Annotated in this window: 44 protein-coding genes and 3 pseudogenes (1 of these 47 only partly in view); 34 read left to right on the forward strand and 13 right to left on the reverse strand. The window is 37.2% G+C overall.

The window, feature by feature from the left end; translation table 11 throughout:
- Nucleotides 1-173: the 3' portion of a MerR family transcriptional regulator gene (locus tag HF964_RS04540; protein ID WP_168721870.1), read on the forward strand. Its footprint begins 268 nt before the window's first position; the window shows 173 of its 441 coding nt (coding positions 269-441); its start codon lies off the left edge, out of view; it ends in the stop codon at nt 171-173.
- Between the two features lie 45 nt (nt 174-218).
- The gene (locus HF964_RS04545; protein WP_168721871.1) at nt 219-476 is read left to right on the forward strand and encodes a hypothetical protein; all 258 of its coding nucleotides are present in this window, start codon (nt 219-221) and stop codon (nt 474-476) included.
- A 234-nt stretch (nt 477-710) separates the two neighbouring features.
- On the opposite strand, the gene HF964_RS04550 is transcribed toward HF964_RS04545, so the two are convergent.
- Nucleotides 711-1,493 carry a (S)-acetoin forming diacetyl reductase gene (locus tag HF964_RS04550; RefSeq protein ID WP_168721872.1) on the reverse strand — a complete coding sequence of 261 codons (783 nt, stop codon included), beginning with the start codon at nt 1,491-1,493 and terminating at the stop codon, nt 711-713.
- 401 nt (nt 1,494-1,894) lie between these two features.
- Here HF964_RS04550 and HF964_RS04555 point away from each other — a divergent pair, with 401 nt between their 5' ends.
- The 6 genes from HF964_RS04555 to HF964_RS04580 are packed head-to-tail and all read left to right on the forward strand — an operon-like array spanning nt 1,895 to nt 7,650.
- Nucleotides 1,895-3,040, forward strand: a complete 1,146-nt coding sequence (locus tag HF964_RS04555) for an isochorismate synthase (RefSeq protein WP_168721873.1) — start codon at nt 1,895-1,897, stop codon at nt 3,038-3,040.
- Between the two features lie 4 nt (nt 3,041-3,044).
- On the forward strand, nt 3,045-4,730 hold the full coding sequence (gene menD, locus HF964_RS04560) for a 2-succinyl-5-enolpyruvyl-6-hydroxy-3-cyclohexene-1-carboxylic-acid synthase (RefSeq protein ID WP_168721874.1): 1,686 nt from the start codon (nt 3,045-3,047) through the stop codon (nt 4,728-4,730).
- Nucleotides 4,723-5,526: a 2-succinyl-6-hydroxy-2,4-cyclohexadiene-1-carboxylate synthase gene (menH, locus tag HF964_RS04565; protein ID WP_168721875.1), complete on the forward strand. Its 804-nt coding sequence runs from the start codon at nt 4,723-4,725 to the stop codon at nt 5,524-5,526. The genes menD and menH overlap by 8 nt, the downstream gene beginning before the upstream one ends.
- Complete coding sequence (gene menC / locus HF964_RS04570; protein WP_168721876.1) at nt 5,510-6,622, forward strand: o-succinylbenzoate synthase; 1,113 nt, start codon at nt 5,510-5,512, stop codon at nt 6,620-6,622. The genes menH and menC overlap by 17 nt, the downstream gene beginning before the upstream one ends.
- Before the next feature lie 36 nt (nt 6,623-6,658).
- Nucleotides 6,659-7,171 carry an NUDIX hydrolase gene (locus HF964_RS04575; protein ID WP_168721877.1) on the forward strand — a complete coding sequence of 171 codons (513 nt, stop codon included), beginning with the start codon at nt 6,659-6,661 and terminating at the stop codon, nt 7,169-7,171.
- A complete protein-coding gene (locus HF964_RS04580; protein ID WP_168721878.1) occupies nt 7,150-7,650 on the forward strand; it encodes a Rossmann-fold NAD(P)-binding domain-containing protein in 501 nt (166 codons plus the stop codon). The genes HF964_RS04575 and HF964_RS04580 overlap by 22 nt, the downstream gene beginning before the upstream one ends.
- Nucleotides 7,651-7,719: 69 nt before the next feature.
- On the opposite strand, the gene HF964_RS04585 is transcribed toward HF964_RS04580, so the two are convergent.
- The 3 genes from HF964_RS04585 to HF964_RS04595 form a co-directional block, all read right to left on the reverse strand.
- Nucleotides 7,720-8,022: a rhodanese-like domain-containing protein gene (locus HF964_RS04585; protein WP_168721879.1), complete on the reverse strand. Its 303-nt coding sequence runs from the start codon at nt 8,020-8,022 to the stop codon at nt 7,720-7,722.
- 87 nt (nt 8,023-8,109) lie between these two features.
- Entirely contained in the window at nt 8,110-9,378 is a 1,269-nt protein-coding gene (locus tag HF964_RS04590; RefSeq protein ID WP_246220245.1) for an MFS transporter, read from the reverse strand.
- Nucleotides 9,379-9,694: 316 nt separating this feature from the next.
- Entirely contained in the window at nt 9,695-10,360 is a 666-nt protein-coding gene (locus HF964_RS04595) for an MIP/aquaporin family protein (protein ID WP_168721881.1), read from the reverse strand.
- 264 nt (nt 10,361-10,624) lie between these two features.
- Here HF964_RS04595 and yjeM point away from each other — a divergent pair, with 264 nt between their 5' ends.
- From yjeM to aroE, 5 genes are all read left to right on the forward strand, one after another.
- Entirely contained in the window at nt 10,625-12,109 is a 1,485-nt protein-coding gene (yjeM, locus tag HF964_RS04600) for a glutamate/gamma-aminobutyrate family transporter YjeM (RefSeq protein ID WP_168721882.1), read from the forward strand.
- Nucleotides 12,110-12,375: 266 nt separating this feature from the next.
- Nucleotides 12,376-13,554 (forward strand): chorismate synthase, encoded by a 1,179-nt coding sequence (aroC, locus tag HF964_RS04605; RefSeq protein WP_168721883.1) that lies wholly within the window; start codon nt 12,376-12,378, stop codon nt 13,552-13,554.
- A 26-nt stretch (nt 13,555-13,580) separates the two neighbouring features.
- A complete protein-coding gene (aroA, locus tag HF964_RS04610; protein ID WP_168721884.1) occupies nt 13,581-14,873 on the forward strand; it encodes a 3-phosphoshikimate 1-carboxyvinyltransferase in 1,293 nt (430 codons plus the stop codon).
- A 14-nt stretch (nt 14,874-14,887) separates the two neighbouring features.
- A complete protein-coding gene (locus HF964_RS04615; RefSeq protein WP_168721885.1) occupies nt 14,888-15,409 on the forward strand; it encodes a shikimate kinase in 522 nt (173 codons plus the stop codon).
- A complete protein-coding gene (gene aroE, locus HF964_RS04620) occupies nt 15,402-16,205 on the forward strand; it encodes a shikimate dehydrogenase (RefSeq protein ID WP_168721886.1) in 804 nt (267 codons plus the stop codon). The genes HF964_RS04615 and aroE overlap by 8 nt, the downstream gene beginning before the upstream one ends.
- Before the next feature lie 109 nt (nt 16,206-16,314).
- On the opposite strand, the gene HF964_RS04625 is transcribed toward aroE, so the two are convergent.
- The gene (locus HF964_RS04625) at nt 16,315-18,114 is read right to left on the reverse strand and encodes an ABC transporter ATP-binding protein (protein ID WP_168721887.1); all 1,800 of its coding nucleotides are present in this window, start codon (nt 18,112-18,114) and stop codon (nt 16,315-16,317) included.
- 469 nt (nt 18,115-18,583) lie between these two features.
- Here HF964_RS04625 and HF964_RS04630 point away from each other — a divergent pair, with 469 nt between their 5' ends.
- The 5 genes from HF964_RS04630 to HF964_RS04650 all read left to right on the forward strand — a co-directional run bounded on the left by HF964_RS04630 (nt 18,584) and on the right by HF964_RS04650 (nt 23,512).
- On the forward strand, nt 18,584-19,993 hold the full coding sequence (locus tag HF964_RS04630; RefSeq protein ID WP_168721888.1) for an amino acid permease: 1,410 nt from the start codon (nt 18,584-18,586) through the stop codon (nt 19,991-19,993).
- Between the two features lie 372 nt (nt 19,994-20,365).
- A complete protein-coding gene (locus HF964_RS04635) occupies nt 20,366-21,760 on the forward strand; it encodes an amino acid permease (RefSeq protein ID WP_168721889.1) in 1,395 nt (464 codons plus the stop codon).
- Nucleotides 21,761-21,958: 198 nt separating this feature from the next.
- The gene (locus HF964_RS04640; RefSeq protein WP_168721890.1) at nt 21,959-22,747 is read left to right on the forward strand and encodes an alpha/beta fold hydrolase; all 789 of its coding nucleotides are present in this window, start codon (nt 21,959-21,961) and stop codon (nt 22,745-22,747) included.
- 19 nt (nt 22,748-22,766) lie between these two features.
- On the forward strand, nt 22,767-23,333 hold the full coding sequence (locus tag HF964_RS04645) for an LOG family protein (RefSeq protein WP_168721891.1): 567 nt from the start codon (nt 22,767-22,769) through the stop codon (nt 23,331-23,333).
- Between the two features lie 17 nt (nt 23,334-23,350).
- Nucleotides 23,351-23,512, forward strand: a complete 162-nt coding sequence (locus HF964_RS04650) for a hypothetical protein (protein ID WP_168721892.1) — start codon at nt 23,351-23,353, stop codon at nt 23,510-23,512.
- 85 nt (nt 23,513-23,597) lie between these two features.
- On the opposite strand, the gene HF964_RS04655 is transcribed toward HF964_RS04650, so the two are convergent.
- Nucleotides 23,598-24,485: a LysR family transcriptional regulator gene (locus HF964_RS04655; RefSeq protein ID WP_168721893.1), complete on the reverse strand. Its 888-nt coding sequence runs from the start codon at nt 24,483-24,485 to the stop codon at nt 23,598-23,600.
- 188 nt (nt 24,486-24,673) lie between these two features.
- Between HF964_RS04655 and HF964_RS04660 the strand changes: the two genes are divergently transcribed.
- Nucleotides 24,674-25,924, forward strand: a complete 1,251-nt coding sequence (locus HF964_RS04660) for an MFS transporter (RefSeq protein ID WP_420850125.1) — start codon at nt 24,674-24,676, stop codon at nt 25,922-25,924.
- A gap of 120 nt (nt 25,925-26,044) precedes the next feature.
- Nucleotides 26,045-27,814 carry an oleate hydratase gene (locus HF964_RS04665; RefSeq protein ID WP_168721895.1) on the forward strand — a complete coding sequence of 590 codons (1,770 nt, stop codon included), beginning with the start codon at nt 26,045-26,047 and terminating at the stop codon, nt 27,812-27,814.
- A 41-nt stretch (nt 27,815-27,855) separates the two neighbouring features.
- On the opposite strand, the gene HF964_RS04670 is transcribed toward HF964_RS04665, so the two are convergent.
- Together HF964_RS04670 and HF964_RS04675 are read right to left on the reverse strand one after the other, a co-directional pair.
- Nucleotides 27,856-28,839, reverse strand: a complete 984-nt coding sequence (locus HF964_RS04670; RefSeq protein WP_168721896.1) for an alpha/beta hydrolase fold domain-containing protein — start codon at nt 28,837-28,839, stop codon at nt 27,856-27,858.
- A 64-nt stretch (nt 28,840-28,903) separates the two neighbouring features.
- Entirely contained in the window at nt 28,904-29,875 is a 972-nt protein-coding gene (locus HF964_RS04675) for a LacI family DNA-binding transcriptional regulator (RefSeq protein ID WP_168721897.1), read from the reverse strand.
- A gap of 131 nt (nt 29,876-30,006) precedes the next feature.
- On the opposite strand from HF964_RS04675, the gene HF964_RS04680 reads away from it, so the two are divergent.
- The 5 genes and pseudogenes from HF964_RS04680 to HF964_RS04700 all read left to right on the forward strand — a co-directional run bounded on the left by HF964_RS04680 (nt 30,007) and on the right by HF964_RS04700 (nt 36,410).
- Complete coding sequence (locus HF964_RS04680; protein ID WP_168721898.1) at nt 30,007-31,362, forward strand: SLC45 family MFS transporter; 1,356 nt, start codon at nt 30,007-30,009, stop codon at nt 31,360-31,362.
- Nucleotides 31,363-31,379: 17 nt separating this feature from the next.
- Nucleotides 31,380-33,053: an alpha-glucosidase gene (locus tag HF964_RS04685; RefSeq protein WP_168721899.1), complete on the forward strand. Its 1,674-nt coding sequence runs from the start codon at nt 31,380-31,382 to the stop codon at nt 33,051-33,053.
- Nucleotides 33,054-33,244: 191 nt separating this feature from the next.
- Nucleotides 33,245-33,808: pseudogene (locus HF964_RS09975) on the forward strand (ECF-type riboflavin transporter substrate-binding protein); the annotation flags it as partial.
- Between the two features lie 84 nt (nt 33,809-33,892).
- The gene (locus tag HF964_RS04695; RefSeq protein WP_168721920.1) at nt 33,893-35,584 is read left to right on the forward strand and encodes an energy-coupling factor transporter ATPase; all 1,692 of its coding nucleotides are present in this window, start codon (nt 33,893-33,895) and stop codon (nt 35,582-35,584) included.
- A complete protein-coding gene (locus HF964_RS04700) occupies nt 35,577-36,410 on the forward strand; it encodes an energy-coupling factor transporter transmembrane component T family protein (RefSeq protein WP_168721900.1) in 834 nt (277 codons plus the stop codon). The genes HF964_RS04695 and HF964_RS04700 overlap by 8 nt, the downstream gene beginning before the upstream one ends.
- Before the next feature lie 92 nt (nt 36,411-36,502).
- Here the strand turns inward: HF964_RS04700 and apf are convergent, their stop codons facing one another.
- Nucleotides 36,503-37,108, reverse strand: a complete 606-nt coding sequence (apf, locus tag HF964_RS04705) for an aggregation-promoting factor (RefSeq protein ID WP_168721901.1) — start codon at nt 37,106-37,108, stop codon at nt 36,503-36,505.
- Nucleotides 37,109-37,133: 25 nt separating this feature from the next.
- Nucleotides 37,134-37,979 (reverse strand): hypothetical protein, encoded by an 846-nt coding sequence (locus tag HF964_RS04710; RefSeq protein ID WP_168721902.1) that lies wholly within the window; start codon nt 37,977-37,979, stop codon nt 37,134-37,136.
- A 168-nt stretch (nt 37,980-38,147) separates the two neighbouring features.
- Here HF964_RS04710 and HF964_RS04715 point away from each other — a divergent pair.
- The 6 genes and pseudogenes from HF964_RS04715 (at nt 38,148) to HF964_RS04740 (ending at nt 43,184) form a co-directional block, all read left to right on the forward strand.
- Nucleotides 38,148-39,186 (forward strand): annotated as a pseudogene (locus HF964_RS04715) (LLM class flavin-dependent oxidoreductase).
- Complete coding sequence (locus HF964_RS04720; RefSeq protein ID WP_168721903.1) at nt 39,179-39,862, forward strand: NADPH-dependent F420 reductase; 684 nt, start codon at nt 39,179-39,181, stop codon at nt 39,860-39,862. Before HF964_RS04715 ends, HF964_RS04720 begins: the two are co-directional and overlap by 8 nt.
- 86 nt (nt 39,863-39,948) lie before the next feature.
- Nucleotides 39,949-40,809, forward strand: a complete 861-nt coding sequence (locus tag HF964_RS04725) for an NEAT domain-containing protein (RefSeq protein ID WP_168721904.1) — start codon at nt 39,949-39,951, stop codon at nt 40,807-40,809.
- A 65-nt stretch (nt 40,810-40,874) separates the two neighbouring features.
- Nucleotides 40,875-41,459: a uracil-DNA glycosylase family protein gene (locus tag HF964_RS04730; RefSeq protein WP_168721905.1), complete on the forward strand. Its 585-nt coding sequence runs from the start codon at nt 40,875-40,877 to the stop codon at nt 41,457-41,459.
- A 153-nt stretch (nt 41,460-41,612) separates the two neighbouring features.
- Nucleotides 41,613-42,227 carry a DUF1361 domain-containing protein gene (locus HF964_RS04735; RefSeq protein ID WP_168721906.1) on the forward strand — a complete coding sequence of 205 codons (615 nt, stop codon included), beginning with the start codon at nt 41,613-41,615 and terminating at the stop codon, nt 42,225-42,227.
- Between the two features lie 9 nt (nt 42,228-42,236).
- A complete protein-coding gene (locus HF964_RS04740; protein ID WP_168721907.1) occupies nt 42,237-43,184 on the forward strand; it encodes an AEC family transporter in 948 nt (315 codons plus the stop codon).
- 262 nt (nt 43,185-43,446) lie between these two features.
- On the opposite strand, the gene HF964_RS04745 is transcribed toward HF964_RS04740, so the two are convergent.
- Nucleotides 43,447-43,827 (reverse strand): PaaI family thioesterase, encoded by a 381-nt coding sequence (locus HF964_RS04745; protein WP_168721908.1) that lies wholly within the window; start codon nt 43,825-43,827, stop codon nt 43,447-43,449.
- Between the two features lie 55 nt (nt 43,828-43,882).
- On the opposite strand from HF964_RS04745, the gene menB reads away from it, so the two are divergent.
- Both menB and HF964_RS04755 read left to right on the forward strand, forming a co-directional pair.
- Nucleotides 43,883-44,704 carry a 1,4-dihydroxy-2-naphthoyl-CoA synthase gene (gene menB / locus HF964_RS04750; RefSeq protein ID WP_168721909.1) on the forward strand — a complete coding sequence of 274 codons (822 nt, stop codon included), beginning with the start codon at nt 43,883-43,885 and terminating at the stop codon, nt 44,702-44,704.
- Nucleotides 44,705-44,722: 18 nt separating this feature from the next.
- Nucleotides 44,723-46,159, forward strand: coding sequence for an o-succinylbenzoate--CoA ligase (locus tag HF964_RS04755; RefSeq protein ID WP_168721910.1), 1,437 nt, complete (start codon nt 44,723-44,725; stop codon nt 46,157-46,159).
- A 133-nt stretch (nt 46,160-46,292) separates the two neighbouring features.
- On the opposite strand, the gene HF964_RS04760 is transcribed toward HF964_RS04755, so the two are convergent.
- Nucleotides 46,293-46,814 (reverse strand): GNAT family N-acetyltransferase, encoded by a 522-nt coding sequence (locus tag HF964_RS04760; protein WP_168721911.1) that lies wholly within the window; start codon nt 46,812-46,814, stop codon nt 46,293-46,295.
- Between the two features lie 68 nt (nt 46,815-46,882).
- Nucleotides 46,883-48,376, reverse strand: coding sequence for an amidase (locus tag HF964_RS04765; RefSeq protein WP_168721912.1), 1,494 nt, complete (start codon nt 48,374-48,376; stop codon nt 46,883-46,885).
- 232 nt (nt 48,377-48,608) lie between these two features.
- Here HF964_RS04765 and HF964_RS04770 point away from each other — a divergent pair.
- Nucleotides 48,609-48,808 (forward strand): annotated as a pseudogene (locus HF964_RS04770) (alcohol dehydrogenase catalytic domain-containing protein); the annotation flags it as partial.

A 48,808-nucleotide genomic window follows, 5' to 3' on the forward strand; every position in this document is an offset into this window, starting at 1 on the left:
TAACATTGGCTCAAAAAAGGATTGAACAGCAAAAACAAAATATTGAAAAGCTTAAACGAAAAGTTCAATATTATAAAGTTGCATGTGATATGGGAACTGAAGAGTATGTGAAGAATAATTTTGATTTATCAATTTTTGATCCTGATATTAAATTTATTAAGACAGGTGAGTAAAATGATGTTAATGCTACGAATTTTAATCGGTTTATACGCATTGTAATGTTATTTGTTGGTTTACAAATAGTAATTAAAGAAGAAAATAAATTATTTTTGGTACATATTATTATTAGCATACTGACACTAGTTAGTGTAATGTTGGCTAATTGGCAATTATTTGCGACTGTAGCTATTATCGCAATCATAGCATATCAATTAGTAGCATTGCATCGAGGAATAACAATGTTTTTTTATTGGCCACATCAAATAAGTAGACTAATTATTTCTATTACGTTAATTGTTTTAATTGTGCTTGCATAATAGTCTATGTAAAAAGATGTTGATGTAATTATTTTTTAGCAAGAATTTATAGTTAAAAAGTGGTTTAAAAGTTAGATATATTCAAAATATGGCAATGCCTCCCTGAAGAAAACTTCTTCAGGGAGGCATCTTAGCATATATCCTCGATAGCACTAGGCTTTTGAGACATGTCCATTTTTGTTGTTAATTAAATAAATTTTTGTTAATAAATAGATAAAATGATGTAAATGCGGCTTAGTTAAAGACCATCCCACCATCGATAAGAAGGGCTTGACCAGTCATGTAGTCACTGTCAGGACCAGCAAGGTATGATACACAAGCCGCCACATCTTCAGGTTCTGATAAGCGCTTCAAAGTAATGTTTTGGGCGAATTGTTCCATCCCCCATTCGAATGGTTTGCCGGCTTCATCCGCAGTCTTTTGGGCGATATCATTCATCATGGGTGTCTTAACAATTCCTGGGCAGTAAGCGTTAACGGTAATCCCCAATGGAGCTAAATCACGGGCAGCAACTTGAGTAATTCCGCGAATGGCAAACTTAGTACCACTGTAGACACCAAGGCCAGGGTTACCAACTTGACCAGCTTGAGATGAAGCATTAATAATTTTACCACCATGACCAAGTTCCTTAAAGGCTTCAGTGGCCGCTTGAATCCCCCAGTAAGTACCACCAACATTGACATCATATACACGACGGTAAGTATCATAATCAATGGTATCAAATGGTGTTTGAGGACCAAGACCGGCATTGTTAACGATGACATCAAAGCCACCGAGTTGTTCTTTAGCTTCTTTAACAGCGGCAAAGACTGCATCACGATCGGCAACATCAACCTTAACCGCGATAGCTTCGTGACCAGCCGCTTTGATACTTTCAGCGACTTTAGTAGCGGTTTCTAAGTTATAATCAGCGACCGCAACCTTGAAGCCGTCATTTGCAAGCCGACGACTGATTGCTTCACCAATTCCTTGACCACCACCAGTTACAAATGCTACTTTTCCATTTACGTTTGTCATAATAAGCCTCCTATTTCAAATTGATTTATTTGTGAAATAGGCAACGAAGTTTTAAATGTTACCCTTTGTTGCTTACAAGATAAGTATAATCCTTCGATAATAAAATGCAATAATAATTTGATAATTTTTTCACAATATTTCGATAAAAAGGTAGTTTAAGGGCTTCTTGCTGAAAGTTAATTTATTTATAAAGGTTAATTTAATTAAGATAGACTAGTTAATTAGTTGATGTCGCCAATTATTAAGATTAATGTATTTTAATTCACAATGTTTAATTAATGAATAGTAAAACGATGCTTAATATCGCTTTTATTAACGATTATTAACATCACTAGAATTAAACTAAAAAATGAAGGATAATATATGAATGAAAGCCTTGTAGAAAAGAAAGAAGAGATGTAATGAGTTTTCCAACAAAACAACAACTATATGCACAATTTGCTCAAGCCGATGACGCGGTTTATTTTGCGAGTGCGGATAAACAGCAGGTATATTTTGGCTTTGGGGTTCAAGCAGCCATAAATAGTGGTGATACTAATGTAGTTAAAACGTGGTTGCAGAGCCAAATGCAACCGGTATTTGGTGGATTACCATTTGATAAACAAATCACGACGGCAAGTGTTATGGCCGGTTACTTTGTCGCACCAGCCGTTGTATATGAAGTTAACCAAGCTAACATCTGGGGTCAGCCGATAGTAAATTGGCCAGTCATTGCACCAGCTAATCAAGCCACGATTGTGGAGCAAGCCGATGATACAACCTGGATTGAACGTATTGAGCAAGCTATTGCCACAATGCAAACTGATGTTACCAAGCAAAAGGTTGTCCTTGGTCGACAACGTCAATTACAATTAACAACTATGGTTAACGAAGTACAATTATTGCAGGACTTGAATAGCCAACAACCAAATAGCTATCACTTTGTGTTAAAACATGCCGGGGAGCTATTTGTTTCTGCGACTCCAGAACGATTAGTTCAAGTTAATGCTGCGGCCTTTTCAACGGCGGGGGTGGCTGGTACCATTCGTCGTGGTAAGGGTGAAGTTGAAGATCAACAATTAGCGGATAAATTATTTAACGATGCCAAAAATCGCTTGGAACATGCATACGTTGTTAATACCATCAAGGAACGTTTAGCAGATTTGGTTGCTTTAAATGTACCAACAAACCCTACGATTATGAAAAACCCCCAAGTTCAACACTTGTACACACCGATTAATGGCCAATTAACGGCCGCAGTCAATATTATTGATTTGGTAACACGCCTCCATCCAACGCCGGCTTTAGGTGGTAAGCCACTGGCATGGGCGATGGCGACGATTAAAGAACTTGAGTTGGCCCCCCGCGGTTTATTTGCCGCTCCAATTGGGGTTGTTTTACCAAATGGGGATGGTGAATTTGTTGTTGGAATTCGGGCAATGTTAATTAAGCACCAGACCGCATACTTATTTGCTGGTGCCGGTATCTTAGCCGATTCCGATGCTGCCCAAGAATTTACTGAAACCGGTTTAAAAATGCTGCCAATGATGAACTTACTGAAAGGATAAAATTATGAATGCAACTTTAACAAATAACATTAAACACCTATTGATGGCCTTAGTCGCCCAAGGGGTTCGCGATTTTGTCGTGTCACCCGGTTCACGGACAACCCCAATCGCTTTATTATTGGCTGAATTAGCCCATAATGATGCTAATATTCGCATTACAATTGACGTTGATGAACGTTCAGCCGGCTTCTTTGCCCTTGGACTAGCCAAGACAAAATCATGGCCGGTTGTTTTATTAGCAACTTCAGGTACGGCGACAGCTAATTACTTTCCTGCGGTGGCGGAAGCCAAAATCGCCCACGTACCGTTAATTGTGTTAACAACTGATCGACCCCAAGAATTACAAAATATTGGAGCAGCTCAAACGATTGATCAAGTGAAGATGTATGGTACGCATGCCAAAGATTTTGCCCAAATAACGTTGCAAGATGAGGGTGCTAATGTCACGGAATATATTGATTATCACGTCCAACAATTAGTTAATATTGCTGCCACGGCACCAGCTGGGGTCGTGCAAATTAACTTACCATTGCGGAAACCATTGATGCCTGATTTGGGTGAAGTATGGCCAAGTGTTACTAAACATAATATTTTGGCGAGTGCCCGCACACCCAAAGCTAATAACGTCGAAGAATTTGTAACGTTAATGAAGACTGGTAAAGTGATGTTATTGGCGGGACCAACCGAAGGCCGCATGGATACCAAAGCGGTCTTGATGCGTGATTTAGCAGAGCTATTAAAGGTCCCCGTTTTAGCGGATGTTTTGAGTAGTGTCCGCCCAAACAAGTGGGCCATTAACGGAATTGATGCCTTACTTGAAGCTGATGTAGTTACTGAAGACTTAGTGCCAGATGTCGTCTTTCGTTTTGGGGGCACCCCGGTTTCAGCCCGTGTAAGTAGTTGGTTAAAACAAAATAATGTGACCTTAGTGCAAGTTGGTGAAGAAGCAGTCGGCCATGATTACACACGCTATGCCAAATTAACTTTGAACTGTGACGAAGAAACATTACTCGAAGCAATGCAAACTTTAGGTGATCGTTCGGATGAAAATCCATTTGGTAATGCCTGGTTACAAGTTAAAGCAACGCTAAATAATACGGTGGCAAATGCGGAATTTAGTGAAGCAACACTACCAGTGGCCTTGCAAGCCTTACCATATGGTGCAGAAATTTTTATTGCTAATTCAATGCCAATTCGGGATATGGATAATTATTTTGTTCCTCGTAATCCAGTACGGGCCTTTGCTAATCGTGGTGCCAACGGAATTGACGGGACCGTTTCAAGTGCCTTTGGGATGGCGATGAGTGGTAATCCGGCATATTTATTGACGGGTGATTTAACACTCTTCCATGATATGAATGGGTTGATGTTAGCTCAACAAACGGGCCGACCAATGACAATTATTGTCGTCAATAATAACGGTGGGGGAATTTTCTCATTCTTACCACAAGCCGCGGCTAAAGATTATTTTGAACCAATGTTTGGGACGCCATTAAACTTATCAATTGAAAAAATTGCGGCTTTATATGATGCCGAATATGTTGAAATTACGAGTAAAGAACAATTAGCGCAAACGGTTAGTGTACCCGCCGATAAACTTAAAATCGTTGAAATTAAGAGTGATCGTGATAAAAATGTAGGTGACCACCGCCAATTAATCGATCAAATTAAGGCGGCTTTTAATGATTAAACAAGTGCTCGTTGATGGTTATCCATATGAAGTAACGATTACAGGAAGTGGCGCCCCAACGTGGGTCTTCTTACACGGCTTTATGGGGACGGGGGCTGATTTTGAGCAAATTCAACCTCACGGAACGTGCGTGTATCTTAATTTATTTGGCTTTGGTCCGGACGCTCCTGTAGTGTCAGATGGGACTTTGTTTCACATGAAACACCAAACGCAAAGCTTGGCAACATTATTTAAAGCATTAGCCTTACCACCCGTTAATTTAGTTGGTTATTCAATGGGGGGGCGCTTAGCATTAGGGTTTGCTTTAGCATATCCAGAATTAGTTGCCCAATTAATCTTAGAAGGGGCAACGGCGGGAATCGCTGATGCAACGCAACGAACAGCCCGGCAAGGCGCAGATAATCAAAAAGCTGAATGCATTGAAGCCCAGGGGATGGAAGCTTTTGTGCAGGCATGGGAAGCATTACCAATGTTTGCGAGTCAAAAATTACTGCCCCAAGCTCAACAAACATTCATGCATCAACAACGGGTCAATCACCAAGCTAAGAATGTCGCTAATTCTTTACGCTATATGGGCACCGGGGCGCAGCCTAATTATTGGCCAGCTTTAGCGCAATTAGCAGTACCGGTGAGTTTATTGGTTGGGCAACGTGATCTCAAATTTCAAGGTTTGGCCGCAAAGTTATTGGCGGCACTCCCGCAAGCCCAGTTAAAAATTATTGATGGAGTGGGGCACAATATTCACTTTGAAGCGCCAGTAAAATTTACGGAGGCATTAAATGCCCTTAACGATTAAACAAGTTACGGTCTATCAATTAGCAATGCAATTGAAGACGCCTTTTAAAACGGCCCATGATGTGACTTGGCAACGGCCACTTAGTTTGCTAAAAGTTACTTTCACAAATGGTATTGAAGGTTTTGGGGAAGTGGCATCATTTGCTGATGCGGCCTATACCGCAGAAACCCATGCAATTTCATTAGCTACTTTGGCACAATTAATTCCAGCAAGTATTGGTTTAACTATTGATGACCCGCAAACATTTGCAACCTGGTTAGCTCCACAAACGGCGTGGTCATTTGCTAAAGCCGCTTTTGAGATGGCTATTTGGGATGGTTTTGGTAAATTAAACCAGCAATCATTAGTCACAATGTTAGGTGGTCGTGGTGCCAACGTTAAAGTCGGTATCGCGTTAGGTGTGGCTGATAGTGAAGGGCAATTACAAAAAGATGTTGCCGCGGCGGTGACACAAGGTTATCAACGGATTAAGCTAAAGCTCAATCCAACAACACCATTAACCTGGTTGCAGCAAATTGTCGCCGCTAATCCGACAATATTATTTTCAGCGGATGCGAATGCTAGTTGGACACCAACGGATATGGCCAAGATTCAAGCTTTGGATCAAGCGGGCTTCTATTTACTGGAACAGCCATTTGGGGCTGATGCATGGCAAGCACATTTTGCATTGCAAAAACAGTTACCACAGTTAAAAATTAGTTTAGATGAAAGTTTGAATAATTTAGGGGATGTTAAAACCGCTATCGCTGGATCAGTGGGGGCTTTAACCCTTAAGCAAGGTAAGATTGGGGGCATTACTGCGACCGTTAAGGCAATTGAGCTAGCTAACACGGCGGCAGTTTTACCATGGATTGGCGGCATGCTTAGTTCAGGCGTTGGTCGCGCCGCGGATTTAGCACTAGCAACATTACCCAACGCTAATATTTTTCCAAGTGATAGTTCGGCAAGTGAACGCTATTTTGAACAAGATATCATTATGGAACAACCCCAAATTATTGCTGGTAACTTACCAGTACCAACGCAACCAGGGCTAGGAATTACGATTGATTGGTCGGCGGTAAAGCAATTATTAGTGGGCCAAAAAGAATACAATTAAGCATTGTTTCATGTGAAACAAGCATGGAGGAAATGCATGCCAGCAGATAAACTGGAAGAATGGTGGGATATCTACGATCAAGCTGAACACAAAATTGGTCAACGCCAACGTAGTGAAACATTAAGAACAGGTGAATATCATTTAGTTGCTAATATTTTTTTATTTAATCAAGTCGGTGAAGTACTCTTACAACAGCGGTCTTTTGATAAGCTAAATTATCCCGGCGCGTGGGATTGCTCAGTTGGTGGGTCAGTGCTAGCTGGTGAAACACCACAAGACACTATGGTACGTGAGGTCCAAGAGGAGTTAGGTTTAACTATTACACAGGAACAATTACAGTTATTTGATCATCAAATAGCCTCAACATGGATTGAATATTGGTTTGTTGCACAACTTGATTTTAAGTTGTCGGATGTGACAGTTCAAACCGAAGAGGTTGCTCAAGTCGGATTCTTTAACTTAAGCCAAGCCCAAAAGCAATTAGCACCTGTGGGTGGAATTAAGTACGAACATGAAGTGCAACTAGCATGGCAAACAAAATTAGGCTAGTAGTTGCATTTACCAGTGAGCGTGATAACATAGGGTATGTTAAAAATGTCACAAAAGAGATTAAGTTGGAGTTTAAAGAGATGTTTAAAATAATTTGTTATAGTGTCTTACCTAATGAAACGACGACCTTTGCAGCCTTGAATACCGATGGCTATAGCTTAACGTTGGTAGCAGAACCATTAACGGCCCAAAATTTGACAACGGCCCAAGGCAATAATGCCGTGCTATTAGCAGATAATGGCCCGGTTGATCGTGAAATGTTAACGCAATTAGCCGCATGGGGGATTAAATACGTCTTTACGCGGACAACTGATTGTGACTTTTTTGATTTTGAAGCCGCCGATGAATTGAATCAAGTAATTTCACGTATTCCAGTCAGTGACCGGGATGCTGATAGTGCTGCTAAAATTGCGATTAGTTTTGCTAATTTTAAAACTATTCGTACAACCGGCGAACCAATGAATGAAATTTATGCCTAATGAAATATAACAACACCCCCATTGAAGCTTTTGCTTCAATGGGGGTGTTCACTATATATTGGCGGTTAGTTAATCACTAATTACTTCACCGTGCCAGTTAAGAATACCACCATCAACATTAGTTGGTTGGTAACCCATTGTCGCCAATGTATTGGCTGCTTGTTGACTACGATTACCAGAACGACAGAAGACATATAATTCCTCATCCTTGGCACCTTGATAGCTAGCAATCGTGCTAAGGGGCACGTTAACTGCTTGAGCAATGTGGCCGGCTGCAAATTCGGCGGGTTCACGAACATCAATTAAGGTGATGTTATCGTTAAGTTTAGTAGCAAGTTCATCCGTTGAGATGTGGTTAATTTCGTTTGACATAAGTGTTTCCTTTCAAATACCTTTTGGAGCACGTTCTAGCAGCAAATTACTACTAGAAAAGACTTCTGGCACGCTCTCGTTTTTTAATTAGTTTGCTTCAACTGTGGTTGCTTTAGGGGCAACTTCGTGGTGGGCGCTTAATTTACGTAAGCCCGGAATTGAAAGCATTACGACAAAGCTGATGATGTACATTGCTGAAAGACAGCCCATGACAACTGGCAATGTGTAGTGATCCATCAAGATTCCGATTGCTAATGATGAGAAACCACCAATTGCGCGCCCAGTATTAACAATCACGTTGTTAGCAGTCGCGCGAATTTCAGTTGGGTAAAGGCGGCTGATGACCGCACCGTAACCACCAAACATACCGTTTGAGAAGAAACCAAGAATAGCTCCCGCAATTAACATCGTTGGTTCGTTATTAGCTAACGTAATGGCAAAGACCGCAATGGCTGAACCGATTAAGAAAATTCCAAAGGCCCGCCGCGGACCAAAGAAGTCTAAGATGTTACCAAAGACTAACATCCCAATACTCATCCCAACAATTGTGGCAATCATCCAAACTGATGAACCAGCAACAGTTAAGTGTAGTTTGTGTTGCATAATGGTTGGTAACCAGTTCATTAAACCAAAGTACCCTGCAATTTGGACCACAACCATAATCATTAAACCAACTGTTTGTAAAGCAACTCCAGGGGTGTTGAATAAACTAGCGATGCTAACAGGTTGTTTAGCAGTGTGATTAGCAATCTTAGCATGGGTCGCTACAAAGTCATCACTTTCATGTAAGTTGCGACGGATAAAGTAAGTTAAGATTACGGGTACTAAACCAACTAAGAACAAGGCATTCCAACCAAATGCTGGAATAATGAAGGCGGCGGCAATCGCAGCAAGGACCGCCCCAATTTGACCACCAATGGCCGCAATTGAAGTCATTTTACCAATCTTGTGGTGGGCAAAACTTTCAGCAATTAAAGTAATCCCAACCCCGTATTCACCACCGGCTCCGATTCCGGCAATAAAGCGGAATAAGTAGACGAGTTGAATGTTATCAGCGAAGTACATAGCCGCCGTTGCAAAGGCGAAGATGAAGACAGTATACGTAAAGGTTTTAACGCGACCAAAGCGATCTCCGATAAGACCAAATAAAATACCACCCGCTAACATTCCGAGATTGGTAACAGTTGCAATTAACCCAGCCTGCGCGCCACTAATGTGTAAGCTCGCAATGATTGATGATAAGGCAAACGATAGGAACATGACATCCATGTTTTCTAACGCGAACCCGGCTGAGGTTGAAGCAATTGTCCATTTCTGGTTAGTTGTTAACGTGTGGTTTGGTGTTTGATTATGCAAAATACTATCCTCCAAAATGAATGCTCACGGGCATTAGTTATTTTTTCGTATCAAAATGATATTCGGTATATTTTTACATAATCATTTGCAAATAGCAATAATAATTCTTAGTTGTTAGCGAAATTTTATTTTTAAAGCTGCCGATTACTGCCACACTCTATCAAAACACATTCCAACAGTCCGATATATTCCAAAATACAAAAATAACCGCCGCGAAGAAAATTCTTCAAGACGGTTATTTAGTGTATTTCTTGATATTGCCCGACTTCTGTCACGCTTCCACAAAAAAAGACTGAAAAATTCAGCCTTTTTAAAATTATTTTTCGGCACCCATTAAAATACCAACAAATGAGGCAATTGCACCACCAAGTAATGGCGCAACAAAGTATACCCAGTAGTGTGATAAAGCTGAACCACCGGCTAAGATAGCAGGTCCAAAACTACGGGCTGGGTTCAATGAAGCACCAGTTAAGTTAAGGGTTGCCATGATAAGAATGGCAAGGGTAAGACCAATGGCAAATGGTGCCAATTGTGGGTTACCAAAACGTTGGCTAGTAACCGTTACGATAACGAAGACAAAAATGAAAGTTGCTAACGTTTCAACAAAGAAAGCATCGATACTTGTAATTTTTGGGAAATCAGTTTGACCAAGCAAGTGAACTGGTAAGTGCATGGCACGAACTAATAATGAAACGACACCGGCACCAACAATACCACCGATAAATTGTGAGACAACGTAGAATAAGCCTTCACGCATATCAAGACGACGGTTAATAACCATTGCTAAAGTAACAGCGGGGTTAAAGTGGCCACCTGAAATACCACCAACGGTAATAGCCATGATAGTAATTACTAAACCAAAGGCCATCCCAATTCCTAATGGTCCAACTGGCGTAGCAGTAGTGTTACCAATTGTAACGACACTCGTACCAATAAAGACGAGCATAAATGTACCCATAAATTCTGCGAAATATTTGCGCATGTTAATTCTCCCTAAAACTAAAATATTTTATGATTGCAGTTTTCATTTTACCATAAATCGTTGTTTATTGTGAATTTCGTTATTTCATTAGAAAATACCAATGTAACTAACATTAAATGTTAACAATGATTAAATTTTTGATATAAATGCCTGTCATCACCGGCCATTTGATAGTTTATGTTTACGGTTAGTTAGAAAAAAGAGTAATATTATCATATTGTTTTTGATAATTATATATATGTCTTTTAAGGAGTAAATAAGCATATGGACAAAAAACGTATTGGTTTAGGTGCCCTTGTGTTAATGATGTTTACAACGATCTTTGGTTTTGCCAATGGTCCAATTGCATTTGAACAAATGGGATATGCTTCAATTATTTGGTATATCTTGGGTGCTATTTTATTCTTCTTACCAACTTCAATGATGTATGCTGAATATGGTTCAGCATTGAAAGAAGCCAAGGGTGGTATCTACTCTTGGATGGAACGTGCATTAGGTAAGAAAATTTCATTTATCGTTACTTTTATTGGATTAGCGTCTTGGATTATCTGGATGATTACCATTTCACAAAAAGTATGGATTCCATTAGCTACCTTGATTTCAGGCCATGATACAACTGGTTCTTGGTCACTTTTTGGACTAGGCAGTAGTAAAACAATTGGTATTTTAGCAGTATTATTTGTTTTAGTAGTAGCATTTTTTGTTACTAATGGAGTTAAATCAATTTCACGGATTTCAACAATTGGTGGAACAGCTGTAATGGCATTAAATGTAATCTTACTAGTAATTTCATTGGTAGTTGTATTTGCACATGGTGGCCATTTTGCTGAACCAATTCATGCTAAATCATTTATTGTTTCAACAGCACCTGGATTCAATACGGTTCCTGAAATGATTGCTTTTGCTCTTTATGCCATCTTCGCTTATGCTGGTTTGGAACAAATGGGTGGAATCATTGATGATGTTGATCATGCTGAAAAGAACTATCCTAAGGCGACTATCTTTGCCACAGCTATTATCGGAATTGGTTACGCACTTTCAATTCTTTTATGGGGTGCAACGACTAACTGGACTGACTTAAGTCATGATAAAGCTGCTAACTTAGGTAACATTGTGTATGTCTTGATGAACAACTTAGGTTATCAATTTGGTAGTGTCTTTGGTTTATCTCACGGTGGTATGGTAACGATGGGGAATTTATTTGCTCGTTTTGCCGGGATTTCAATGTTCTTAGCTTATATGGGTTCATTCTTTGTTTTGACTTTTGCACCTTTAAAGTCATTTATCTTAGGAACACCTGCCAAAGTATGGCCTAAGAAAATTACGGAATTAAACAAGCACGGTGTGCCAGCGACAGCCGTTTGGGCACAAGCAATTATTGTGGCGGTACTTGTTTTGTTAATCTCATTTGGTGGTAAGAATGCTTCACAACTTTACTTGGTGTTAACGAATATGGGTAACGTGGCATCATCACTTCCATATGTATTCTTGGTATTAGCTTTCCCATTCTTCAAGAAATTAAAGGATATTGAACGTCCATTTATTTTCTATAAATCAAAGACTTCAACTTGGATTGTGACAATCATTACCGATGCTTTGATTGTGATTTCAATTGGTTTAACAATTATTCAACCATTCCAACAACATGACTACTTCAGTGGTCTTTGGACATTAGCGGGCCCAATCGTCTTTGGATTGATGGCTTGGATTATGTTTGAAATTGCTGAGAAGAAGCATGGTAAGTTGTAAAATAAAGAGTGCTCTGCGGGTCGTTTAGACATCGTAGCGTACTAGAAAAAATTCCTTGGTGCAACGTACCAGGGAATTTTTTTGTATACGCCTAGATGACTGACCTGCAGAGCACGTTTTGGCTAGCTAGAGGCGTAGCACGCTGCTTGCAAGATAGTGATATCAGTAATAATAATTATTACTAATATCTAACTAGTCGACTGCCAAATAACTTTTGCAATTTGCTATAATTAGTAACCAAAGAGACAAGTATAAAGGAGAAAAGTATGCGATATATAACGGCAGGGGAAAGTCATGGCCCTGAAGAAATTGCGATTATTGAAGGTATTCCAGCAGGCTTGCATATTACTAGCGAGGATATCAATCTGGAACTAGCGCGCCGACAACATGCTTACGGTCGTGGAGGACGCCAATTGATTGAATTTGATACTGTGACCTTTATGTCTGGAATTCGCCACCAAATGACATTGGGTTCACCAATTACGTTGAATGTGCATAATGATGATCATAATAATTGGACCGCCATTATGGCCCCTGATGAACCGGCTACTTTGGAAAATACTTTGCGTAAAGTTTTGCGGCCGCGTCCTGGGCATGCTGATTTAATTGGTGGTATGAAATATCGACATCAAGATGACTTGCGAAATGTTTTAGAACGCTCATCAGCTCGTGAAACTGTGATGCGAGTAGCTGTTGGAGCGGTTGCTAAAAAATTATTACGAGAATTAGGGATTGATGTTCATGGGTTTGTTTTAAGTGTGGGTCCTGTTAAAGGGGATGCTCAAGTTTTAACGCAATACGAATCACTAGACGAAGTACGCCAAGTAACTGAAAGTTTTGCGACTCGGGCGTTAGATGCAGAAACTGATGCTAAGATACAAACTTTGATTGATGAAACTAAGCGTAATCGAGATACAGTTGGTGGGATGGTTCAAGTATTAGCAACGGGTGTGCCAGCTGGGCTAGGTTCTTACGTTAGTGCTGATACTAAATTAGATGCAAAAATTGCTCGTGCCATTGTGGGCATCAATGCTTTTAAAGCGGTTGATTTTGGGGAAGCGTTTGACCATGCTCAGTTATTTGGCAGTCAAGTAATGGATGAAATTTTATGGAGTGAGGAGCAAGGATTTTATCGGGCCACCGATAATATGGGCGGCTTTGAAGGTGGGATGACCACTGGTGAAATGATTATTGTTCGTGGAGTAGTTAAACCAATTCCAACTTTATATCGCCCAATGCGTTCAGTTGATATAGATACGCATATCGAGCATAAAGCGAGTATTGAGCGTTCTGATACGACAGCTGTCACAGCCGCGGCGGTTATTGCTGAACATATGGTAGCAATTGAATTAGCTAAGGCAATTTTAGATAAGTTTGATTGTGATAATTTCAATCGTCTAAAGGAACAGTTATCAGTTTATCGTGAAGAAATTAAAAATTTTTAGAATTTACTATTATAGAAGGGGAATTGATGCAAAGATTGAGAAAAGCTAACGATGGCTTAATTGGTGAACTTCGTGGTCCTAGTGATAAAAGTATTACACATCGGGCCTTAATTTTGGGGGCTCTAGCAAAAGGTCAAACCATAATTAAAAATCCACTTATGTCAGCTGATATTACTAGTACAATGAATGCATTACGACCTTTAGGCGTTGATTTTAATGTTGACAGCTATGGCACGATTTATGTTGATAGCCCGGGGATGGACAATTTTAAGCGGCCTGAAAATTTAGTATTAGATATGGGAAATTCTGGTACTTCAACGCGTTTGTTAGTAGGTGTTTTTGCGGGCTTAAATTTACCAGTGACAATAGTTGGTGATTCTAGTCTATCAATGCGGCCAATGCAACGTGTTATTAATCCGTTAACGGCTTTAGGAGCAGAAATTCAAAGTATCGATGGCCATTTACCATTAAAAATTGTCCGCGGTATTCAACATCAACCAATTAATTTTGTCTTACCGCTTGGTTCAGCTCAAGTAAAGAATGCAGTCTTATTAGCTGGATTAGTTGCGGGCGTGACAACGACAATTACAGATAGTTTTGGAACCCGTGATCATACTGAGCAAATGTTACCTGATTTTGGAATTACTGTTAAAAGAGAGGGCGATACATTCAGGATTCCTGGTGGGCAAATAATACATATTACTGAGCTTGAGGTGCCCGCAGATATATCAGCAGCTGCTTTTTGGTTAATATCAGGAATGATTGTACCTAAAAGTGTTATAAAACTAGAAAAAGTTAATATAAATAAAACTAGGGCTGGTATTCTAAAAGCCATACATCAAATGGGAGCTAAATTCAAACTTGAAAAATTAGTAGCTGCAGAGCCAATGGCTAATATAATAATTAGGTATCAAAAGAAATTAAAAGCGATAAATATCGGTAGTAATGAAGTGCCATCAATGATTGATGAATTACCGATTATTGCATTAGCAGCAACCCAAGCCAATGGCAAAACAATTATTAGTGGAGCACAAGAGTTAGCAGTTAAAGAAACTAATCGTATTACTACAGTAACAAATGAACTACTAAAATTAGGTGCAGATATAACGGCAACCAAAGATGGTTTTATTATTAATGGACCAACTAAATTAGTTGTTAAAAGACCAACAATTGTCAATGGACATGGTGATCACCGAATTGCGATGATGTTAGGAATTGCAGCATTAATTACTGATGGTGAAGTTAATTTGGCTGATCCTGATAGTGTAGGAATCTCTTACCCAACATTTTTTGAAGATTTAGAACATTTTATGAAATAAATATGGGAGTAATAATGCAAATTATATTAGTTGGCTTTATGGGGGTTGGTAAGACGACTGCTGGTCAATTGTTAGCCAATACTTTAAATGAGCCCTTTATTGATTTAGATGTGGAATTCACTAAGGTAACCAATTTGACACCAGGGGAGTTTATGCGTCAATTTTCCGAAGCACGGTTTCGTGATGTTGAACAACGAATTTTAAAAATGCAACTTGAACAACCACAAGCTATTATTAGTAGTGGTGGAGGGGTCTTAACATTAGCAACAAGCCAAATATTAATACAACGTAGCAATTACTATGTTATATATCTAGCAAGTAATTTTGATATTAATATGGCTAGGTTAAAAGGAGATAGCGAGCAACGCCCATTAATGACCGAGTTAACTGATCAGGGGTTACACGAATTATGGCAAATGCGACAAACCCATTATCAAGAAGTGGCCGATTTAACTGTCAATACTAATGGTTTAACACCCCAGGAAATTGTAGCGAAAATTATTAGTAAAATTGATGAGGAGCAAATGCATGGATAAATATGGTTTAATTGGTGATCCAATCGGCCATTCAAAATCACCACAAATGCAAACGGCAGCATTAAAAAATGCAAATATTGCCGCAACTTATACGTTATTAAATGAACCAGGGGAAATGTTAGCAGACATTATAACCCGGTTACGTGCTAGCAATGTAGCGGGGTTTAATGTTACGACGCCGTTTAAACAAGCAATTATTCCATTTTTAGACGAACTCGATGTATCAGCTGCTAATATTCAAGCAGTTAATACTGTAAAAAATGTAGCAGGAAAATTAATTGGTTATTCAACAGATGGGATCGGTTTTTGGCAAAGTTTACCATTACTTAAACCAGGTACCAATGTAGCTTTAATCGGTGCTGGTGGTGCTGCTAAATCGTTAATTGATGCCGCTCCAGTTGGAGTAAATCTAAGGATTTTTAATCGAGAAAGTCCCGAGTTTAATGTGCATTACGCAGATTTAAAAGAGTTATTTAATATTGAATTGCAACCATTAGCAAGTTTACATAATCAGTTAGCAGAAATTGATATATTAATCAATGCGACTAGTGTCGGCTTACGTGATAACGTGAGTATTTTACCGTTAAATGAGTTTGAGATATTAAACAGAGAAGCACTAGTAATTGATTTGGTATACAAGCATCAACAAACGCAATTTTTAACATTTGCTAAGTCAACAAATCATCAAACACTAGGGGGCTTACCTATGTTAGTTGGGCAAGGGGCAGCAAGTTTTGAGATTTGGCATCAGCAAGTAGCAAATACCAAAGTTATGCAAGCAAGTCTTATAGATTAAATCATTATTATAAGCTAAAATACGCCCATCAACTACCAGCCTTTTGGAGTAGTTGATGGACGTATTTTTAGTAAAATTCACTTTAAATATACTTATTAAACATATTTACTTATTCAAATTGGGCATCATATAATTTCCGATAAACGCCATCTGCTTGTGCTAATAAACTAGCATGATTTCCACGTTCGACAATCTGACCATGATCCATAACGAGAATTTGATCAGCATTATGAACAGTACTTAAGCGATGAGCGATAACAATTGATGTTTTAGCAACCATAAGATTGTCCAAAGCATGTTGAATTGTTTTTTCAGATTCATTGTCCAACGCTGCAGTAGCCTCATCTAAAATAACAATCGGAGCATTTTTTAATAATGCCCGAGCAATACTAAGTCGTTGCTTTTGACCGCCAGATAATTTAATACCACGCTCACCAACGGCGGTATCCATGCCAGCGGGTAAACCAGTAATAAATTCAGCTATGTCAGCTTGCTTGGCAGCATGCCATAACATTTCAGATGTAGCTTTAGGTGTTCCATAGGCAATATTATCGCCGATTGTTCCGTCGACGATGATTACATCTTGACTAACTAGTGAAATATGACGGCGAAGATCGTGTGTTGCAATAGAAGTGATTGATTGCTTGTCAAAAGAGATTGTGCCATCAGTAACGTCATATAGGCGCATTAATAGCCGGATTAAAGTTGACTTGCCAGCACCTGAGCGCCCAACTAATGCGGTTGTTTTACCAGCGGGGATCTGACAATTAATATGTTCTAGTGCATCAGCTGTTTTAAGTTCATATTGGAAACTAACATTATTAAATGTAATACCAGTTGTTAACGGTTCAGGAAATTCGGTTGGGTTACTTGGTTCAATAACTGCTGCATCAATATTCATTACATCATGAATTCGATCGTAAGAAACCTGAGCAGTTTGAAAAATATTAATCAAGCGTGAAAATGAATTAATTGGATTTTGAAGTAAGGTTACATAACTAAGATAAGCGACTAAATCCCCTATTGTCATTTGACCTTTAATGACTAGATAGCCCCCAAAAGCTAAAACAATTGCTGTTCCACTAGTATTAATTAACAATAATAACGGTTGAAAGATAGCTTGCCACTTAGTTGCTTCAAGAGTATAGTCATTTGTTTTATCAACAATATCTGCGAAAACTTTGGTTTCAGTTTCCTCAGTAGTATAACTTTTAATCAATTCAATTTCAGTTAAAGTTGCTTGTAACTGATTGGAGATTTGTGAATTCATTGACCGTACTTTACTGTAAGCTTCACGAATTCGACTACGGAAGAATCGAATTGTAATAAATAAAATTGGGAATGTCAAGCTGACTAAAAGAGCTAACTGCCAGTTTTGAAGATATAAAAAAATAAGGACAACGATAAAAGTAAATGTATTTCCAACTAAGCCCAAGCTATCACTAGAAATCAATGCTTGTAAATTATTGATGTCACTAGTAAGACGAACCATCAAATCGCCAGTTTTTGAATTTTGAAAAAAAGCATAATCTTGTTGCAAAATCTGACTGTATGTTTTAAGACGAAGCTCTTTAATTGATTGTTGAGATAAAATTTGCATCATGTAACTTGAAGTAAATGACAATAGTCCTAAGATAATAGTTGTTGCTAATAGGCCTAATATGTTAAACCATAACGTGTTTACTTGATGTAAGGCTAAAGCATGATCGATAATATTCTTAGTGAATTGTGGAATAATAAAATTAAGTCCGGCAATTATAATAAGTAAGCCAATATTCAAAAATAAAAGGTTTTTGCGCTTTAAAACACTATTAAAGACAAAATTAAACATTTGTAGCATAGTAGTATCGGTATTTTTTAACTGAGCTTTAATTTCTGACGGACTCATTCGACCAGAAGTTTGTGGCATATGTCATTCCTCCGTTTGGTTAAAATCATAAATTAGTTTAAATAAATTATTTTATTTTAAAACTTATATTAATAGCACTTAGAAAGATATATTAAAAAAAATTAATTTTTTTGGTTTACTAATCTCTTAATAACTAGTATACTCTCCTTTATCAAAAACACGTTGATTAGGACGAGTAACTTTGGGAAAGTCACCAGAAAGATCATGCTAATGGAAATTGATCGATTGCCTCATTGTGAACACTACCTATGAGTAACAGCAGGATTATGGTAACAAAAAGCGCTGTCGGGGTTATTAGCCGTTATACTAATAGTTAAAGTTATCGATAGGCTAATTGGGCTTTTTTGCCTATCTGTTAAATTTGGGTGGTACCGTGCTAATTGCACCCCTGGAATTATATCCAGGGGTGTTTTTTTTATTAATGGTTTTTGATAAGTTGAGTATTTGAAGAAGAGGAGGGTTCAATATCATGGCAGAAAAACATTTAAAACGTGAACTAGCATCACGACATATGCAAATGATTGCGCTAGGTGGCACGATCGGAGTAGGATTATTTATGGGTGCCGCTGCCACCATTAAGTGGACTGGTCCATCAGTCCTTTTAGCTTATGCATTTGCTGGCCTGATTTTATACTTAGTTATGCGCGCCTTAGGTGAAATGTTATATGTTAACCCAACGACAGGGTCATTTGTAAATTATGCTAATGAATATATTCACCCATTGGCTGGCTATTTAACAGCTTGGAGTAATATTTTTCAATGGTTAGTTGTTAGTATCAGTGAGGTAATCGCAGTAGGAGCTTACTTACATTATTGGTGGCCTAATTTTCCAACTTGGACGGCTGGTATTGTAGTAATTATTAGTTTAGCTGCGGCTAATTTAATTTCAGTTAAAGCTTTTGGTGAGATGGAATTTTGGTTTGCTTCGATTAAAGTTTTTACAATTATTGCAATGATTATTTTAGGTTTATTAGTAATCTTATTAGGATTTGGTAATCATTGGCAACCTATTGGTTTCAGTAATTTATGGAGCCATGGAGGATTTTTTACAGGTGGTTTTAAAGGATTCTTTTTTGCATTATCAATCATTGTGGCTTCATATCAAGGAATTGAAATTATTGGTTTAACAGCTGGTGAAGCTAAAGATCCTAAAACTGCAGTAGTTAAATCAATTCACTCAATTGTCTTTCGAATTTTGATTTTTTACATCGGGGCAATTTTTGTAATTGTAACGATTTACCCTTGGAATCAATTAAGTGCATTAGGATCACCATTTGTCCAAACTTTTACAAAGGTTGGGATTACATTTGCAGCTGGGTTAATTAATTTCGTTATGCTAACAGCTGCGATGTCAGGATGTAACTCAGGTATTTTTAGTTCAAGTCGAATGTTATATACCTTAGGGATGGACAATGAAATATCAAAAAAGTTTACCAAAGTGTCACGCTTTAATGTACCTTACATTGCAGTTATTGTAATGGCATTAGGGATGTTAATTGGTTTAGTCTTAAATGAACTAGCACCAATGTTTCTGCATTCAAATACAAATGTCTTTGTTGTGGTTTATAGTTCAAGTGTTTTACCAGGGATGGTACCATGGTTTGTGATTTTACTTAGTGATTTAAAGTTCCGCCGTGCTAATCCTGACTTGATGAAGCAACATCCATTTAAAATGCCATTTTTCCCAATTACTAATTATTTTGCTTTGATAGCGTTAATTATTATTTTAGGATTTATGTTAGTTAATCCTGAAACCCGAATATCAGTAATTGTTGGAATTGTTGTGTTAGCCGTATTAACAGTTGTTTTTTGGCTTAAAGAAGTAGTTAAGAGGAATAATAAAGCTACAGCAAATAGTATTTTAGAGAGTAAAAACTAGAAATACATTAAAAAGTTAATTGATTTATAATCTTTAGGGTTTACTAATTTTGATTTACCTTGTATACTCTTGGTTAATAAATAAAGCGTTGAGTAGGTTTAAGTAATTTAGTCGGTATCTCCAGAAAGATCACGTTGATGAGAGTGATTGGTACTAGCTATTTGAAATCTCCCTACGAGCCTAGTTGAGTACATGTTGATTGGAAAATACTAGCGAGGTTATTGGTCGTTATCCCAATAAGAGTTGTAGGACTTTATACTAAACGTAGTGTTTTTGGACTACTGAACTTGGGTGGAACCGTGCGAAAAGCGCCCCTAGATTAATTATATCTAGGGGCGCTTTTTTTTTGCCCAAAAAAGAGAGGAACGGAATATGGCAGATAAGAATTTAAAACGTGAATTATCATCACGACATATGCAAATGATTGCATTGGGAGGAACAATTGGGGTTGGTTTATTTATGGGAGCTGGTTCAACTATAAAGTGGACTGGTCCATCGGCACTACTGGCATATGCATTTGCCGGGATTATTTTATATTTTGTTATGCGCGCGTTAGGAGAAATGCTATATGTTGATCCTACGACAGGGTCTTTTGTTAATTATGCAAGTAAATACATCCATCCTTTTGCGGGCTTTTTAACCACCTGGAGTAATGTTTTTCAATGGTTAGTTGTGGGAATTAGTGAAGTAATAGCAGTTGGAACTTATTTACATTACTGGTGGCCTAACTTTCCATCATGGATAGCAGGAATAATTGTCGTATTAACATTGGCAGGGGCTAATTTATTTTCAGTTCGCGCATTTGGCGAGATGGAATTTTGGTTTGCGTTTATTAAGGTTGCAACTATTCTAATGATGATTGTTCTGGGGTTAGGTGTTATTTTGTTTGGAATTGGTAATCATGGGGAACCAGTTGGTTTTAGTAATTTATGGAGCCATGGGGGATTTTTTACAGGTGGAATTAAAGGTTTCTTATTTGCACTATCATTAGTTATGGGAGCATATCAAGGTATTGAATTGATTGGCTTAACAGCTGGTGAAGCTAAAAATCCTCAAGCTGCAATTGTTAAGTCAATTCGCACGATTGTTGGTCGGGTATTAATCTTTTATGTTGGTGCTATTTTTGTGATTGTAACAATTTATCCATGGGATGAGTTGAATTCAATTGGTTCACCATTTGTTCAAACATTTACTAAAGTGGGAATCACAATTGCAGCGGGTTTAATTAACTTTGTAATGTTAACTGCTGCGATGTCAGGTTGCAATTCTGGAATGTTTAGTGCTAGTCGGATGCTTTACACATTAGGTAATAATCATGATGCTTCACCAGCATTTACCAAGCTATCACGATTCCAAGTACCATATGTACCGGTAATTGTTTTATCAGTTGGAATGTTGATTGGGATGTTATTAAATGAATTACCAATTGCTAGTTCATCAAATATTTTTGTAATTGTTTATAGTTCAAGTGTTTTACCAGGAATGGTACCATGGTTTGTTATTTTAATTAGTAATTTAAAATTTCGACGTGATCATACAAATCAACTTGAAAAGCATCCATTTAAGATGCCATTCTTTCCGATATCAAACTATTTTTCTTTAGTTATTTTATCAGTAGTTGTTATATTTATGTTTATTAATCAAGAAACACGTATTTCAGTAATCGTTGGGGTATTATACTTAGTACTAGTAAGTGCGATTTATGGAGTTCGGGCGATGATAACTAAATCTAAAACTATTGAAAGTAAGAAATCAGTTATTAATTAAAAGGTTAGAATATTGATATTAAAAAAGTCCGTTGATTACTTTCACGGACTTTTTTAGCTATAATAGGAAATAAAAATAAGTATACTGGAGGGCGAGATGGAATTCACGACAAGCGATCAAATAAAAATAAGTATACTGGAGGGCGAGATGGAATTCACGACAAGCGATCAAATAAAAATAAGTATACTGGAGGGCGAGATGGAATTCACGACAAGCGATCAAATAAAAATTGCGTATACTGATCAAGGTCATGGGCCAGTATTAGTTTTTCTAGCTGGTTATTCTGGTATTAAAGAAGAATGGCAACAGCAAGTACCATTTTTTATTAAGCAAGGATATCGAGTAATAACTTTTGATGCGCGAAACCATGGGCATTCAACGCATCGAGAACTTAATTTAAAAATTGCTCGATTAGGACAAGATTTAGCAGAACTAATGGATTATCTACAACTAAATAATGTGTCCTTAATTGGACATTCAATGGGCGCGGCGGTTATTTGGTCATATTGTATGTTACACAGCACATCTAAAATTAGATGTATCGTTACGACTGATGAATCACCATATCCAATGAATTCAAGAGATTGGCAATATGGTGTCTTAAATCTTAATTGGGAGAATGTGGCACTTGCGGCTGCAACGGTTATGCAAACTAAAATGGCCCAACTACCAATTGCTGAAGCTGTAAAGGATAATCTCCGGGCAGAACACGAGAGTCATCCATTTGACTTTGAAGGTAATCAAATATTATTACGTAACCATTTAACCCAGGATTGGCGTGATTTGATTGCTTCATTAACAGTCCCCCAATTGTATTTAGCTGGTGGTGCATCACCATTGTGGGATGCTAGTCATGCCCAGGTATGTACCAAATTAGCTCTTCCTGGGTTAGCACAATATCACATTTTTCCAGGGGCCGGCCATTTACCACAATTAGAAGTACCTATAACATATAATAAAGTTGTTCATGAATTTTTAAAACATTAATATTAAGGAAGACACAAAGATGAAACGAATTGCAGTATACTGTGGCGCATCTTTTGGCAATCAAGCGGTGTATCAACAAGTAACGGTTGAATTAGGCCGCTGGATGGTTGACCAAAATCTTGGATTAGTGTATGGTGGCGGTAAGTATGGTTTAATGGGTGTATTGGCTAACCAAGTGCTTGATTTAGGAGGTAGTGTTATTGGGATTGTCCCCCAAAATCTAGCTGATATGGGCACAATTTTAGAACGTCTAGAGGATGTCAGAATTGTACCAGATATTTCTGAACGTAAATTAGAAATGTTAAGATTGGGTGATGGTTGCTTGGCATTACCAGGTGGGCCTGGAACTTTAGAGGAAATAGTTGATGCATTTTCATGGATGCGTATTGGTGATAATTTAAAGCCATGTGCTTTTTATAACGTCAATGGTTACTATGACGATTTGCGGGCCATGTTTCAAAAAATGGTTAGTCATGAGTTTTTAACTCAGACAGATTTTGATAAATTATTATTTTCGGATTCACTAAATGAAATTTACCAATTTATGGATACGTATGTACCACCGATTGTTGATATTAAAGGATAAACAGAAAGAAGGACTAAATGGCTTTATTAGCATTATTATTCGTAAGTATTGGGGCTTTTATAACCCACCCAACGCCACTTAGAGCAGGGTTTGTGGTGATAGTTGCGATATTATTTGTAGTTATAGTACCAAAATTGAGTCGGGTAATTCGCAAAGCCATTCAACAACAAAATAAATAGAACAAAAAGGAACTAGGCCTTATTTTTTAGCAGTAATTGCAGCTGAAAAATAAGGCCTAGTTCCTTTTATTTTGTTGGTCAATTTTTATTTATGGTAGAGCGTATCAATAACTGATAATAAAGCCTGCTGAGTTGGAGTAAGCATATGATTTGTTCGATGTACCAGACTAGTGATGAAGATTGGCTGTTCAATATCAAGAATTGGGATGCTAACGATATCATCACGGTTAGGAGTAGCAACTTCACTGAGTAAAGTAATAGCAACATTTTCAGCAACCATATTCATTAGAAAGTTAACATCATGTGACTGAAAGATTATTTTTGGGGTAAAGTGATTTTGATGTGCCATAATTCTTATAGCTTCAGTATGTGCAAAGCTAGAGGCAAAGATAATAAAATTTTCTTTTTTTAATTCGGCAAAATAAATCCCAGTCTTTTTTTGTGCCAATGGGTGATCTTTGGAAAGAAAAATCCGAAAGGGACTACGCCCAAGTTCAGTACGTGATATTTCAGGATCATTATCAGTAGTAATAGTTCCTAATAGTGCTAAATCAATTTCACCGGCCAATAAGCGGTGTCTTAACACACTCGATTCAGCTTCAACAAGTGTAATATCAGCTAACATATGTCGTTGTTGTAAGGCATGTGCAATTTTAGCGAAGTAGCTATTTTGAATAATAGGTGGAATACCAAAAAAAAGTTGTTCATGATTAAGACGCTCAATTTCGGCTTTACTAACACGCCACTCATTTAAAATAGTGGCTACATGCTGTGCAAATTGTTGCCCACTTGGGGTAACAATCAATTCGTTATGTGAACGATCACGAATGACGAGTGTTGTGTCTAATTCTTTTTCGAGTCGTTTAATCGCACTGCTGATGGTAGGTTGACTTACATTGAAGTGTTCTGCCACTTTCGAAAAACTTTTTTGTAAAATTAATTGATTAAAATATTCAAAATCATGCAGATACATTTTTCAACTCCATATATAGCAAGGATTTAGAGCCTACATATAAAATTATTTTATAAGCCCTTTAATGCTTGACTATAACATTTATTCGATAATATAGTCAATAATATCAAATGGTTTAAAGTAATGTTTAATGTTTGATAATCATTAAAAGCAAAGTTATTTTAAACCATGCCTATTTATTAGAGAGGATCACTATGGAAGAGGAAGAGCATTTATTTAATAAGAATTTTATTAGTGTCACGGTTATCAACTTTGCGGTTTACTTAGTTTACTACTTGTTGATTGTTATTATCGCTGTGATTGCCCAAAAGCAATTACATGCAAGTCTTGCGGAAGCCGGGCTTGCTTCAGGAATTTATATTATTGGGACGTTATTTGCCCGCCTGATTATCGGTAAAAAGTTGGAAATAATTGGTCGGAAGAATATTCTGCGTTATGGAGGAATTGCCTACCTAATTACGACCGCTGCTTACCTATACATGCCTAATTTAGCTATTTTATTTGCAATTCGCTTGTTAAACGGGTTCTGTTATGGGATGGTTTCAACGGCGACTAATGCGATTGTTACGGAATACATTCCCTTTTCAAAAAGGGGTGAAGGGATTAACTACTACGGTTTAAGTACGAGTTTAGCCGCTGCCTTTGGACCATTGATTGGTCTTTTACTACTCACATACACTAATTTCTACACAATTATCATTATATCAATTATCTTAATCGTCCTTTCAACACTCGGTAGTTTTATCTTACCGGTTAAAGAAATCGAAGTTAATGCCGAACACTTAGCAACGATGAAGAGTTGTAAACTCAACACGTTCATGGAACGCAAAGTGTTATTTATTTCATTCATCGGTTTGTTGATGGGGCTAGCGTACTCAAGTGTCCTTTCATTCTTGGCATCATACGCTGAAGTGATTCATTTAGTCCAAATCAGTTCATTCTTCTTCCTAGTTTATGCTGGTGCAGTTACCTTGACACGACCAATGTCTGGGAAGATGTTTGATCGCTTTGGCGAAGATAGTGTGATGTATCCTAGCTATATTTTCTTGACACTGGGGTTGTTTGCTCTTAGCTTTACCACGGTTGGTTGGCAATTACTTGGTTCGGGGGTCCTAGTTGGTTTAGGGTACGGAACCTTTATGTCAAATGGACAAGCAGTGGTCTTAAAAACATTACGAACGGAATCCCACAAAATCGGTCTAGGTCTTTCAACTTACTTTATCGGCCTTGACCTCGGGATTGGGATTGGGCCTTACATTTTAGGTGAATTGAAAAACTTCATTTCATTCCAAGAAATGTACTTAGTAGCCGGTATTTTACCATTAGTATGTGCCGTTCTATACAAGATTTACTATAATCCAAGTAAAGTTACTAAAGAAATTGAACAAGAAATCCACCATATTACTGAAAATACGCAACATGGTAAAATGGCTAAATAATTAATAAGACCTCGTCGAAAATCGGCGGGGTCTTATTTTTGGTAATTTAGGAAGGAAATTGCTAGACTAACATTGAAACATGAACTTATTTTAAGGTAAGCAAACCGAGGGGGAATTTATATGTACTATTCAAATGGTAACTATGAAGCATTTGCACGACCACGAAAGCCAGTCGGTGTTGATCAAAAATCAGCGTATATTGTTGGGGGTGGCTTGGCAGGGTTAGCGGCGGCCGCATTCTTAATTCGTGATGGCCATATGGCAGGTGACCGGATTCATGTTTTTGAAGAATTAGCAATTCCGGGGGGCTCACTTGATGGGGCTTTAAATCCAGATAGGGTTTTTATCATTCGTGGCGGTCGCGAAATGGAAAACCACTTCGAATGTTTATGGGATTTATACCACTCAATTCCATCACTTGAAGTTGCGGATGCTTCCGTTTTAGATGAATTTTATTGGCTTGATAAAGATGATCCGAATTCATCAAATTGCCGGTTAATTTACAAAAAAGGTCAAGAAGTCCCAGATGATGGTGAATTTACATTAGGTAAAGCCACCGCTGAAATTATCAAATTGGTGATGACACCAGAAGATGCCTTGATTGGTCAAAGTATCGAAGACTTTTTCTCAGATGAGTTTTTTGCATCTAATTTCTGGTATTACTGGTGCTCAATGTTTGCGTTTGAACGGTGGCATTCAGCCCAAGAAATGCGTCGGTATGTGATGCGCTTTATCCACCACGTGAAGGGCTTGCCTGATTTTACCGCCTTGAAATTCACGCGTTACAATCAATATGAATCACTCGTATTACCATTGATTAAATATCTTGAAAATCATGGGGTTGATTTCCAATACGATACCATCGTCAAGAATGTCGAAGTTGAAATTAATGGTGACGAAAAAGTTGCTAAACGCATTTTCTTAGTCCAAGCAGGGACTGAAAAAACTTTCGAGTTAACGCCTGATGATTTAGTATTTGTAACCAATGGTTCGATTACTGAAAGTACGACGCATGGTAGTCACCACCAACCAGCCATTCCTAATCCTGATATGGGGGCCAGTTGGCAATTATGGCAAAACTTAGCTCAACAATCACCAGAGTTTGGGAAACCAGATGTATTTAGTACTAATTTACCAGCCCAAAGTTGGTATATTTCAGCGACAGTAACCCTTAAAAATGAAGATGTCATTCCGTACTTGGAACGCTTAACTAATCGCGACACCCATTCAGGTAAAATTGTGACCGGGGGAATTGTCACTGTCCGCGATTCAAATTGGTTAATGAGTTTCTGTGTGCACCGCCAACCCCACTTTAAGCAACAAAATCCCAATGAAACAATTATGTGGGTCTACGCATTACTTTCTGATGAACCCGGTAATTACGTTAATAAGAAAATTGTTGATTGTACTGGTGAAGAAATTGCCCAAGAATTGTTCTATCACTTAGGGGTACCCGCCCACCGAATTAAAGAATTTGCCGCTAATTCATGTAATGTCGTACCAACGTACATGCCATTTATTACGTCATACTTTATGAAACGTGAACCAGGTGATCGCCCATTGGTAATCCCAAATGGTTCAAAAAACTTAGCCTTTATTGGTAACTTTGCGGAAACAGAACGTGATACGGTCTTTACGACTGAATATTCAGTCCGGACAGCCATGGAAGCCGTTTACCAATTACTAGATGTTGAACGTGGCGTCCCAGAAGTCTTTGCATCAGTTTATGATATTCGCGAACTTTTAAAATCAATTTATGTGCTTAGTGATGGCAAGACAATTGATGAACTTGATATTCCGGTACCACGCTTTGCGAAGCGGATTGGCCGCCGTAAAATTGAAGGAACATTTATTGAAGAGTTATTGAAACAAGCAAAATTGATTGATTAACTAAAAAGAACCCAAAGCCAGCGGCTTTGGGTTCTTTTTAGTTAATCGTTAGCTTTAATTATGTTAACAATTTCAGCTAATGATTCTTTTGCTTCGGGAATGATTGGTAAAGATGAGAAAACATGGAGCATTTTAGGATAGATATGCGTGTTAACATCCCAATCATGTTCAAGGGCAAGGGCTTTAAAGCGTTTGGCATCAGCAAATAAAATATCATGGGTACCAGTAAAGACATCAATTGGTGGTAAGTTACTTGAATCACCATAGATGGGACTAACCAAGGGATCACTTGGTGCTAAAGGACCGGCATATTTTTCACCTTGGAAGCGAACTTGACCAGTATTTAACATCTGATCGAGCGGTTGAATTGCATCAATTGCGGGATTAGTCATTGTAACATCTAACCAAGGTGATAATAAAATCGCCCGACTAGGTAATAACTTCACATCAAGATCACGTAATTTTTGCATGAAGGCGAGTTGGAAACCACCCCCAGCTGAATCCCCCATAAAGGTAATATTTTCGGGTTTGACCCCTTCTTCAGCAAGTAATTGTTGGTACGTATCTAGAATCATGGCATGCACTTCAGGAGCGTGGTGCGCCGGTGCTTTGGGATAAATTGGCATGACAATCCGCGCGTTAAGTTTTTTGGCGAGGTGATGAAGCATGGCGTAGTGGAAATAAATTGGTTGCATCCAATAGGCACCACCATGAACATAGAAAATAATGCGTTGATTATCTTCATTGAATTCGTTTAATTCGATGATATCGGCATTATCAGGGCGGGCTTTAAAGCCAAATTGTAATTGAACGTTTTTGGGTACGACGTAGGGTTGTTCACTCGCTTGATATAATTTTTGATAATCAGCCACGGACTTGATTGGTGGGAATGGCTTGAGGACCTTGATAGCATCACTGATTAACCAACTGCTTTGACTTTGGTGTTCTTTGTGCGCTTGGTATTTAGTGTAGGCATAACCAGCGCCAAGAGTTGCTAGTAGGAAGGCTCCAAATTTATATTTCATTGACGATACTCCTTTAATTAAGTGTTTATTTTAGTCTAGCATAGGATAAAATTTTAGTGGATTATCAAGTCTCCACCAAAGGGACTAAATTTGGCTGATGATCGCTTGTAGTGCCACCAAAGACCAAGTGCGGACGTAATAATCGATTTTCAGCAGGCTGACCTTCGAGTTGCACTAACAGGCTGTCAATTAGCGCTTGGGCGATTTCTTTGAGGGGTTGTTGGACAGTTGTTAAACGTTGACTAGTAATTTGATTTAAAAAAATACCGTCAAAACCAATTACACTAACGGTCTCGGGCACTTTAATTTTGTTAAGGGCCAGGCCATTTAATAAGCCCATTGCAATCCGATCAGTGGCGGCGACAAAGGCACTATTGGGTTTGATATCGAGATGGCGAATTAGTTGGAAAGCTTGTTTTTCGTTATTTAAAATTTGGTGGACATGTCGTGGGGTTTGGAATTTATTAATGGCCCCCAAATAACCGACTAACCGTGCTAGCGCAAAGTATTCTGGCAGTTTAACCCCGACGTAATAAATATTTTCAATTCCTTGTTCCAGTAAATAAGTTGTCGCCATATAAGTGCCAAGTGAATTATCAACATCGACAAATGGAATTGCTGGGCCAAGGGAACCATAAGTAACGACGGGTTTACCAAGAGTTTGCAAAAATGGAATGTCAGTTTGGCGGCCACCCACAACAATTAAACCATCGACGTGATTAACTTCAACTTGGCGGTTATGCCCAATTTCTAAACTATAACCTAACCGTTGTAATTCCTCAGCTAGGTAGATTAGTAACTTAGCATAATATGGTTCGACAGTTTCGATATCTTCTAAAATTAAAAATTGAATTACATAATGGCGGCTTTGAGTAAGCGCAAGGGCCGCGCGATTAGGTGTATAACCAAGGCTATCAATCACTTTTTCAACTAGTTCACGCACATCAGCAGAGACCTGTTCAGGGTGATTGATAACCCGTGAAACAGTCATTTTTGATACATGGGCTTCACGAGCAATATCAGTCAAAGTTGTCATGGACATATTCTCCTTAAAATTCTTGTTACCGGTAACACGTTTTAAAATATTGTAAGCGTTTCCATTATGCGGTAAATTAATGAAGTAGTCAAAGATATTTAAAATAAATTAATTTCTAGGAGGAAATTAAGATGCAAGCAAGTGCTAATCATGTTCGTAGTTTACCGCTTCTTTCAAAAAAAACAATCATGCTAATGACATTTGGTAATCTGGGTGTTTCAATGGCTTTTTCATTACAAAGTTCTAGCATGGGACGAATATTTCAAACCATCGGAGCAGATCCAACTAAATTAGGCTTCTTTTTTATTCTACCACCACTTGTGGGCTTATTTGTCCAACCATTAGTCGGTTATTTCTCAGATAAGACGTGGTTACCCAAACTGGGTGGCCGGCGCTTACCTTATTTATTAATTGGTGCGTTTGTATCAGTAATTATGATGATGTTGCTACCTAACTCAGGCTCATTTGGCTTTGGATATGACTCCCTAGCTGCGTTGTCATTTGGAGCATTTGCAATTTTATTTATGGATTTATCTTCAAACGTCGCTATGCAACCATTTAAAATGATTATTGGTGATACTGTTAATGATAATCAAAAAAATTATGCATGGTCATATCAATCAATTTGGAGTAACATTGGTAGTATTTTAGCAACATTATTACCTTTTGGCTTAACAGCAATTGGGGTTGCAAACGTTGCTGCTAAGGGGCGTATCCCAGATTCTGTTATTTATGCATTTTATATTGGTGCTATTTTATTAGTTGTTAGTTCGTTATTCACGATAAAAAACGTTCATGAATATAATGATGTTGAATATGCAAAGTACCATGGTGTTACTAATGAACAAAAAAATGAGAAAAAAGGATTCTTTGAACTGTTAAAGTCAGCACCTAAAGTTTTTTGGACCTTAACAATTGTACAATTCTTCTGCTGGGGTGCATTCCAATACCTTTGGACTTACGGTACTGGAGCTGTAGCGGATAATGTTTGGCATACTAATGATCCAACCACTGCTGCTTATCAAGCAGCTGGTAACTGGTTTGGTATTTTATCAGCAGTTCAAGCAGTCGCTTCAGTAGTGTGGGGATTTGTGTTATCAAATACTCATCCAAGTCAACGTAAAGTGGCTTACTTTGGTGGTCTTTTATTAGGTGGGATTGGTTTTGCATCAATTTTCTTTATTCATACTCAATATCCATTGATTTTATCATTTGTCTTAATTGGTATTGGCTGGGTAACGACAACGTCAATTCCATTTATGTATCTTACCACTGCGTTGCAAGGGCAAAATGAGGGTACGTATTTAGGATTGTTTAATGGGTCAATTTGTTTACCACAAATTGTGGCATCGGTTGCTTCATTTGCAATCTTCCCGTTACTACATGATCATATGCCAAGTATGTTATTGATTGCAGGGATGCTTTTGATTATCGGTGCTTTTGCTTCATTTGGAGTTAAAGAACACTTAGCAGCAACGGTTAAATAATTTAAAGGAGTAAAACAATGCCAAAACAACTAAAATGGTGGCAAGATCAAGTTGCCTATCAAATCTATCCACGTTCATTCCAAGATACAAATGCTGATGGTATTGGTGATTTACAAGGGATTATTAGTAAGTTAGATTACTTAAAAAGTTTGGGAGTTACCATGATTTGGATTTCACCGATTTACCAATCACCAATGGTAGATATGGGGTATGATATATCTGATTATCAAGCTATTGATCCTCAATTTGGGACGATGGCTGATTTTGATGAGTTATTGATAAAAGCTAAGCAGCGTGATATTAAAATTATTATGGATTTAGTTGTTAATCACACTTCTGACCAACATGCATGGTTTAAAGCAGCCTTAGCTGATCCAAAGAGCAAATATCGAGATTATTATATTTTTAAACAAACAAATAATGGTAAAGTGCCTAATAATTGGCGAGGTATTTTTGGTGGATCAACATGGACAGAAGTTCCAGGTGAACCAGGAAATTATTACTTCCATACTTTTGCACCACAACAACCTGAATTAAATTGGGAAAATCCAGAGTTACGCCAAGAAATATATCAAATGATAAATTGGTGGTTAGATAAAGGTATTGGTGGTTTTCGGATTGATGCGATTACTCATTTAAAGAAAGACTTAGACTGGGCTAGTATCGAACCTGATGCTAATGATGGAATGGCTAGTGTCGTAAAAAAAGGCCAAAATAGGCCTGGAATTAATCTTTTCTTAGATGAATTAAAACGAGAAACATTTGATAAATATGACTGTGTCACGATTGGTGAAGCATACGGTGTTCCTGAAGCTGATTTAAAAAGGTATATTGGCCCAGATGGCTACTTTTCAATGATTTTTGATTTTAGCTACATGAATATCGATGTTAAAAATGTTGATGAGTGGTTTCGTGGTCGTGCTAATTGGACGGTACCTGATTTGAAGGAGATTCTTTTCAATAGTCAACGAGCTATCCATACAATTGGGGGCCATGCTGCTAATGTACTTGAAAATCATGATCAGCCACGAGTGTTATCAAAACTAGTACCTAATAAAGCTGATCAAACACCAACCGCTGCTAAGGCTTTGGCAACAATGTATTATTATTTACCAGGAGTACCATTTATTTACCAAGGTCAAGAAATTGGTATGAAAAATGCACATCGCAATTCAATTGAAGAATTTAACGATGTATCAACCATTAATAACTACCATGCAGGCTTGGCAGCTGGGATGAGTATGAGTGAGACTTTGGCTTCAGTTAATGCAAAGTCTCGTGATAATGCCCGAACACCAATGCAATGGGATGACAGTGTATTTGGTGGCTTTTCAACAGTAACGCCATGGTTACCAATGGGTGATGATCGAGATGATATTAATGTAGTCGCTGAGGATGTTGATCAAACATCTGTCCTTAACTTTTATCGGCAATTAGGTCAACTACGGCAGACTGATATTCATAATATTTTGATTGAAGGCACCTTAAAACCTATTAACTTAGGTGCTAATGTTGTTGCTTATCAGCGTATACTAGCTGCAAAGCAAGTGACATTGATTGTTAATTTAGACAATCAAAATGTTAGCGTTGAATATCAGTTTGATGAGGTACTTTTAAATAATTTGCCAACTTTAGATAATACAGCAAATAAAATCACATTGGCAGCATATCAAGCAATTGTGGTGCGCTAAATAAACGATAAAAAAGCTCAAGGATACTCCTTGGGCCTTTTTATCGTTTATTTAGTTAATATTATTATCAAAATATTAATAGTTCTTAAATTATATTCGGTATACCTCAATAAAGACTGCAAAGCATTTCATTTTTATAGTAATATCTTAATATACATATTATGTTCGGGTATAAGAGATATTTTGAGATTATGAGAGGAGTACAAGTGAATAAGAAAACGAAACGTAAGGGGTTAAGCGTTAGAACGGTTGTAGCTATTGGGATTGGGACTGCTATTTTATTTTTATTAAAACGGTGGGTTTCGATTCCAACATTTTTCCCTAATACGAGTATTGATACGTCGTACGGTTTTTTAGGATTTTTCGCAGTTCTTTTTGGACCAACTGCTGCTTTTATTATTGGATTTGCTGGTCATGCCTTGAATGATGCTACTCAATTTGGTAGTCCATGGTGGTCGTGGGTATTTACTACCGGACTAATCGGCTTGGCAATTGGTTTGTTGAAAAATTATCTAGATATTGAGAGTGGCCAATTTGGAAGACGTAAAATTGCTATTTATAATGTAATACAAGTTGTTATTAATTTTATTGGTTGGGCAATTGTTGCACCAATTCTAGATATGATAATTTATTCTGAACCAGCTACTAAAGTTTTTGTGCAAGGTATTATTGCTAGTATTTCAAATAGTATTTCAACTGGTGTAATCGGGACAATACTACTAGTAGCATACGCCAAGTCACGGACACAAAAGGGAAGTTTGGTGCATGAAGATGCTGGTTCACAAAGAACCTTAAAAGCACCATCGCAATCAGCACAGGAAGCTACAGTAGATACTGTAATTAACTTTGAAAATGTTAGCTTTCAATATGATAGCCAAGCAGAGCCAACTTTATATGATATTAATTTGAAAATTAAACGCGGTGAAAAAGTTTTGATAGTAGGTCCCTCTGGTTCAGGCAAATCGACTTTAGGTAACTTAATCAATGGTTTGATACCACATGCTATATCTGGGACTTTAACAGGTAAAGTTACAGTAGCGGGTGTTGATGTTAATCATGCTAACCTTTTTGATTTGTCTTTGCATGTTGGGACGGTTTTACAAGATCCAGATACACAATTTGTATCATTAACTGCGGCTGAAGATATTGCATTTGCCTTAGAAAATGATGCAGTAAATAATGTAAGTATGAAAACCAAGGTTAAAGAATGGGCAGCCAAACTTGACTTAGAACAACAATTAATGCAAAATCCACAAACCTTATCAGGCGGTCAAAAACAGCGTAATGCTATGGCTGGAGTCTTAATTGATGAAGGTGAAATTTTATTATTTGATGAACCGTTAGCTGCGTTAGATCCAGCAGCTGGTGAGCAGGCAATGGCATTAATTAATGAGTTACATCAACAACTGGGGATGACAGTAGTAATGATTGAACATCGAATTGAAGATGTTTTAACACAACCAGTTGATCGGATTATTGTAATGAGTAACGGTCGAATTGTAGCTGATGCACATCCAGAAGATATACTACAAACAACTATTTTTAAAGAGGTTGGTTTGCGGGAACCGCTCTACATTGAAGCTTTGAAAGCCGCTCAAGTACCGTTAGCATCTGTTAAAGATTTAAGCGATATGGCTAAGATTAATAGTCCAAGTTTAGGTGAAAGATTACAAGCTTGGCAAACGCATACGACAGTAACACCAGATAAATCAAATGGTTTACCATTATTAACTCTTGAAAATATTAATTTTAAGTATACCAATGGACCACAAATTTTTAAGAATTTTAGTTTAGCAATTAACCAAGGAGAAATGGTAGCTTTAGTTGGTAAAAACGGAGTTGGTAAGACAACGTTAAGTCAATTAATTACGGGCTTTGTGAGCCCTAATGCTGGAACTATTAAGTTTAATGGCATAGATTTAGCAACATTATCAGTGAAAGAGCGTGCGGATAAAATTGGCTACGTTATGCAAGATCCAAATCACATGATTAGTAAGATTATGATTCGTGATGAGGTTGCATTAGGCCTTGAACTACGTGGTATCAAATCAGCTGAAATTACTCGCCGTGTCGATGAAGTTTTAAAGATATGTGGTTTGTATGCTTTTAGAAACTGGCCTATTTCAGCTTTAAGTTTTGGTCAGAAGAAACGAGTAACTATCGCTAGTATCTTAGTTTTAAAACCACAAATGATAATTTTAGATGAACCAACAGCGGGACAAGATTGGGCACACTATACAGAAATGATGCAATTTTTGAAGCATTTAAATGCAACTACTGGAGTCACATTAATATTTGTGACGCATGATATGCACTTGATGCTAGAATATGCTAATCGTACAATTGCATTAGGATCAGGTGGTATTTTAGTTGATGATACACCAGCCGCCATTTTAGCTAATGAACAAGTGGTTGCAGAAGCTTCATTAGCACAAACTAGTCTCTATAAGTTAGCGCAGCGATTTAAGCTTGATCCAGTTAACTTCACTGAACAGGTAATCAAATACGAAATGCGAGGTCAAAATGAATAATCAATTATTTGGGTATGACCCGCAAGATACGTGGTTGCACCGTTTGGGTGGAGCAACTAAATTATTAGCCTTTATTGGTTTATCAATAATCACGATGGCTAGTTATGATACTCGCTTTATCGTGGTTGTGATGATGCTAACGCTGGTTGTGTTTAAGCAAGCTAAAATTAAATGGCAACAAATTAGCTTAGTAGTGAAAGTAATTTTAATATTCTCACTGCTTAACTTAATAACGGTGTATATTTTTGCACCTGAATACGGTGTTCATATTTATGGTACACGACATTTGATTTTAGGTAACCATGGCTATTTTACATTGACACAAGAACAACTATTTTATGAGCTAAACTTAGCCCTTAAATATATTGTGACAGTCCCTTTAGCCTTGATTTTCTTGATCACAACAAATCCTAGTGAATTTGCTGCAAGTTTAAATCGATTAGGAATATCATATCGAATTAGTTATGCAATTGCTTTAGCGCTTCGCTATATTCCGGATGTTCAAGCAACATATGGTCAAATAAGTCTAGCACAGCAAGCTCGGGGATATGAACTTTCTAAGAAGGCTAAGCTAAGTGTTCGACTCAAAGGGGTTACACAAATACTGATGCCATTAATTTTTTCTAGTTTAGAGCGGATTGATACAATTAGCCAAGCAATGGAACTACGACGCTTTGGACGCAATAAAAAGCGGACATGGTATATGGATCATAAGTTAAGTCAAATTGATTATTTAGCATTATTAGTAGTTATTATTGTTATTTTGATTGGGATTGCATTATTTAGATTTAATGGTGGGCGATTCTTTAATCCATTTAAAGTTTAAACCATATATTTAGTTGATAATTTTTTTATAAAAAAATGACCAAGGTAAACTGTGCCTTGGTCATTTTTGATTATCGTTTATTAAATGGTTCTTTAATACCAATGGTGAGTTTGCCAATGGGTCATTGCATTTGTCCATGAACCATAGCGTTGAGTAACATATGTTTGTGCAACACGTTCTTGGTTAGCAGGCGAAAAATCACCATTTAAATAACTTTGATCTAGTTGATATTTACCAATATATTTACCATTTCGAGCAGTATAGCTACCATGCGATTCATGAGTAACAATGTAATCACGAGCAGCATGTTCAGCCGGATTAAGGGTAGGAACAATACTGGTATTGCTGGTATTGCCACTATTAGTACTAACAGGCTTAACTGATTGCATTGGTGCTTGGGCCTGATTATGAAGACTAACAGTCTCATCTGTAGTGGTTTTAGGAATAATTAATTGATTACCAGCATAGATCATATCAGGGTTGCTAATATGATTGATGGTAGCTAATTGTGCAACGGTAGTGTGATACGTGGCGGCTAAAGCTGATAAGGTATCACCCCAATGAATCGTGGCAATTTGTGGTACGTCAGTAGTAGCTAAGGCAGCAGCAAATGCATTTTTATCAGTAGCTGATGCTTGGCCAGGATATGTTGGTTGAAGATGGAAAGCTGATGTGGTATTAAGTGGTTCAATGCCCATTAATGTGCTCCTTGTAGATAAAAAATTATTTGATACTTGCAGCTAACTTAATAGCCGTGCTTGGATCATGTGCAGTAATTGTATAAACAACATTTTTGGCTTGCCATCTAATTATTTGATCACGGGCACCAGGATTAATATTGACATCAAGCTGAACTTGACCGTGTTTATCAGGGATAGGCAAGCGATAAGTATTTAATAGTGTAACAATTTCTTTGGCCATTGGTTTTGGATCTTGATTTTCAATATTAATGGCATGCACTGATAACGACCAATTACCTTCGTTCCAGACCAGATGAATATTACCAGCTCCCATTTGAGAATACCCCGTAATGCCACTACCTAAATCGGTTGAAGGTAAACCTTGATTATTATCAGGGCTTATATAATTAATTTGTTGAGCAGCTTGGTCTACTGAACTAAATGTTTGTTTTTGAAATATAGCATATGGATTTTCATTTTTAAGATTAGCGGCATTAAAAGGTCGTGGTTGGTTACCAACGCTATAGAAAATTTGATAATTATTTGTATCACCAGTATACCGTACATTCAAATTAGCACTACCTTTATTTAAACCATCTACTTGAGGTAATGCAATTTTACCAAGGACATCTACCAATTTAGTATTTAATTGGCCAATGCGATTATCTGTTGTTGCTGGTTTTGAAGGTGTTTGTGTACTAGTTACAGATTTATTGCTAGAGCTTGAAGATGAACGTTCGTTGTGGTGCTGTTCATTATTGGAGTTACTAGTATCATTGGAACTAATTTTACTGGTTGTATCACTAACTTGATTAGGCTGGTTATTACCGCAAGCAGTTAAACTTAAGCCAAGGAAAGCAATAGGGATAGCTAAGATAAATTTTTTCATTTTACTAACCTCACTTTGATAAGTTCCTAATATAGTTATTATAATTGTTTTAGTAGTTATTCTGCAAATAATTCCCAATGTTAATACCAAGATAGTTAAACACTTTGCGAATTTAAGTCTTCATGTTATACTTACTAAAAATAAGTGAAATACAAAGAGGATATTAATATGGAAAAGATTTTATTTGGATTAGACACATTTGGTGATATTCCACTTGATGATCAAGATCAAATGCTATCAGATGCACAAGCAATTAGACAAGTTATTGCTGAGGCGATTTTAGCAGATAAATTAGGTGTTGACATTATCGCACTTGGGGAACATCATCGTGCAGATTATGCTATTTCAAGTCCGGAAATGATATTGGCAGCTATTGCTATGCAGACAAATAAAATTATCAACAGCAGTGACGGTATTGAGCTCGGATGATCCAGTTCGAGTGTTTGAAAGATTTGCTACATTAGATGCGATTTCACATGGTCGAGCTCAAGTGATGTTAGGGCGTGGATCATTTACTGAATCATTTCCCTTATTTGGATTTGATTTGCAAGATTACGAGATACTATTTGAAGAAAAGCTTGCGTTATTTAGTAAGTTATTAACAGAAAAGCCGGTAACTTGGCAAGGAACAACCCGTGCGGCCTTAAATGATGTGGAAATCTTTCCTAAAACTGAAAGTGGCCAACTAGAAGCTTATGTAGGGGTCGGTGGTTCACCAGAGTCAATTATTCGTGCAGCTCGTTACGGCTTACCAATTATGTTAGCGATTATTGGTGGTTCACCAGAGCGATTTAAACCTTATATGCGATTATATGAAAAAGCAACGGAACAATTAGGTACACCAAAATATCCGATTGGCATGCACTCACATGGTGTGATTGCGCCAACAGATGAAGCTGCTTATGATATCGCTTGGCGGTCATTACGTGTTCAAATGGATAAAATTGGCCAAGAACGTGGGTGGGCACCTATGACACGTGAGCGCTTTGAAAAGGAAATAGCAACTGGTTCGTATTATGTTGGTTCACCCACAACCGTCGCACAAAGAATTGCACGTGCAATTAAAGGATTAGGGGTTAATCGGTTTGATTTAGTTTATAGTGCAGGGAATCAAACACCAGCTGAGCGGCAACAAACAATTGAATTGTACGCTAAAGAGGTTATTCCACAAGTTAGACAAATCTTAGCGGAGGAAATTAATGACTAAAAAAATTGGGATTATTGGCGCTGGTAAATTAGGAATTGTTTTAGCACAAATTGGTTTACAAGCGGGATACGAAGTTGCTATTGCCGGTTCAGGATCACCTGAAAAAATTAGTTTAACAATGGCAGTATTAGCACCTGGTGCCAAGGCGATGACAAGTTTAGAGGTTGCTAAACAAAATGATAATATCATTTTAGCATTGCCATTAAGTAAGTTTGCACAACTTGATTCAGATATGTTCATGGGTAAAGTTGTTTTAGATGCTATGAATTATTGGTGGGAAGTGGATGGTAAACGTGATGATTTTAATAATCCACAATATGGGACAAGTGAATTAGTTCAAGAATACTTTAACAGTAGTTATATAGTTAAAGCTTTTAATCATATGGGATATCACGATTTATTAGATGAATCAAGCATCGTTAATCCTGAAAATAGTAGCATTAAAGCAATTGCAGTAGCAGGTGATGATGCAATTGCAGTTAAGAAAGTGGCAGCGATTGTAACTGATTTTGGTTTTAATCCACTGATTTTATCCAGCCTTCATGACGGTTTAAAGTTACAACCAGGTATTAATACATTCGGTGCAGACTTAGAAATAGATGATTTAAAAATAGCAATAGATAGCTATACTGATACCAGTTTTGGGCAGGCAATTGCTGCGGCTAAATTACAGTAAACGGTAGTATATAGGTCCATACATTATGGTATAATTTATTTTTAAAAATAACTAAAGTAATTAGTTGAATAGAGGAATAAATAAAAATGAATGTAAAGAAATTATCTATTGCCAATTTAATTGCAACAGCCATTGTTGCGGTTAGTCTTGTAATGATACCAAAACAAATTCAAGCAGCAACGTATCAAACAAGTTATTCAATTATTGATACTCAGACGAATCAAGCATCATCAATTGATCCTTTTTTTGATAAACCTGCTCAAATAACAGCGTTAGGCTCACGTTATAAAGTGACTTTTAATATTGAATTAGTTGGACCAGTTTCTAATAGTCAAATTACTTCACTAACAATTGATGGCAGTCCAGTAGCAGTAAATGTACTTAGTAATTCAGAAGATGACAAAGTTTCACAAGTAACTTTTTATACAGCTGATTTACAACGTCAATTAAATGGATCTATCTCACTTTCAGGTCAAAATTCAAGTTATCAATTTCAATTCCGATTTGGTAATAACAATATTCCAAGTAGTAATTCTAATGAGACCAATAACCAATCTACTGAAAGCACATTAAGTTCATCAGAAAATAATATTCCAAGTAGTTCATCAATAGTAGCAAATAGTTCTTCAAAACAAGCGGCTACCGGTGAACCAATAAAGTCATCTACAAAGGAAGCATCAAGTAATTCATTAACAAAAGAAGCATCAAGTAGCTCAGCGTTAACGGCAGCGTCAAGTAGTACCAGTAAAAGTTCAGATTCAAGTAGTATCGATGATACATCAGATTCAAGTAGTGCCACACGCAAAACCAAGCATCATGAGGCTACAGCAAATGATGAAAAGGCTAGTAAAAAAGGTACTCTTTTAAATCCAGCAGTTTTAATTACAATTGGAGCCGTTGTTCTTATTGGAGTTTTTGCTTACTGGCGATCAGTTAGTCATAAATAAGCATGGTATTGATAAAAGTGATATAGTAAGGCCAATAGCTAGTTAATGTTGAAGTGAGGTGTGTCATGAATAAATTTGATGATATTTTTATGGCAATTAAAAACGATGCTGAAAATCAACTTTATACGCAGGCGGGCATTGATCCATTATATTTTGTGAACCCAGCTGCGGAAATTATAATTATTGGTCAAGCCCCAGGTAAAAAAGCACAAGCAAGCCAAATTGTTTGGCATGATCAAAGTGGGCAACGTTTGCGGCAATGGTTAGCAGTATCAGATGATGAATTTTATCATTCAGGTAAATTTGCAATTTTACCAATGGATTTTTACTTCCCTGGTAAAGGCAATAGTGGTGACCGACCACCTCGAAAGAATTTTGCGGCTAAATGGCACCCACAATTAATAGCATTAATGCCTCAAGTGCGATTAATTATTTTAGTTGGTACTTATGCACAGAAGTATTATTTACACTTAAATAGTAAACAAACACTAACCCAAGTTGTGCGAGATTACGCTAAGTATCAACCCAAATATTTTCCAATTGTGCATCCATCACCAATGAATCAACGATGGTTAAAGAAGAACCCATGGTTTGAGATGGATGTTATCCCTAATTTACAAAAATTAGTTCGTAACATATTGGGTGATTAAAAAAAGTCAGTCAATTTAAATGACTGACTTTTTTAACTTATTGTTTGTAATTATAAGGGTCTAAAGATTGCTTAATAAATTTAAAAATATTTTGGTTTCTTGAGATTACGGGTTATGATAGAAATTAATAGCATTATACAAGGAGGTCGCAATTTGCTAAAGAAAGAATTTCCACAAATTGTCCTGTTACATATATTAGTAATTATGTTTCTTGGTTTTTTGTATGTGACTAAAAACCAATATATGTTTTTAATTGTTAATGTGACATTAGCATTAATTCCTTTTGATATTAGCTTAGCTATTAAACATACTAAAAGCAATATTATCGCAGGAATATTAGGTTTAGTTTGGCTCGCTTTTTATCCTAATACAATGTACATGATTACAGATTTTATTCATTTATCATCAATTGGTACGAATATTGTTACTGCATATCAATATGCACACTATGCGATTTTGGCACTAGGAATTTTTTCTGGAGTCCTATTTGGATTAGGAAGTGCAACGTTGGTATTTGAACGATTTGTTCGTGATCCAGATTTTAGTATTCAAGTTTTATTCTATGGTGTTTTGTCATTTATGTCTGCGGTAGGAATATATCTTGGTCGGTACAAGCGATTAAATACAACTGATTTAATTACTAATTTTCACGGAACATTAATGCAAATAAAACATGCTTTTACACCCGATATGATTGCTTTTGTATTTTGTTTTGTCCTAGTTCAATTATTCTTATTTGCTGTATTTCAAATTATGAAAGAACGATAGGGGTCACTAATGAGTGTATTTTTGCATGGTATTTCAGGAGTCTTAATCATTTTGATTATGATTGCTGTTGGTTATATTCTAACAAAACGTAATTGGTTTGATGATAAGTCAGCACGCTTATTGACACGATTGGTAACCCAAATTTCATTGCCAGCTTATATGGTGGTTACTATAACGCAAAAGTTTAAGGCCCATGAACTATTAGCAATTATCCCTGATTTAAGATTTCCAGTTATTTCGATGATGCTTCTAATGGTTGTAGCGATGATTTTAGTGCAAGTTTTCCAGATAAAACGATCGCATCGGGGTCTATTTACATCAATGTTTTTCAATTCAAATACGGTCTTTGTTGGTTTACCAATTAATCAAGCGTTGTTTGGTGACAAAGCGATTCCATATATTTTGATTTATTACATGGCTAATACGACAATTTTTTGGACATTAGGGGTGTATTTAATTCAAAAAGATGGAGCAGTTCCAGTTATATTTGATTGGAAGGCAACCTTAGGTAAGATTTTTTCACCACCATTAATGGGATTTATTGTGGGTGTGATTTTAGTATTATGTGACATACAAATGCCAACATTTATTAACCAGGATCTTAGTTACCTTGGGGGATTGACAATTCCACTATCAATGATTTTTATTGGCTATTCGGTTGCTAATGCTGGTTTAGCTAAACTAAAACTACGACGTGATAATATATTGATTATTTTAGGTCGTTTTGTAGTGGCCCCAATTTTAATGACGTTATTGTTGATACCAACAAAGTTACCACTTTTAATGAAGCAAGTTTTTATTTTGCAATCAGCGATGCCAGTCATGACCAATGCGCCAATTATTGCTAGCTTATACAAAGCAGATGTTGATTATGCAGCAATTATGGTAACAGAAACTACTGTTTTATCATTATTAATTGTGCCTTTTTTAATGTTTCTAACACAATATATTCAATAGTGTATAATTAAAAATCATAAAATCATTTTTGATATTAATTTATTACTAAAACATGGACTAGAAGTTCAATAAATTCGAAATATATAGAAAAAGCTAGGAAAAATAAATTTTCCTAGCTTTTTTGTAGCCTTTTTTACTTATAAATAATTAGTAAGTGCTGATTTTTAAAGCATTGATATTTTATATATAAATGCTATTTTACTTGCTTTTTGCGTAATAACTTTTATAAGATAAATATAGTAATTTAAAATTGAGTGATAGCTTAAACATTCGTAGGTTTAGCTTGCAACATGGTTGTTACAGTACTGGTACTAGTTAGTTTATTACTGGGTTTTTGATTAATTTCAACCTGCCAAGTTTGAAGATTACGGCCTAAACTAATCGGTGTAGCAGTAGCAATTAGTTGACCTGTTACAACCGGTCTGAGATGATTTGTATTGATATTGACACCAACTGCGACCAAATTAGCAGGTGCATACGCATTGGCAGCTAGGCTAGATGCTGTTTCAGCTAGTACAGCATTAATCCCGCCATGCACGATGCCATAGGGTTGTTTTAGGGCATCGGTGACTGAAACAGAAATGATAGTCTTGTGAGCGTCAACGGCGTCAATGTGGATGTTTAAATGATCAAGTAAATTCATAAGTTACACTCCTATAGTAGGTTTATATATTATTGTACGTGAAAGGATAAGAAAAATGGAAACACGTAAATGGGAAACTGTTAAAGAATATTCAGAAATTTTATTTGAACGAACTGGGGCAATTGCTAAATTGACGATGAACCGGCCTGAACGACACAACGCCTTTACCCCGGTGACAATTGCCGAATTAATTGAAGCCTTCTCAATTTGTCGAGATGATGCCACAATTGGGACCATCATTCTCACAGGGGCTGGTGATAAAGCCTTTAGTTCAGGTGGTGACCAAGGTGTTCGTGGTAACGGTGGTTACGTGGGTCCAGATGATATCGCACGGTTAAACGTGCTTGATTTACAACGCTTAATTCGCATTATTCCTAAGCCAGTTGTTGCTATGGTTAAAGGATGGTCCGTTGGTGGTGGGAACATTTTACAATTAGTTTGTGATCTAACTGTGGCGGCTGATAATGCAATGTTTGGGCAAACTGGTCCTAAGGTTGGTAGCTTTGATGCCGGTTATGGGTCAGGCTATCTAGCCCGTGTTGTGGGTCATAAGCGAGCTAAAGAAGTATGGTTTTTAAATCATTTCTACACTGCTGAAGAAGCTTTGGCAATGAACTGGATTAACCGAGTTGTACCATTGGCTGAAGTGGAAACAGCAACTTTAGAATGGTGTGACGAAATGCTTACTAAGTCACCAACTGCGCTACGTTTCATCAAAGCAGCTATGAACGCAGATACTGATGGTTTAGCAGGTCTTCAACAATTTGCTGGGGATGCAACGATGCTTTACTACACAAGTGATGAAGCCAAAGAAGGTCGGGATGCCTTTAATGAAAAACGGACCCCAGACTTTTCTAAGTTTCCTAAATTCCCATAAACAACTGGAGGCAATGAATTGCAAAATTGGTTAACAAAACAGGTGAGTTTAAATCCTGAACGCATCGCTTTAACCGTCGCAGAACAAAGTTGGACTTTCAAAGAATTACAGACAGCTGTCATTAAGATTGCAGGTCAATTAACAACTTTGGCGGTGACGACCAATCAGCGAATTGCAATTTTAGCTAAAAATACAGCTGCTAGTTATTTAACAATTATGGCAGTTCAACAGTTGGGAATCCAGCCGGTGCTTTTGAATTTTCGACTTGCTAAAGATGAATTACAGCGGCAACTACAAGATTCTCATGTAGAAGCGTTATTAATTGATGATGAGCTAGCAGTAAAATTATCGGAATGGGCAGATTTACCGGTTAAGATATATTTACTATCCGAGGTTCGTAGTACTTTATCAACACCAGTTAAAGTAATCACTGATTTTTCTGAAAGTGCAGTTGCATCAATTATGTATACTTCAGGGACAACAGGGAATCCACATGGAGTACTACAAACATTTAAAAATCACTTTTATTCAGCGATGGGATCAGCTTTGAATCTTGGTTTGGCAGAAGATGATCGTTGGTTGTGTGCAGTGCCTTTGTTTCATATTAGTGGTTTATCAATTATGATGCGAAGCTTAATTTATGGGATGGGTGTTGACTTGGTTGGTCACTTTGACGATATAGCGGTTACGAAGCGATTAACTATGGAGCCTATAACGATTATGTCTGTGGTACCAACTATGCTAAAACGCTTGCTACCACTAGTACCAATGACCGGTTATAATAAAAAATTCCGATGTTTTTTACTTGGTGGTGGGCCAATTGATCCAACAACATTAGCGCAATGTGAGCAACAAAATATTGCGGTTATCCAATCATATGGCATGACAGAAACATCATCACAGATTGTAGCGTTAAACTTTGCAGATGCACGTTTAAAAATCGGTTCAGTTGGTAAACCGTTATTTCCAGTTCAGATTCGCTTAGCTAATTCAGAGCAAGGAGTTGGCGAAATTGAATTACAAGCACCTAATTTAACTGTTGGGTATTTGAATCAAGCATCTGAGTTTGCCCGTAAAATAACACCAGATGGATGGTACCAAACAGGTGATTTAGGATTTATTGATGAAGATGGTTTTTTATTTATTAAAGGTCGTCGAGATGACATGTTTATTTCTGGAGGAGAAAATATTTTTCCAGACGAAGTTGAACACGCGTATAGCCAATATCCTGGAATGTACGAGATTGCAGTTGTAGGTAAAAGTGATAATGACTGGGGGATGATTCCAGTTGCTTTTATTATTAGTGAAGGTGAGCTTAATATCAAAGATCTTTATGAATTTGGTAGACAGCATTTAGCACATTATAAAGTTCCTGTGGAGTTTATAAAAGTAGATGCACTTCCTAAAACCGCAAGTGGTAAAGTTCAACGGCACAAATTACGAGAATTATTATAACATAGTAAAAGCAGGCTACGTAGTTTAATACGTAGCCTGCTTTTCTGCTAGTTATTGATGTTTCATGTGAAACAAAGTGAATTTAAAGGTTCAAGTGCCTTTCTAGGCAAAGGGACAAAGTGTGCTCGAAACTTTAAATAACTTTTTCGTAAACAAAACACTTATCTTCAGGATGATAAATTCCAGTAAGGGTACCAACTTTTTCAAAGCCTAATTTAGTAGTAATAATCCGTTGCATTGCTAAATTATCAACGTGAGTATCAACGCGTAGACTTTTAATTTCAGGGTGATCAGTAATGATATGTTCAATGACTTGGGTAAAGAGTCTAGTTGCATAACCGTTACCAGCATGACTTGAGTGAATGGCTAAACGGTGAATTGTCAAATAAGAATCAGTGTCAATCAACCAAGAACCTTCCATATTGTCATAAACTCGATCAGGAGCGGGTTGGACGGTTACAGTACCAACAGTTTCATTGGTATCATCATTGAATAAGTATGCGTTACCGGCAGCAATATCTGCCTTTACTTGCTCAACATTAGGATAGTCTCCTTGCCACTGGTTAATACCGGCCTCGGCAAGTTGGGCACGCCCGTCTTGTAAAATAGTCAGTAAAGTGTCGAAATCAGTAGCAGTTGCTTGCTTAAAATACATAATAGCCTCCAAATGTTAATTTTTAGTTCACAAAGAACAGTTTAACTATTTTTAAGGCAAATGTAAAATCAGATGTATTTAAGCATGGTTGGATGTAAAAATTTAAACTGTTGTTCTCGTTCAAATAAATAACCAATTTTAAGTAGTAAATCTTCACGCCCTTTACGAGCAGTAAATTGGATTCCGAGTGGTAATCCATTTCTAGCAATCTTTGTGGGTAGGCTGATGGCAGGTTGTCCAGTTAAATTAGCTTGTTGAGTAAATGGTGTTAATGCTAGACTATCTGCAAAAAATTCATAGACTAAATCTAAGCGAGCTTGTTTTGAAAGTTCAGTAACATGAAGCATTTTCTCTATAGTTTTAGATGAAATTAATGGTTGATTTTTAATTTTAGGTGCAGTAGTTGCTGTTGTAGGAGTTAAAAATAAATCATATTCTTGTAGAAAATTATCCATTACGAAACTTGCACGATCCCAAGTAGCTAATGTATCACTGTAATCGATGGCACTTAAAGGTAATCCAGCCTGATAAATTGCCCATGTCGTTAATTCCATGTCAGCACTTGTTAGCTTACGCCCAAGTGTGGTTTCAATTGTATTAAACATTGCAGCAGTTTCGCCACCATTAATAACATAATAGCTTTCCATCATAGCAATTCCATCAAGGGGATTATCAACTTCGATTGTGTCAATACCATGATGATTTAAAAATGCTACGGCTTCTAAGACGGCATTAATTGCATCATCACTTACAATAGTTTTAACGGGTGATTTTAAACTATACGCCACTTTTATTCTAGGAGATAAAGCATGCTTAAAAGTGTTCGTAAAGCCTAATTCAAAAATAGGAGTACTAAACGGGGCCGCAGGTTGATATGTTTGTAAGCAATCAAGGAGTTGCGCTGTGTCCTGAATTGAACGTGTTAGACCGAAACTAATTGAAGCTCCTTGCCAGCCGCGCCAACTATTTTGGCCAACAGGAATACGACCACGGGTTGGCTTTAGTCCAATAAGACCGCTAAATGATGCTGGAATACGAATAGAACCACCACCATCACTAGCAGTGACGATACTAAGTAGATCAGCTGCAAGTGCACTTGCAGCACCACCAGATGATCCACCTGAGTAATAATCCAGATTCCATGGATTATATGTTGGGCCAAAAAGGGTAGGATCAGTAATATTTTTAAATCCAAATTCTGGTGTGTTAGTATTTCCCAGGATGACAAACCCCGCGTCAATAATTGCTTGGACAAAATTGTCAGTATTTTTAGCAATATTGTGACTAAATAATCTAGATGCAGATGTAGCCGCTAAGCCAGCCAAATCTTGACCCAAATCTTTAATAACTATAGGAACACCCGCAAAGGGACGGGAACTAGCTTTTTGATCGTAATAGCGAGCTTCATTGAACGCCTCATTAATGCGTAAATGAGTAATTGCATTTAGGCTGGGATTAATTGACTCTATTTTAGTTAGGGTTTGTTCGATTAATTCTAAACTAGTGATTTGATGATTGCGAATATGTTGGGCTAACGTTGTTGCATCATACGCTAAAGTCATTACAAAAACCTCCAAATATTTTAAAGCTAGTTTAATGGCTTGAGATAATAAAAACAATCTTTTTTGCTATTTTTGTAAGCGTTTACTAAAAAAGTGATAATTGCTAGGCAAAAGGTTTTTTTTGTTTAGTTTAAGTAGTATTATGTAGTTATAAGAATTAACTATGATGAAAATGGCTGATCCTTAGTGAAGTTTCTAAAATCTAACGTAATTTGAAAAGAGGTATTTAATCATGAAGGCTGCTGTATGGCACGGTGTTAAAGACGTTCGAGTTGAAGAAGTGGAATTGAAACCATTAAAGGATAACGAAGTTGTTGTTCGTGTTGCCTGGGCTGGGATTTGTGGTTCAGACTTACACGAATATTTAGAAGGACCTGTATTTATTCCAGTTGAAAAAGCAGAAGAATTGACTGGTGGTAAAGCACCATTGAC

Source organism: Periweissella fabalis (genome assembly GCF_012396505.1).
GTDB lineage: Bacteria > Bacillota > Bacilli > Lactobacillales > Lactobacillaceae > Periweissella > Periweissella fabalis.

Coding starts and splice junctions, on each gene's coding strand:
- HF964_RS04545 (WP_168721871.1), top strand. CDS start 219: ATGTTATTTGTTGGTTTACAAATAGTAATTAAAGAAGAAAATAAATTA.
- HF964_RS04550 (WP_168721872.1), bottom strand. CDS start 1,493: ATGACAAACGTAAATGGAAAAGTAGCATTTGTAACTGGTGGTGGTCAA.
- HF964_RS04555 (WP_168721873.1), top strand. CDS start 1,895: ATGAGTTTTCCAACAAAACAACAACTATATGCACAATTTGCTCAAGCC.
- menD (WP_168721874.1), top strand. CDS start 3,045: ATGAATGCAACTTTAACAAATAACATTAAACACCTATTGATGGCCTTA.
- menH (WP_168721875.1), top strand. CDS start 4,723: ATGATTAAACAAGTGCTCGTTGATGGTTATCCATATGAAGTAACGATT.
- menC (WP_168721876.1), top strand. CDS start 5,510: ATGCCCTTAACGATTAAACAAGTTACGGTCTATCAATTAGCAATGCAA.
- HF964_RS04575 (WP_168721877.1), top strand. CDS start 6,659: ATGCCAGCAGATAAACTGGAAGAATGGTGGGATATCTACGATCAAGCT.
- HF964_RS04580 (WP_168721878.1), top strand. CDS start 7,150: ATGGCAAACAAAATTAGGCTAGTAGTTGCATTTACCAGTGAGCGTGAT.
- HF964_RS04585 (WP_168721879.1), bottom strand. CDS start 8,022: ATGTCAAACGAAATTAACCACATCTCAACGGATGAACTTGCTACTAAA.
- HF964_RS04595 (WP_168721881.1), bottom strand. CDS start 10,360: ATGCGCAAATATTTCGCAGAATTTATGGGTACATTTATGCTCGTCTTT.
- yjeM (WP_168721882.1), top strand. CDS start 10,625: ATGGACAAAAAACGTATTGGTTTAGGTGCCCTTGTGTTAATGATGTTT.
- aroC (WP_168721883.1), top strand. CDS start 12,376: ATGCGATATATAACGGCAGGGGAAAGTCATGGCCCTGAAGAAATTGCG.
- aroA (WP_168721884.1), top strand. CDS start 13,581: ATGCAAAGATTGAGAAAAGCTAACGATGGCTTAATTGGTGAACTTCGT.
- HF964_RS04615 (WP_168721885.1), top strand. CDS start 14,888: ATGCAAATTATATTAGTTGGCTTTATGGGGGTTGGTAAGACGACTGCT.
- aroE (WP_168721886.1), top strand. CDS start 15,402: ATGGATAAATATGGTTTAATTGGTGATCCAATCGGCCATTCAAAATCA.
- HF964_RS04625 (WP_168721887.1), bottom strand. CDS start 18,114: ATGCCACAAACTTCTGGTCGAATGAGTCCGTCAGAAATTAAAGCTCAG.
- HF964_RS04630 (WP_168721888.1), top strand. CDS start 18,584: ATGGCAGAAAAACATTTAAAACGTGAACTAGCATCACGACATATGCAA.
- HF964_RS04635 (WP_168721889.1), top strand. CDS start 20,366: ATGGCAGATAAGAATTTAAAACGTGAATTATCATCACGACATATGCAA.
- HF964_RS04640 (WP_168721890.1), top strand. CDS start 21,959: ATGGAATTCACGACAAGCGATCAAATAAAAATTGCGTATACTGATCAA.
- HF964_RS04645 (WP_168721891.1), top strand. CDS start 22,767: ATGAAACGAATTGCAGTATACTGTGGCGCATCTTTTGGCAATCAAGCG.
- HF964_RS04650 (WP_168721892.1), top strand. CDS start 23,351: ATGGCTTTATTAGCATTATTATTCGTAAGTATTGGGGCTTTTATAACC.
- HF964_RS04655 (WP_168721893.1), bottom strand. CDS start 24,485: ATGTATCTGCATGATTTTGAATATTTTAATCAATTAATTTTACAAAAA.
- HF964_RS04665 (WP_168721895.1), top strand. CDS start 26,045: ATGTACTATTCAAATGGTAACTATGAAGCATTTGCACGACCACGAAAG.
- HF964_RS04670 (WP_168721896.1), bottom strand. CDS start 28,839: ATGAAATATAAATTTGGAGCCTTCCTACTAGCAACTCTTGGCGCTGGT.
- HF964_RS04675 (WP_168721897.1), bottom strand. CDS start 29,875: ATGACAACTTTGACTGATATTGCTCGTGAAGCCCATGTATCAAAAATG.
- HF964_RS04680 (WP_168721898.1), top strand. CDS start 30,007: ATGCAAGCAAGTGCTAATCATGTTCGTAGTTTACCGCTTCTTTCAAAA.
- HF964_RS04685 (WP_168721899.1), top strand. CDS start 31,380: ATGCCAAAACAACTAAAATGGTGGCAAGATCAAGTTGCCTATCAAATC.
- HF964_RS04700 (WP_168721900.1), top strand. CDS start 35,577: ATGAATAATCAATTATTTGGGTATGACCCGCAAGATACGTGGTTGCAC.
- apf (WP_168721901.1), bottom strand. CDS start 37,108: ATGGGCATTGAACCACTTAATACCACATCAGCTTTCCATCTTCAACCA.
- HF964_RS04710 (WP_168721902.1), bottom strand. CDS start 37,979: ATGAAAAAATTTATCTTAGCTATCCCTATTGCTTTCCTTGGCTTAAGT.
- HF964_RS04720 (WP_168721903.1), top strand. CDS start 39,179: ATGACTAAAAAAATTGGGATTATTGGCGCTGGTAAATTAGGAATTGTT.
- HF964_RS04725 (WP_168721904.1), top strand. CDS start 39,949: ATGAATGTAAAGAAATTATCTATTGCCAATTTAATTGCAACAGCCATT.
- HF964_RS04730 (WP_168721905.1), top strand. CDS start 40,875: ATGAATAAATTTGATGATATTTTTATGGCAATTAAAAACGATGCTGAA.
- HF964_RS04740 (WP_168721907.1), top strand. CDS start 42,237: ATGAGTGTATTTTTGCATGGTATTTCAGGAGTCTTAATCATTTTGATT.
- HF964_RS04745 (WP_168721908.1), bottom strand. CDS start 43,827: ATGAATTTACTTGATCATTTAAACATCCACATTGACGCCGTTGACGCT.
- menB (WP_168721909.1), top strand. CDS start 43,883: ATGGAAACACGTAAATGGGAAACTGTTAAAGAATATTCAGAAATTTTA.
- HF964_RS04760 (WP_168721911.1), bottom strand. CDS start 46,814: ATGTATTTTAAGCAAGCAACTGCTACTGATTTCGACACTTTACTGACT.
- HF964_RS04765 (WP_168721912.1), bottom strand. CDS start 48,376: ATGACTTTAGCGTATGATGCAACAACGTTAGCCCAACATATTCGCAAT.